Raw genomic sequence first — 56,139 nt, 5'->3', positions numbered from 1 at the left:
GGAATTACGCCACATTAAAATCACCTGGAATGAAATAAGTGGTAATGAGCATCTACATTTTGCAATGAAAGATCAATTAACCTTACTTTTCTATAAAGTTGAAAATCATCTTCGGAATAAATGAGGATTTAATTAAAACTCAGTCAGAATAATTGAAGGGATAGCTTAAAAGGCGGGGCTTATTGCGAAGTATTGCATATTCACTACACCAAATGCGGCATAGCGCTGCGCTGAATGTTGATATAGGTAATTAACTGTCAGTTTGTGTCAATTTCGCCGGCACAGGATTAGTACCGGCAAGTATGGTTTAGTTAAATCGCGCGAGGGAGAAAGGCGCAATATCGAAAGAGAACGGTTTGTTCTGCGCAAATTCACTGGCAAGTTCACCCAGCACGCTGGCGAATTTGAAACCGTGTCCGCTTAAGCCGGTGATGATCAGACGATTAGGCTCGCCCGGCAGCGTATCGATAATGAAATCTTCGTCCGGCGTATTGTCGTAGCTGCAGGCTTCACCATGCAAACAGACGCCCACACCCGGCAGGAATTTACGCAGGAAGCTAAAAGATTCGTTGCCGTCTACCGCGATGCTGCCAAAAGGTTTGCGATCGGCCGGCGTTTGCATCAGCTGTCCGCCATCGTGACGTCCCACTTTCAGCGCGTTGTTATCCGCCGGGAAGCCGTAAAAGTGGCTGCCATCGCTCATCTCCACGGTAAAGCCGGGGAATTTATTGTTCTCGCTGTAGCGACCATCTGCCTGATACCAGGCGAAAACTTTGCGCACGGGCGCAACCGGCAGATCGGCGACCAACTGGCTCACCCAGGTACCGGCGCTGACCAACAGTTTACGCGCGCGGAAAATGCCATCGCTGGTGGTGACTTGCTGCAGATCGCCGTCACGACCTATCTCTGTCACCGGACAGTTAAACAGCTGCGCGCAACCGGCCTGTTCCACCAGCTGCACCCAGCTGCGCACCGCTTGCTCACATTTGAGGAAGCCGGAGTTGGGTTCGTACACGCCGATGTAGCCATCCGGCACTGTGAACTGCGGCCAGCGCGCGCGCACTTCATCGGCTTGCAGGATTTTCACATCCAGCTGCCACGCTTTCGCGCTATCGATAACATTTTGAATAAAGGAGGAGGTGATGGGCGCTAAGTTGAGGATGCCGCTGCGATGCATGATGCGCTCGCCGCTCTGGCGTTCCAGCTCATCCCAGAGTGTCTGTGCGCGTAGCACCAGCGGCACGTAGCGTTCACCTTCACCATACGCATGGCGAATCAGGCGGGTTTCCCCATGATGTGTGCCCTGGCTGTGCGGCGGATGGGCGCTATCAATCATCAGCACCGATAAGCCAGCCTGCGTGGCGTAAAACCCTGCTGCTGCGCCGACCGAACCGCTTCCCACCACAATCAGATCATAAACCATAACGACATCACTCCAGCAAAACAGCGAAATTTTTCAACAGCATATCAAAAGAGAGCGCCCATGAAAAAGGCACCCTGTTGGGTGCCCTTTCACGCGATAGTAGAAATTAATGCTTTTGATTGTCGCGTAGGTACTGCTCGGTAGACTCTATTTTTGCAATGCCAGCTTCGAGTAGAGAGATGAACTGTCTGGCTACGTCGGTAGTCAGCCAGTAGGTCGGACCCACGTCAGCTTCTTCTTCTTTCTGCCCCTGCGAGGAGAGCGAGTGCAGGCGAATCATCATGGCGTCATAACTGTCTACGGTGCTGATGTCCCATCCTACCAACGGATGAGTCTGGATGACGTCTTTATTTCTGTCCATTATAACCTCCGTATTACTCGTTAAACGAAGTGCTTCTTGAGGTTCAATGCGGCTGTATCGTGCACTAGCGAAACAATTATAACATGAAATAGCGGGTACAATAGTTAAAAGGTATGACGAACCTAAACAGAGTAAAAATAAACGCGGTTAACATTGCCGTTTAATCGAATAATAAAATGCCCGCAGCGTCAGGCATTTTATTGGAATTATTACTGGCAACACTGACGAAGTTATCGGCTTTTATAAGGGAAAACTTTAGGCCGAAAAAGGGGGCACGTTTATGAGTGTGGCTCGACCGGCAGCAGGCCGTGACGTTTCTGAATCTCTTCCGCCAGCCGGGTAAAATGCTGCTGTAACTGCTCGTCATGGTTCTGGTTTTGCGCTTCCAGCGTCAGGTTGTGGACCAGCAACTGATTGGCGCGATCGTCGAGACAGAAGGTCAAGGTGGCAAACGCATTTTCTAATACGGTTAAGCGGCGCTGTTGCTCAGCAATAAATGCCAGCAATTCTCCGAAGGTCATCGCCTCTTCTGGTTTTTCAGTAGTCATGTAAAACACCTCCTGTAAGCATGACGAGGCAAGAATAGGGGATCGTTTAACATGAGTCTAGATGCAGGAAGTTTTTCTGGCGAGAGGGAAATAAAAACAAAAAAGCCGGATAGCGATACCCGGCAAAAACGGCACAGTGGCAGTTAATCGTTATTGAACCAGTCGTCAGCGCTTTCCCAGGTTTCTTGTAACAGTTCGCTGATGCGTTCGCGTGACTCTTTACAGCCACCAAACACGCTGAGTTGGTTGCCGCCGGCATAACGCACTTTGACGTGATGATCGTCGTCGGGGAAATCCTGCGTAATGCGACGAACCAGTTCGACGCTGAGTGCATCCAGTGCACCCGCAGGAAGGGGCGAAGTTTTTGCTACGGTAATTTCAACACGCATAGAAGCCTCCGGGATAATATACTGTTTATTTGTACAGTATAAATTTCCCGAAGGCAAGCAGCAGATCATTATTCTTTGATGCGCCAGTTCAGCGTTTCACCGGCAAGGAAAGGCACCAGCGTGTCATCTGCCAGCGCAATGCTCTCTTCAACCTGCCAGGATTCTCGCACCAGCGTCAGCGTGCCTTCATTCAGCGGCAGACCGTAGAAGTTCGCGCCGTTCTCCGAGCAGAAGGCTTCGAAATGTTCCAGCGCATTCAGCTCCTCAAACACGGTGGCGTACGCCGGCAATGAGGTCGGCGCATTAAACACGCCGGCGCAGCCACAGCTGGCTTCCTTGAGGTGACGCAGATGTGGCGCGGTATCGGTACCGAGGAATACGCGACGATTCCCGCTAGCAACCAGCTTACGCAGCGCTTCCTGATGGATATTGCGCTTCAGAATCGGCAGGCAGTAAAGATGCGGACGCACGCCGCCCACCAGCATGTGGTTACGGTTGAACATCAGGTGCTGTGGCGTAATGGTGGCGCCCAGCAGATCATTACCGGCTGCCAGATACTCCGCCGCTTCTTTCGTGGTGATGTGCTCCATCACCACTTTCAGCGCCGGGAACTGTTTACGCAGCGGTTCCAACACGGTTTCAATAAAGCGCGCTTCGCGATCAAATATATCGATGTGAGAATCGGTCACTTCGCCGTGCACCAGCATTGGCATGCCGATCTGCTGCATGCGATCCAGCACCTTAGCGATAGCGGCGATGTTGGTCACGCCGTGGCTGGAGTTGGTGGTGGCGTGCGCAGGATAGAGTTTGGCGGCGGTAAAAGTGCCGTCACGGAAGCCGCGCTCGATCTCATCGGGATCAAGTGAATCGGTGAGATAGCAGGTCATCAGCGGAGTAAAAGCGTGCTCAGCAGGTAACGCAGCCATGATGCGCTCGCGATACGCCACGGCAGCGGCCACGCTGATAACCGGTGGAACCAGGTTTGGCATGACAATCGCACGACCATTTACTGCGCTGGTATAAGGCAGTACGGCGTTGAGCATCGCGCCATCGCGCAGATGGATGTGCCAGTCGTCAGGGCGGCGGATGGTAATGTGCTGAGGTTGGGCTGTCATTCAAAAAGACTCCGGCTGAGAAGAAAACGAGAGGCACGTTTAGGCCGGGGAGTAATCATAAGGATGTGGGCAACCGTTTGCACGGGATTTTATTGTGACAAACAAAAACCGCACCGGAAGGTGCGGTTGCGCGGATTAATCTGTAAACGGAATCACCAATTGGCCCGGTTTCACTTCAATTCCTTTAGCAAGTTTCTTCGCCAGCGCTTCGCCTTTGCTGCGGTCTGCACTCAGCACATAAGCAGGTCTCTCATTAAAGTAGCGCTTCAGCGACTCATTGAGATACGGCGTGAGGGTTTTCATGATCGACGCCATTTTCTCCGGCTGCACCTGCGCATTGACAATCTCCATGTCATGCAGATAAATCGCGCCTTCCTGTGCGCTGTAAATCGGCTGCGCCTTCATCTTCAGCAGCATTTCGGCCTGCTGCGGACCAAACAGCGAGCTGACATTGATATTGGCTTTACCCGAGAGCGTTATTTTTCCGGGTTCTTCACGGCCAATCTGGCTGTTGAGATCGCTCAGCACAATGTGCGCATTCACCAGCCCGGAAACGCCGATATCTTTTTCGAAGTTATTGCGCTTTTGCAGCGCCTGATTCACTTCCTGTTCGCTGATGGTGTATTGCGTCAATTGGTTACAGCCGCTGAGTAGCACGGCAAAAAGCAGAGCGAAAAGCCCGGTAAACGCCTTTTTCATATTGTCCTCATCCTGATCGAAACGGCAAAACAGCGATAGCCTGCCTGAATCAGCGGCATGTGTCACCAGGAGAGAGATGAGAAGCGCCGCAGCGCCTCTCAGGGATGAAGATTATGCGGCGATGGAGGAGAGCAGATTAACCTGGGTTTGTTTCGCCATGTTGTCGCGATAATCGGCAACGCGGCTTGGCCATTCAATGCCGTTGACCAGCGTTAAGGAGCGCAGCAGCGGGAAAAGATGAATATCATCTTCCGACAGTTCGCCATTTACCGCATTGGGTTTGACGATCAGCTTGTCGAGCTGACGCAGATCGTCGCTGATGTTTTTGATTAAGCCCGGCGCGTGTTTACGCAACTCGCTGAAATCGCCCACGCTGGCCTGCTTCTTCTCGCTGAAGTAGCTACGCGCTTCCGGCGTAGCGAATTCGGCGAAGGAGGCATCGGCGATGCGCGGCAGCAGCAGCTTATTGACGTAGCCATTCACGTGGCGCAGCCAGTCGCTGATCGCAGGATTGCTTTTGCCATTGAGCAGCGGTTGGTGATCATATTTATCTACCAGGCGCACAATATCCATACTTTCCGGTACAGCGCTGCCGTCGGCCTGTTGCAGAATCGGCGCCATTTTCTGGCCGATCAATTTTTTCGGCGTTTGCTCGTCGTCATTCAGCATAACGATGAGTTCTAATGGCAGATTTTTTAAGCCGAAAATCATGCGTGCTTTGACGCAGAAAGGGCAGTGATCGTAGATGTAGAGTTTCATCCCGTTTCTCCTGTGGTTCTAAGGGTGACGGAGGTCACCCTTTTTTCGGACGTGCGGGAAGTATGGAAGAGATCTTTGGCGGGGGCAAATTAGCTGCTGAAAATCGCTGGCGCCACCGAACGCGGCTGGAACTGCCACCAAAGCGCCAAAAGGGTAATCATGCCAACGCTGCTCAGCAGCATCCACGGCAGTTCCGGCAGCGCCCATAGCTGGCCCATATCGAACATCCAGCCGCCGCCGGAGTAGCCGATCAAGCCGCCAATCGCGAGGCCGAGTCGGCTGAAGCCCATATAGCTGCCGCGCGCACGCGAACTGGCCAGCGAAGCGCTGAGCGTTTCTCGCGCCGGTTCAGCAATGATTGAGCCCAGATAAAAGAGGGCGATCAGCATAAACAGCGACGGCAGCGAATCGGTCATGCCAACCGGCAGCAGACTGAACGTCATCAGGAACAAGCCGGCCATCAAACGCGTTTCGAGGCGGAAGCGTTTTTCGCTCCAGCGCGCCAGCGGATAGAGCAGGCTTAATGACAGCAGCGCTTCAATCGCGTACATCCACTTCACCGCAGCAGGCGCCCCGGCTACCTGATTCACCATCACCGGCAGCATCAACATCACCTGCACGGCGAGAATGTAGTAGCCGGTCAATGTCAGCACGTACAGGCGAAAACGCTTGTCCTGCCAGACGCGTTGCATCCCTTCACGCATCGCAATGCGTTCGGTCGAGATGCGCCACGCCGGTAACCAAACGGCGTTAAACAGCGCAGCAGTGACAAACACCGCCGCGCCAACCCAGCACACCAGACGGAAATCCCACGCCAGCAGCCAGCTACCAATCAGCGCGCCCAGCACCGCACCGGCGCTGTCCTGCATCATCAGCAGGGAGAAGAAGCGGCCGCGATCGCGTGCGCGCACCAGTTTCATCACCAGCGCGCTGCGTGGCGGGTCAAACAGCGTGCCGCCAAGACCGGAAAGCAAACAGGCAAACCACAGCAGCCAGGGTTCATGCGCCAGCGCCATGCAGGCAAAACCCGCCGCGCGCATCAGCATGCCGGTGACGATCAGCGGACGCGCGCCAAAACGGTCGGCAATCGCACCGCCGAAGATGCCGAATCCCTGCTGGACGAACTGGCGCAAGCCAAGCGCAATACCGACCATCAACGCGGCCCAGCCCAGCTGTTCGACAAAATGGATGGAAATGAGGGGAAACACCACGAAAAAGCCCATCACAACCAGCATGTTATCCACTAAAAGAAATGTTTTACCGAGGCGTCGTGCCCGCGCAACCCGAGACATGCTAATTCCTGAGCAAATGAGAGGAGATAAGAGACCAATTGGTCTATTTTCCGCCTGCTCAGCGGCGAAAAACAGCTTTCTCAGGATGATATTTTTTCATCGAATCCGCAGAAATATTAATCCTAAATCAGGATGAATCCTGAGGAACGCGTTCAAGGGTTTTACCGCAAGCGGGGTGACGGTTATAGTGAGGAGTATCGCCGCTGGCGTACATCTTTCTTAAGTTATGGATTTCAGGAGTCATGATGTTTGGCTATCGTTCTGCTGGCCCACGCGTGCGCCTCACTACCGATCGCTTAGTGGTGCGTTTAGTACACGAACGCGATGCCTGGCGATTAGCGGATTATTACGCTGAAAATCGTGCGTTTCTCAAGCCGTGGGAACCGGTGCGCGACGAGAGCCATTGTTATCCTTCGGGCTGGCAAGCGCGCCTCGGACTGATCGCCGACATGCATAAACAGGGCTCAGCCTACTATTTTGTGCTGATGGACCCGGAAGAGACCGAAGTGCGTGGTGTGGCGAATTACAGCAACGTGCTGCGCGGCTCGTTTCACGCCTGCTACCTCGGCTATTCACTGGGCGAGAAGTGGCAAGGTCAGGGACTGATGTTTGAAGCGCTCACTACCACCCTTCGCTATATGCAACGTCAGCAACGTATTCACCGCATTATGGCTAATTATATGCCGCACAATCAGCGCAGTGGCGATCTGCTGGCGCGTCTTGGATTTGAAAAAGAGGGTTACGCCAAAGATTACTTGTTGATCGATGGGTGCTGGCAGGATCATGTACTCACCGCGTTGACCTGCCGGGAGTGGACCCCGGATCGTCGTGGACAATAATAAAGGATCACCTCAATGAAAATGGCCTTATCCGCGCAGGCATTGCGCGTGATTGGATGCCTGCTGGAGAAGCAGGTCACCACGCCGGATCAATATCCGCTCTCCCTTAATGGCGTTGTCACCGCCTGTAATCAGAAATCCAACCGCGAACCGGTGCTCAATCTCAGCGAGATGGAGGTGCAAGCGCAGCTTGATGAGCTGGTGAAAAAGCATCTGGTGACCGCCAATAACGGCTTCGGTCAGCGCGTCAGCAAGTATGAACAGCGCTTCTGCAATTCCGCTTTCGGCAATCTGCAACTGAGCAGCGCTGAAGTCGCGGTATTGACGTTGCTGTTCCTGCGCGGTGCACAGACGCCGGGCGAACTGCGCACCCGCAGCGGCCGTCTGCATGAATTCAGCGATATGAATGAAGTTGAGCAGACGCTTAACGGTTTAAGCACGCGCGAGGATGGCCCAATGGTGGTGCGACTGGCGCGCGAACCGGGCAAACGTGAAAGCCGCTATATGCATCTTTTCGGTGGCGAAGTAGTGGAAGACGCGGCCAGCGCAGAAACCGTCAATGACAACGGCGATTTAACCGCGCGTGTCGCGCAACTTGAAGAAACGGTTGCTGAGTTGCAGTCGCAACTGCAACAGCTGCTGCAAAAGGAGCACTAATATGACGCTGCGTATTGGCATTGTAGGATTGGGCGGTATCGCGCAGAAAGCGTGGCTGCCGGTGTTATCGCAAGCCAGCGGCTGGCAATTAGCGGGTGCGTTTTCGCCCAATCAGGCAAAGGCGCAACCGATCTGCGATAGCTATCGCATACCTTATTTTGGTCAACTGGATGCGCTGGCTGCCGCCAGTGATGCGGTGTTTGTTCACAGCAGCACCGCCAGCCATTACGAAGTGGTTAAAGCGCTGTTGCTGGCGGGCAAAGATGTGTGCGTCGATAAACCGTTAGCCGAAACGCTGCAACAGGCCGAAGCGCTGGTGGCGCTGGCGGACAAGCAGAAGCGCAAGCTGATGGTGGCATTTAACCGCCGCTTTGCGCCGCGTTATCAGCAGTTGAAAAGTGACATGCCACGCGCCGCCTCGCTGCGCATTGAAAAGCACCGCGCGGATAGCGTGGGTCCACAGGATTTGCGTTTTACCCTGCTGGACGATTATCTGCACGTGGTGGACACCGCGCTGTGGCTGGCGGGCGGCAGCCTGACGCGCGAGTTAGGGCATATCGAGACCAATGATGATGGCGCGATGCTGTACGCCGAACACCATTTCTCCGCCGGATCGCTGCAAATCACCACCAGCATGCATCGTCGCGCCGGGACGCAACGCGAAGTCGTCAGCGCCACCTGCGACGGTGATTACATCGAAATTAACGAGATGCGCGACTGGCAGCAGGAAAACCGCGGCGGCATGGTGCGTGATGTGCCGCCCGCGTGGCAAAGCCACCTTACTCAGCGCGGTTTCAGCGGCGCAGCGCACCATTTCATACAGTGCGTTGAAAATCAGACGATGCCTGAAACCAGTGGCGAACAGGCGCTGGCGGCGCAGCGTCTGGTGGAAAAATTGTGGCGCGATGCCGAACGTGAATAATTACTTGTAACACTCAATGCTGGTCATTTCCCGCCGTGGCAGTAGACTATCGCCGGACATCACGGGATGTCCGCGCTAAGTCGCTCATTTCTCCGACACTTTTCAGGATGCGCCACTCAATATGAATTTGTTGAAATCGCTGGCTGCGGTCAGTTCGATGACCTTGTTTTCCCGCGTACTGGGCTTTGCCCGCGATGCCATTGTGGCGCGCGTTTTCGGCGCCGGAATGGCAACCGATGCCTTCTTTGTTGCCTTCAAACTGCCGAACCTGCTGCGCCGTATCTTCGCTGAAGGCGCGTTTTCTCAGGCGTTTGTGCCGATTCTGGCGGAATATAAAAGCAAGCAGGGCGAAGATGCCACGCGCGTGTTTGTCGCTTACGTCTCCGGATTACTGACGCTAGTGCTGGCGGTGGTAACCGTGTTAGGGATGATCGCTGCGCCCTGGGTGATTGTGGTGACGGCGCCAGGCTTTGCCGATACCGCCGATAAATTTGCCTTAACCAGCGCACTGCTGCGCGTCACCTTTCCCTATATTCTGCTGATCTCGCTGGCCTCGCTGGCGGGCGCGATCCTCAATACCTGGAACCGTTTTTCCGTGCCGGCGTTTGCGCCGACGCTGCTGAACATCAGCATGATTGGTTTTGCTGTCTTCGCTGCGCCGCATTTTAATCCGCCGGTGATGGCGCTGGCGTGGGCCGTGGTGGTCGGCGGCGTGTTGCAGCTGTTTTATCAGCTGCCGCACCTGAAAAAGATTGGCATGCTGGTTTTGCCGCGCCTGAATCTGCGCGATGCGGGCGTATGGCGCGTAATGCGTCAAATGGGGCCGGCGATCCTCGGCGTTTCGGTGAGCCAGATTTCACTGATCATCAACACCATATTCGCCTCCTTTCTGGTCTCAGGTTCGGTTTCGTGGATGTATTACGCCGATCGCCTGATGGAGTTTCCTTCCGGCGTGCTGGGCGTGGCGCTGGGCACCATTTTGCTGCCCTCGCTGGCGAAGAGTTTTGCCAGCGGTAATCAGGAAGAGTATTCACGGTTGATGGATTGGGGCCTGCGCCTCTGCTTCCTGCTGGCGCTGCCGAGCGCGGTGGCGTTGGGCATTTTGTCCGGGCCGCTGACGGTCGCGCTGTTCCAGTACGGCAAGTTCACCGCGTTTGATGCCCTGATGACGCAGCGCGCGCTGATTGCCTATTCAGTGGGTTTGATGGGGCTGATCGTGGTGAAAGTGCTCGCACCCGGCTTCTATTCTCGTCAGGACATCAAAACTCCGGTGAAAATTGCCATCGTGACGCTGATTGTGACGCAGCTGATGAACCTGGCGTTTATCGGCCCGCTCAAACATGCCGGTTTGTCGCTGTCGATCGGTCTGGCCGCTTGCCTGAATGCGGCGCTGCTGTACTGGCAACTGCGTAAGCAGGATATCTTCCAGCCGCAGCCCGGCTGGTTCAGTTTCCTGACCCGTTTGCTGATTGCCGTAGTGGTAATGGCCGCAGCACTGTTTGGCATTCTGCAGGTGATGCCGGCTTGGGAAGAGGGGCAGATGTGGTGGCGCCTGATTCGTCTGGCGGCGGTCTGCGCCATTGGCGGCGGCGCATACTTTGTGATGCTTGGTCTGCTCGGCTTCCGCCCGCGCGACTTCGCGCGCCGCACGCTGGTTTAAAGGCCGCACTCTCTTAATGGACATGCAGCGTCTGCCGCTGCGTAAGGGCAATCCGCAGCGCTGAAGCGTAAACGGTGGGCCAGGAGAGACCCGCATGGATGCGGGGCTCAGTTCGGGCCGGGCAGGAAGCCCGATCCCGAACGGTCCGTCGGCACAACGTTGAAGCTGAAGGTACCGCGTAAGCGGCGCGAGGACCGCCCGGCAGCGGCAGATGCTGTAGGTCCCGCACACAACAAAAAGGCCGCCATCCCAAAAGATAGCAGCCTCTTCAAACCCACTTTTTTCTACCCTTTACGACTCAGCGTCGCCTGACCTTTACCCAAACCATCCGGGCCATAAAACGCCTGGGTTTGGTGGGGTCGCAACACCGCCAATGCTTCATTGGTGTAGCCAATTTGATGCTGCAACAAAATCCCGTTGTGCGTATTGGCATCGCGCAAGCGGCGCGTGTGCTGCTGAATACGCATCCAGCGGCTTTCGCGATCGCTGTGATCACCATAGGGCGCCTGCGTGCCGAGCGTTTTCTCGGTGGTGCGGCGCATCTCGTCCAGATAATTCAACGTCGTCAGCAGCGCGCTTTTATCTTCAGAAATACGCTGCAGCAGGTTGCCATTGATCTGGCCGGCAGAAAGTTGCTGTTGTTCTTCATCCATTACCACCGCAAGGGATGTCAGCACGTCCTGCATTTTGTCTAAGGTGATCAGCAGATGGTCCATTGGGATTAGTTACCCTCTAAATACGCCTTGGTATCGGCGATCAGCGCGTCGGCGATCTTACCGGTATCCATTTTCAATTCGCCATTACGAATGGCCGTCTTCAGCTGCTCAACGCGCGCTGTATTAATATCTTTGCTGCCAGGCTGCATCAGTTGCGCCTGCGCGGTACTCAACTTCACTTCCGCACCGCTTTCGCTGGTGGTGCTGGCTGCTGGCGTCGCGCTCTGACGCACTTTGCTGCTGTTATCGTTATTGTCGCGTGTTTGAACAGTGCTAACCGGATTCGTAGGCTGCGTTCTGTCGATGCTCATGGTAAGGCTCCTGTAAGGTCAGTTGGGGGTCAGCCAACTGAGTCAGCATAGGGTAATGTCTTTGTTGATATCTCTATCGGCAGAACAACAGGGTTCTTTAACGCTTTATAGCGATATCAGAATATTCCCATCCGCGTCGACGCGACCACTGACAACCTGACCATTTCCCATCCTTACGCGCACCATTTGTGCCGCGCTGGCGTTGTTCAGCGCACGTCCTTCGCTGCTGGCATTAAACCCGTTTCCACTGGCGACTACCATCACATTTTGACCGGCTTTTACGCGCCACGGCTGACGTACCATGGTGGCGGTGACCGGCTGTCCTGGCGGGATATCGCGTAGCGCGATCGCATCGATGACGCCGCTGCTATCCATCAATGCGCGTGCTGGCAGTTCATCGAGGCGTCCGGTTGCCAGACGCACGTCCGTCGGGCTGAGATTACTGCCGCGCGCCACCTGACGGCTCGCCACCAGATATTGCCCGGTGACCTGCACCTGAACCTGCAGGAAACGACGATTTTGATCGCAGTTAGCAGCGATGCTGATGTTGCCCCACTGACGGCTATTGCCCGGCAGCTGCAGTTCAGGGGTTTCGCAGTTTGGCCACTGCGCCTGTGGAGTACGCACCACCACCGTCATGCCGGCGGCATGTTGTGGGTCGCGCGCTTTAAAAAATTGGGTCAACTGCGCGGTAAGGTCCGCAGCAGAACTGGGTAGCGCCAGTGCCAGCAAAAGTGTGGCTAGCAACGTGGAATATCTCCGCATAACGCCTCCTGACGAGAAGATGGCACTGAGTCTACGCCTCGCGCAAAAAAATCAATGTCAAAAATAGCCGTCATTTTTGCTGCTATTCAGACGATCACCCTTGCATTTGTCCACTTAAGCTGTCAGCTCGAAATTCTCATTCGCGGAGGAAGCATGCTCGACAAACTCGATGCCGCGCTGCGATTTGGTACTGAAGCGTTAAACCTACGTGCTCAGCGTCAGGAAATCCTGGCGTCAAACATTGCCAACGCCGATACCCCGGGCTACCAGGCGCGGGATATCGACTTTGCCAGCCAGCTGAGCAAGGTGATGCAAAACGGTCGCGCCGAAGGCAGCAGTCTGGCGCTGAATGTGACGTCCTCACGCCACATTGAAGCGCAAACCAACTCTCAGCCGTCACTGGATCTGCTGTACCGCATTCCCGATCAACCCGCCGCGGATGGCAACACCGTGGATATGGATCGCGAACGTACGCAGTTTGCTGATAACAGCCTGAAATACCAAACCGATCTCACCCTCATCAGTAGCCAGATCAAAGGCATGATGAGCGTTCTGCAGGGGCAATAAGCATGGCATTGCTGAATATCTTTGATATCGCCGGTTCTGCGATGACAGCGCAATCACAGCGCCTCAACGTCAGTGCCAGTAACCTGGCCAACGCCGACAGCGTGACCGGCCCAGATGGCCAGCCTTACGTGGCGAAGCAGGTGATTTTCCAGACCGACGCCGCACAAGGTGCAGCCACCGGCGGCGTGAAGGTCGCTGGCGTGGTGAACGATCCTACCCCGGCAAAATTGGTGTACGACCCGGGCAATCCGCTGGCGGATCAGAAGGGCTACGTCAAGATGCCAAACGTTGATGTGGTGTCCGAAACCGTCAACACCATGTCCGCGTCGCGCAGCTACCAGGCCAACGTTGAAGTGCTGAACACGGTGAAGTCAATGATGATGAAAACTCTCACTATCGGTCAGTAACGGAGAACGAATATGAGCGTAGCAGTAGGAATTAAAGACAGTCTGGACCCAACGGTCCTGACCTCCAGTAGCGCTTCGAGCGGTAACTCTTCCGCCGACCTGCAGAATCAGTTCCTGAACATGCTGGTGGCGCAGCTGAAAAACCAGGATCCCACTAATCCTATGGATAACAGCCAGCTCACCACGCAGTTGGCACAGATCAACACCCTGAGCGGTATTGAAAAGCTGAATACCACGCTGGGATCTATCTCCGGCCAGATCACTACCAGCCAGTCGCTGCAGAGTTCAACGCTGATTGGTCACGGTGTGATGGTCAATGGTTCGCAGGTATTGGTGGGCAGCGGTACGACTACGCCGTTTGGCATTGAGCTGGCGACAGCGTCCACGGCCACCAGTGTCACGATTAAAGACAGTAACGGCGCCACGGTCCGCACCATTGACCTCGGCAAACTGAGCTCTGGCGTCCACACCTTCTCGTGGGACGGCAAGCTGGATGACGGTTCTACCGCAGCGGATGGCAAATATTCTGTTTCGCTGGCCGCCAGCAATGGCAGCACGCAACTGGTGGCGCAGCCGCTGAACTATGCCTACGTCAATGGCGTCAGCACCACTGATGGCACCACAAAACTGGATCTCGGCACCATGGGCTCCGCAACCCTCGATGAAATTCGTCAGATTCTCTGATTAACCTTTTAGCAGGAGAGATTAAATGTCTTTTTCACAAGCGGTGAGCGGCCTCAATGCTGCCTCCAGCAATCTGGATGTGATTGGTAACAACATCGCCAACTCCGCCACAGCCGGTTTTAAATCCAGCACCATTGCTTTTGCCGATATGTTTGCCGGCTCTAACGTGGGTTTGGGTACCAAAGTTGCCGCCGTCATTCAGGACTTTGGTGATGGAAGTACAACGTCAACCAGTCGTGGACTGGATGTGGCACTGAGCGGCAACGGTTTCTTCCGCATGACCGACGCCAGCGGCGGCGTGTTCTATTCCCGTAACGGCCAGTTCACGCTGGATGCCAACCGTAACCTGGTGAACACCCAGGGTCTGAACGTCACCGGCTATCCGGCCAGCGGCACACCGCCAACCATTCAGACCGGTGCCAACCCAGTGGCGCTGAGTATTCCAACCACGCAGATGGGGGCACGTGCAACAACAACTGCTACCCAGGTTGCCAACCTGAACTCCACCAGCACCACCCCGACCGTCACCCCGTTTGATAAGTCCAACGTTGATAGCTACAACGCGAAAACCACCATGACGGTGTACGACACGCAGGGTAACGATCACCAGTTAGACATGTACTACATCAAAACGGCGGATAACACCTGGACCGTGCATATGGTTGACTCCACCACCGGTAATGAAGTTGGTAATACTGCGGGCGGTGACAACCTGGGCTACCAGATGAAGTTTGATGCCAACGGTAAACTGACCGGCGTATCAAAAATGATTGACGATCCGGCCAATCCAGGCACTGCGATTCCGGATACCACGACCACCAGCGCTTCCCTGGCAAACCTGGTTGTGGACGGCACCAACGGGGCGAATGGCATGAACATCAGCCTGAGCATGTTGGGTAGCCTGCAGCAAAATACCGGTGCGACCACTTTTGGTAACCCAACGCAAGACGGTTATCAGCCTGGCGATCTGACCAGCTACACCATCAATGATGACGGCACCATTACCGGCACTTACTCCAACCAGAAAACCCAACTTCTGGGACAAATTGTCTTGTCGAGTTTCTCTAATCCGGAAGGTCTGAAGTCTGAAGGTGACAACGTCTGGTCTGCCACCAGCTCATCAGGTCAGGCCGCCACTGGTCTGGCAGGCACCGGTACTTACGGCAACCTGACTTCAGGTGCGCTGGAAGCGTCCAACGTCGATATGAGCAAAGAGCTGGTAAACATGATCGTTGCGCAGCGTAACTATCAGGCCAACAGCCAGACCATTAAAACTCAGGACCAGATTCTTAACACCCTGGTTAACTTACGTTAATTCGCTAACGGGATTGCTTTATGGATCACGCAATATATACCGCCATGGGCGCGGCCAGTCAGACGTTGGATCAGCAGTCGGTAACGGCCAGCAACCTCGCCAACGCCTCAACGCCGGGCTTTCGTGCTCAGCTCAACGCGTTGCGCGCGGTGCCGGTCAGCGGCTGGTCGCTGCCGACGCGTACGCTGGTTGCCGCTTCCACGCCGGGCGCCGATATGTCACCGGGCTCGATGGACAACACCGGCCGCACGCTGGATGTGGGCGTTGCGCAGGACGGCTGGTTGGCGGTGCGTGCCGCTGACGGTACCGAAGCTTATACCCGCAACGGCAACATGCAGATCAGCGCGACCGGTATTTTGACTATTCAGGGCAATCCCGTAATGGGCGATGGGGGTCCGATCGCCATCCCGCAAGGCGCTGAATTGACCATCGCGGCAGACGGGACCATCACCTCGCGTAACGCCGGTGATGCACCCAATGCCACGGTGCAGATTGGTCGTCTGAAGCTGGTGCGCGCCACCGGTAAAGAGATGCAGCGCGGTGATGACGGCATGTTCCGTCCTAATCAGCAAACCCAGGCGACGCGCGGCGCTGCGCTGGCAAATGATGCCACCATGACGGTGATGCCCGGCGTGCTGGAGGGCAGTAACGTCAAGCCGGTGGAAACCATGGTCGATATGATCGCCAACGCCCGACGTTTTGAGATGCAGATGAAAGTGATCTCCAACGTCGATGAAAACGAACAAAAAGCTAACAGCTTGCTCAACATGAGCAGCTAAGGCGTAAGGAAAACACCATGATTCGTTCTTTATGGATCGCCAAAACCGGTCTTGACGCTCAGCAAACCAACATGGACGTCATCTCCAACAACCTCGCGAACGTAAGTACCAACGGCTTTAAACGTTCGCGCGCGGTATTCGAAGATTTGATGTACCAAACCCTGCGTCAGCCGGGCACCCAGTCGTCAGAGCAAACCACGCTGCCGTCTGGTTTGCAGATCGGTACCGGTGTGCGTCCTGTCACCACTGAACGTCTGCATCAGCAGGGTAACCTGTCGCAGACCAGCAACTCGAAAGACGTGGCGATTAACGGCCAGGGTTATTTCGAAGTGCAGATGCCGGACGGCACCTCGGCGTATACCCGTGATGGTTCATTCCAGGTTGACCAGAACGGTCAGCTGGTGACTAACGCCGGCTATCCGGTACAGCCAGGCATCACTATTCCGGCCAACGCCACCAGCATCACGATCTCGCGCGATGGCGTGGTGAGCGTAACGCAGCAGGGCCAGACCAACCCGGCGCAGGTCGGTCAGCTGACGCTGAGCACCTTTATGAACGATGCGGGTCTGAACAGCCAGGGTGAAAACCTCTATCAGGAGACACAGGCATCCGGTGCGGCGACGCAGAGTACGCCAGGCCAGAACGGCGCGGGTCTGCTGTATCAGGGTTATGTCGAAACCTCGAACGTCAACGTGGCGGAAGAGCTGGTCACCATGATTCAGACGCAGCGTGCCTACGAGATCAACAGTAAAGCGATCAGCACCTCCGATCAGATGCTGGCGAAGTTAACCCAGCTGTAATGCTGGTGTCGTTGGGCCAGCTCTGCTGGCCTGATTAAGCAACATGAAGAAGGTCAAAAAGTGGCGAAGCAAGTGATTCTCAAGCCTGGTCATTGGTTGGTAGCCACGCTGCTACTCACGCTTAACGGTTGTGCGCTGGTTCCGCGCACACCACTGGTACAGGGATCGACTACGGCAGAGCCGACGCCATCCGCACCGCCGGTGGTGAACGGTTCCATTTTTCAGGGCGTCGCACCGCTGAACTACGGCTATCAGCCGCTGTTTGAGGATCGTCGTCCACGCAACATTGGCGATACATTGACGATCACCTTGCAGGAAAACGTCAGCGCCAGCAAAAGTTCTTCGGCCAATGCCAGCCGCGATGGCAGCAACAGTTTTGGTGTGACGGGTGTACCAACCGGCCTGAGCGGTCTGGTGGGTGCCGGTGGCGAAAAAGCCACGCTGGATGCCAATGGCAAAAATGACTTCGCTGGTAAAGGTGGCGCGACAGCCAACAACACCTTTACGGGCACCATCACCGTCACCGTCAATCAGGTGTTGTCGAACGGCAACCTGCGCGTGGTGGGTGAGAAACAGATCGAAATTAACCAGGGCACCGAATTTATCCGGTTCTCGGGCGTGGTTAACCCACGCACCATCAGCGCCAGCAACGCGGTGCTGTCAACGCAGGTGGCCGATGCACGTATTGAGTACGTCGGAAATGGTTATATCAATGAAGCGCAGACGATGGGCTGGTTCCAGCGTTTCTTCCTGAACGTCTCGCCGATGTAAGAGGTAGTAACAATGAATATGACGACTCTGCTCCGCCTGAGCCTTGGCATGCTGCTCGGTTTCAGCTTACTGGCGCATGCTGACCGCATCCGCGATCTAACCTCCGTGCAGGGCGTGCGCGACAACCAGCTGATCGGTTACGGTTTGGTGGTGGGCCTTGATGGTACCGGTGACCAGACCACGCAAACGCCGTTCACCACCCAAACCGTGAGCAATATGCTCTCCCAGCTCGGCATTACTGTGCCGGCTGGCACCAATATGCAGCTGAAAAACGTGGCGGCCGTGATGGTGACCGCTAAGCTGCCAACCTTTGCGCGTCAGGGGCAAACCGTTGATGTGGTGGTTTCTTCGCTGGGTAACGCCAAGAGTTTGCGCGGCGGTACGCTGCTGATGACGCCGATGAAAGGCGTCGATAACCAGGTTTATGCGCTGGCGCAGGGTAACATTCTGGTCGGCGGTGCCGGCGCTTCTGCCGGTGGCAGCAGCGTGCAGGTTAACCAGCTGAACGGTGGCCGCATTACCGGCGGTGCCACGGTAGAGCGTGAACTGCAGAGCAACTTTGGTAGCCAGAACACCATTAACCTGCAGCTGAATAACGAAGACTTCAGCATGGCGCAGCGCATTGCCGACGCCATCAACAGCCGTGGGATTGGTTCGGCGCAGCCGCTGGATGCCCGTACCGTGCAGATTCGCGTCTCGCCTAATAACAGTTCTCAGGTGCGTCTGCTGGCCGAAATTCAGAACCTTGATGTTGCGGTGCCGCTCGAAGATGCCAAGGTGATTATCAACTCACGTACCGGTTCGGTGGTGATGAACCGCGAAGTGACGCTGAACACCTGTGCGGTGGCGCAGGGCAATCTGTCGGTTACCGTCAATCAGCAGCAGAACGTCAGTCAGCCGGATACGCCGTTGGCGGGTGGGCAGACTGTGACCACCAACAATACCCAGATCGATCTGCGTCAGAGTGGCGGCGCGCTGCAACGGGTTAACGCCAGCGCCAACCTCAATAACGTGGTGCGTGCGCTGAATGCGCTGGGTGCGTCACCGATTGAGCTGATGTCGATTTTGCAATCGATGGAAAGCGCAGGCTGCTTGCGCGCCAAACTGGAAATTATCTGATGAACGATACGCAATCGCTGGTGAATGCGGCGTACGACAGCCGCTCGCTGAACGACCTGAAACGCGAAGCCGCCGCCGACCCGAAAGGGAAGGCGATGCAGGTGGCCAAACAGGTGGAAGGGATGTTCGTGCAGATGATGATGAAAAGCATGCGTGCAGCGCTGCCGCAGGATGGCCTGCTGAGCAACGATCAGACGCGGCTTTTCACCTCGATGTACGATCAGCAGATTGCACAGGACATAGGCAAACGTGGTCTCGGCATGGCCGATATCATCGTTAAGCAGATGCAGCCCGCTCAGGAGCCGGACGAAACCGCCGGTACGGTGCCGATGAAGCTGGATAACAGCTTCATCTATAGCAACCTGCCGTCGAATCAGCTGGAGCAGATGGTGCGTAAGGCGGTGCCGCGTTTGCCGGTCTCGCCCAGCAGTTTGCCGAGCGACAGCAACGACTTTATCGCGCAGCTGGCGCAGCCGGCGCAGGTCGCCAGCCAGCAGAGCGGTATTCCGCATCACCTGATTCTGGCGCAGGCCGCACTGGAATCCGGCTGGGGCCAGCGACAGATTCTGACGCGCGACGGCAAGCCGAGTTACAACGTGTTTGGCATTAAGGCGAGCGGCGACTGGAAGGGCGAAACCACCGATATCATGACCACCGAATACGAAGGCGGGGCAGCGAAGAAAGTGCGCGCCAGTTTCCGTGTGTATGGTTCCTATATGGAAGCGCTCAGCGATTACGTCAAACTGCTGTCCAATAATCCTCGTTATGCCGCCGTTGCCAACGCACCGAGTGCCGAGCAGGGCGCGCGTGCCTTGCAGGCCGCCGGTTACGCTACCGATCCAAAGTATGCGCAGAAACTGGTGGGAATGATCCAGCAATTCAAAAACATGGGCGAAAAAGTGGTGAAGGCGTACAGCAACGACATCACCGATTTGTTCTGATTTTTGCTCTCAAGTTTCACTTAAGCACGCCGATAACAATCACATGCCGCGGGCGTCCTCGTCCGCGCAATCGCACTGATGACTGCCAGCCCGGTTAACGGGAAATTAAGGAACCGAGATGTCCAGCATAATTAACTCAGCGATGAGTGGGCTGAGCGCCGCACAGGCTGCATTAAGCACCACCAGTAACAACATCAGTAATTACACGGTAGCGGGCTATTCGCGTCAGACGGCGATTTTGTCGCAGTCGAACAGCACCTTGCAGGGCAACAGCTATTACGGCAACGGTGTGACGCTTTCAGGCGTACAGCGTGAATACGATGAGTTCATTACTGCGCAATTGCGTGGCTCCAGCGCCAACTACAGCGCAGTGAACACGCAATACAACCAAATTTCCAACATTGACGATCTGCTGTCGACGTCGACCACCAGCTTGTCGACCTCAATCCAAAGCTTCTTCACCAACGTGCAGAACGTGGTGAGTAACGCCAACGACCCGTCGGCGCGTCAGTCAATGCTGAGCTACGCCCAAGGCCTAGTGAACCAATTCCAGACCACCGCGCAGTATCTCAACAATATGCAGAATAGCGTTAACACGGATATTGCCTCGAACGTCGATCAGATCAACACCTTCACCAGCCAGATTGCCGACCTGAACAGCCAGATCGCCAAGCTGACCACCGGCGGTGGCGCGGCGCCGAACAATTTGCTGGATCAGCGCGATCAGTTGGTGAATAGCCTGAACAATGTGGTGGGCGTGAACGTATCCCAGCAGGACGGCAGCTATATTGTCTCGATGGGCAGTGTGACGTTGGTGAATGGTAAAAACTCCACCAGCTTAGTGGCGATGCCGTCCAGCAGCGATTCAACACGTACCACTGTCGGTTATGTCGATAAGCAGGCGGGTAACGTTGAGATCCCTGAGAAGACGCTAACCACCGGTTCACTCGGCGGTTTGCTGGCGTTCCGCACCCAGGATCTGGATACCGCGCAAAATCAGCTCGGCCAGTTAGCGGCAGCGTTCACCACCAGCTTTAATACCGTGCACAGCGAAGGTTATGACAGCAACGGCGACCAGGGTGGCAACTTCTTTAATATCGGTTCGCCAACCGTGGTGGGTAACAGCAAAAATACTTCAGCGGCTACCGTTACGGCGGCCTGGTCAGACACCAGCGCGATGAAAGCCTCTAACTACACCGTAAGTTATGATGGCAGCAACTGGTCGGTGACCCGCATGTCTGACAACGTGAAGTTTAGCGTTACGCCAGATGCGACCGACGGCACCCTCAACTTTGATGGCCTGAAACTGACGGTGAGCACCTCACCCGCGCCTAACGCGAAAGACAGTTTCCTGGTCAAACCGGTCCAGAACGTCATTGCGGGCATGTCGGTCGCGATCACCGATGAGTCGCAAATTGCTGCGGCATCCAGCGCAACCAGCGGTGAAAGCGATAACCGTAACGCGCAGAAATTGTTGGATCTGCAGGATAGCAAGCTGGTGAATGGTAATGCGACCATCGCCCAGGCTTACGCCAGCATTGTCAGCACCGTCGGTAATAAAACCAGTACATTAAAAACCGCCAGCACCACCCAGGAGAACGTGGTGACACAGCTCAGCGATCGCCAGCAGTCAGTATCCGGGGTCAACCTTGATGAAGAGTATTCGAATCTGACTAAGTATCAGCAGTTCTATATGGCGAACGCGCAAGTGCTGCAAACAGCGAGTACCATTTTTAATGCGCTGATGGGCATCCGCGGCTAAGCATAGAGGATAAAAACCATGCGTCTTAGTACCAATATGATTTTCAACCAGCAGGTGCGCGGGATCACCGATTCGCAAGCCTCCTGGTTAAAAGTGGGTGAGCAACTCTCTAGCGGACTGCGCGTCAGCAATCCTTCAGATGATCCTATCGCCGCCTCACGTGCCGTCGTGCTTTCGCAATCGCAGGCGAAAAGTACCCAATATGCCACGGCACGCAGCTTTGCCGATCAGAGCTTGTCGATGGAAGAGAACGCACTCTCCAGCGTAACCAGCAGCATCCAGGATGCGCAAACCATGATTGTGTATGGTTCTACCGGTACGCTGAGCGACGATGACCGTGCTTCCATTGCCACCAAATTAGAAGGCATTCGCTCGCAATTACTTAACCAGGCCAATAGCCGTGATGGTAACGGACGATACATTTTTGCGGGCTATCAAACCGATGTCGCACCTTTCAGCGATGCCGGTGCGCCGGCCGGTGTCACTTATGTAGGTGGCGCGGATGCCATTACGCAGAAAGTCGATGATGGTCGCACGATGGCGGTGAGTAGCACAGGATCGTCAGTGTTTATGTCGATAACCAGCAACGCGAAAGCCGAGCCGGACGGCAGTGCCAGCGAGACCAATCTGTTTAACATGCTCGATAGCGCAATTGCAGCGTTAAAAACGCCGCAGGATGATGCTGATGACGCAACCAAGCAGGTTTTCCAGGATGCAATGGATAAAACCAACCGTGGCTTAAGCAACTCATTGAACAACGTGCTGGCAGTGCGTTCAGCCGTGGGTTCACAGCTGGCTGAACTCGATACGCTGGACGCGCAGGGTGATGACCGTGACACCATTATGGCATCGCAAATGACGGATCTGGTGCAGGTTGATTACACCCAAGCCATTTCAAGCTACACCATGCAACAAACGGCCTTGCAAGCTTCGTATAAGACCTTCACCGATATGTCGAAGCTGTCACTGTTCCAGCTTAATTCGTAATTGACCTGAACCTTTGAGCGTACTTTAACCGGGTGCGCTTAGTTTCTCCCACCGCCTTTTGGGGCTGTGGGATTTTTTTTGCCTGTTATTCAGGTCGCCATAAATGCCGCCTGCAGGCAATAAAAAACCCCGGACTGGCCGGGGTTTGATGTTGACTGACTTGCCAGAGGTTACGCGCTTTCCGGACGGGTTGCCGGTGCGGTTGCCTGGTGCGTCGCGCTGTGACCACCGGCTGAGCCGCGGCCCTCAAAGCCAAAGGCTGGACGGACCCAGTCGCTGTTGCGAACCGGTTCTGGTTCCCACGCCGGTGCTGGTGCTTTGGTCATCGGTGCAGTCGCGTGATGCTTGAAGCGCGTCTCAACCGTGGTCACTGCGGTATCACGTGCCGCAACCGGCGCATGAGGTTCAGTGACTGGCGTGACTTCGGCTTCAGCGGCGACTGGCGCAGCCAGCACGTCTTCAACCTGAGCTTCAACGGCTGGCGATACATCCACCGGCGCCTGTTCAGCAACTGCAGCCACTTCGCTTACTTCAGGCTTCGCTTCTTCAGCCACGGCAGCCGGTTCCGCTTCAGCCGCGGTTTCCTGTGCAACCTGTTCGTCAGCAGCAGAGATCACTGATGGCTCTTCGTTAACGGGCGCGGCAATCGGCGTGACGTCATCCGTATTCACCACGGGCACATCGGTGTGCGCCTGCGGTTCAACCTGATGTACGGCTTCTTCAGCGGCAACCTGCTCAACGGCCGGTTCAACAGCGTCAGCGGGTTGAGTCTCGGCATCCGGTGTTTGCTGGTAACCGTAATCCGACACTTCATGCATCGCATCTTGCGTGCTGTACTCTTCCTGCGCTTGCGCAACCGGGTAAGAGATCCACACTTTGCCTGACGCCATTTCTGGTGAAGCAGCAGCAGATTCCAGCGGCATTGCAGACTGCGTTGGGTAACGCTCGTCACGGTAGCGACGACGACGCTGACCGCTTACGCGCAGATGACGCGGTGAACGACGTGAACGGCGCGGCATATTGGCGCTATCACGGTTATCGCTATCATCTTGCTCGTCATTGCTGGCTTCAGGATGCTCTTTGTACTGAGCACGCGGCGCAGTTTCAACGGCAGCATCATGAACCACCGGCGCTTCGACAGTGATGTCAGGCGTTTCGCCAACACGCACGCGCTGTGACAGCTGACGCTGCTTACGACGTGGCATGACCTGAACGCGTTCTTCTTCGTGCTCAACGTTTTCGTCAACCGCAGGCGCCTGAACAACCGGTTCAGCGGCTTTCTGATCCTGCTGCTGAGCACGTTTTTCTTCCTGACGACGACGCTGGCGATCGGCACGCTGTTCGCGGCGCTGTTGCTGCTGCTCGTCACGTTGCTCAAGCGCTTCATCGCTCAGCACTGGACGCGCTTCACGCGGCTCGTTCTGGCGCTTATTGCGACGGTTGTCCTGATTATCACGCGGTTCGCGGGCTTCACGTGGCTCACGTGCTTCACGCGGCTCGCGCGGTTCACGACCTTCGCGCACCTGACCGTTCTCGCCATTACGCGGCGTACGTTCACGACGGTTGTTGCGACGGTTATTATTGTTACGACGTTCGCCACGCTGCTGGGTGTTTTCAGATTCAGCGGCAACAACGGCTGGGGTTTCCTGCTTAGTTTCAGCAGGCGCCGCAGCGGGCGCATCACCGGCAAACAGTTTCTTCAAGCCACTCAGCAGGCGAGCCACGAAACCCGTGTTGGTTACTGCAGGCGCAGCAACTGCTGGTTTGGTTTTCACTTCTGCTGCTGGCTGAGACTCTTTCACCACTTCAACCGGCGCAGGCGGCGCATCAGGCATCGCGAAGGCGGCCAGTGCTGGCTGCTCCGGACGACGACGCTCAGCGTGCTCTTCTTCAGAAGGCAGCGCCATTTCCGCTTCGTGCAGTTTCGGTAAGTGATAGCTCAGCGTTTGCGTCTCTTCGCCAGTACGAACACGCAGTACCGAGTAGTGTGGCGTTTCCATCTGATCGTTTGGCACGATGATGGCACGCACACCGCCCTGGCGTTTTTCGATGGCGCTAACGGCATCACGCTTTTCGTTCAGCAGGTAAGAGGCGACCTGAACCGGAACAATGGCATGCACTTCTTTGGTGTTGTCTTTCAGCGCTTCTTCTTCAATCAGACGCAGAATAGACAGCGACAGCGATTCGTTATCACGGATGGTGCCGGTTCCGCTGCAGCGTGGGCAGACGTGATGGCTGGATTCACCCAGTGACGGGCTCAGACGCTGACGCGACATCTCCAGCAAGCCGAAGCGTGAAATGTGGCTGATCTGAATACGCGCACGATCCTGACGTACCGCTTCACGCAGGCGGTTTTCCACCGCGCGCTGGTGGCGCACTGGCGTCATGTCGATGAAATCGATAACAATCAGGCCGCCGAGATCGCGCAGACGCAATTGGCGAGCAATCTCATCGGCCGCTTCCAGGTTGGTGTTGTACGCGGTTTCTTCGATATCACCGCCGCGAGTAGCGCGTGCGGAGTTGATATCAATCGCCGTCAGGGCTTCGGTGCTATCGATAACAATCGATCCGCCTGATGGCAGACGCACTTCACGCTGAAAGGCGGATTCAATCTGCGATTCGATTTGGTAGTGGCTGAACAGCGGGATTTCACCGGTGTAGAGTTTGATTTTGCTGCTGAAGTCCGGACGACCCAGTGCAGCAATGTGCTGACGGGCCAGTTCCAGTACTTTTGGATTATCGATAAGGATTTCACCGATATCCTGACGCAGATAGTCGCGGAAGGCGCGCACGATAACGTTGCTTTCCTGATGGATCAGGAAAGGCGCTGGGCGGCTGTCTGCGGCTTTCTTAATGGCTTCCCAGTGCTTCATACGGAAGCTGAGATCCCACTGCAGTGATTCGGCAGATTTACCCACGCCCGCAGTGCGGACGATCAATCCCATGCCGTCTGGAAGTTCCAGTGCGGAAAGTGCTTCTTTTAATTCGGTACGGTCGTCGCCCTCAATGCGGCGTGAAATACCACCGGCACGTGGGTTGTTCGGCATCAATACCAGATAGCTACCGGCCAGGGAAATAAAGGTGGTGAGTGCTGCACCTTTATTACCGCGTTCCTCTTTATCAATTTGAACGATAACTTCCTGGCCTTCACGCAGCACATCTTTGATATTCGGACGACCATGTGCGTTGTAATTGGCGGGGAAGTATTCGCGGGAAATTTCTTTCAGAGGGAGGAAACCGTGACGTTCTGCACCATAATCGACAAATGCAGCTTCAAGGCTGGGTTCAACGCGGGTGATTTTACCTTTGTATATGTTGGCTTTTTTCTGTTCGTGTCCAGGACTTTCAATATCCAGATCGTACAGACGTTGTCCATCAACCAGGGCAACGCGCAACTCCTCCTGCTGAGTTGCGTTAATTAACATTCTTTTCATCGTGACTTACTCGTTATTCTCACATGAGTGATCTAGCTGCGGGCATCGTTACCCTGGACGAGAATCAACCGATGGCCCCGTGTCTTAATGCACTGACGTCAACCTCACGGTTGTCGGCGGCTAAAGGGGCGCAAATCTTGTCGGTGGCCTGTTTTTCATAAGGAAATCCAGCGCCTGAAGGTGGAAATGTTACAGAGTATTCAAAAATCCACACATCCTGGTCTGTCGTCCAGGCCGCAACCCGCAGCCCGCTAAGTGCCTGATTTAACATTACGTCTTACGCCATTGCTGCGTGTCCGTTAAATCCGGCAAAATGACTTATTTCGCTCTTTTTCCTGCCTGAATCTTTCCAGGGCAGAAACCCCTGCATTATTCCATTGCTAACTCACATTAAGCAAGGCGACTTTTGCCAAGCTGAGAAGTTTATTCATCCATAACCTGTTCATTTGCAGGGCTAATCATCGCATCGCTGAAAATGTCGCCATTTTCACCGTTTCAATACGCGACAAAGAGAGAGTTAAGCACAGAAAAAGGGGTGGCGCTATCCAGGGACACTAATTAGAATCGCCGCCATGAAAACAGAGAATCCCGGCGTACAGTATGTCGCCATCACGGCTGAAAATGCCGGACAACGAATTGATAACTTTTTGCGCACCCAGCTCAAGGGCGTGCCGAAAAGCATGATTTATCGCATTTTGCGTAAAGGCGAAGTACGGGTAAATAAAAAGCGCGTTAAACCGGAATATAAGCTGGAGGAGGGCGACGAGCTGCGTATTCCGCCGGTCCGGGTTGCCGAACGCGAAGAGAATACGGTTTCACCGAAACTGGATAAAGTCGCGGCGCTCACCAATGCCATTCTGTATGAAGATGATTACCTGATGGTGCTGAATAAACCGTCGGGCACTGCGGTGCACGGTGGCAGCGGATTAAGTTTTGGCGTGATTGAAGGGCTGCGTGCGTTGCGTCCGGAAGCGCGTTTCCTTGAGTTAGTCCATCGTCTGGATCGTGATACTTCTGGCATTCTGCTGGTGGCGAAGAAGCGTTCTGCTTTGCGCTCGCTGCACGAGCAACTGCGTGAAAAGGGCATGCAGAAGGATTACCTTGCGCTGGTGCGCGGTGACTGGCCGTCGCATCTGAAAGTGGTGCAGGCTCCGCTGCTAAAGAACATTTTGCAGAGCGGCGAACGCGTGGTGCGCGTAAGTGCGGAGGGCAAACCTTCCGAGACGCGCTTTAAAGTAGAAGAGCGTTTTGGTTTCGCAACCTTAGTGAAAGCCAGCCCGGTGACGGGCCGTACCCATCAGATTCGTGTGCATACGCTGCACGGTGGCCATCCGATCGCTTTTGACGATCGTTACGGCGACCGCGACTTTGACGCACAGCTGGGTTCGACGGGCTTGTCGCGTCTGTTCCTGCACGCGGCTGCGTTGACCTTTACCCATCCCAACACCGGAGAAGTGCTGCGGATGGAAGCGCCACTGGATGGCGCACTGAAACATTGCCTCGCGCAACTGCGTCAGAAGAAAGACTGATTAAAGGGGCATCAACACAATGCGTTGATGCCCACCGCTCTTAACATCTCATTTAGCGCGATCAGCGGTAAGCCAATCAAGGTATTAGGATCGCGACCTTCTAGCCTGTCAAATAAACAAATCCCCAATCCTTCGCTTTTAAAACTGCCGGCACATTGTAGCGGCTGTTCCTTTTCGACATAGCCGCGAATCTCTTCGGCACTCAACTCGCGGAAATGCACGGTAAAGGGTTCGCAAATAACCGATTGGGTGCCGCTCTGCGGTTGCAGAAGTGCCAGGCCGGTATAAAAGGTGATGGCGTTACCGCTGGCGGCCGCGAGTTGCTGGCAGGCCTTCTCTACGGTATGCGGTTTACCGGTTATCTCGCCATTCAATACACAAACCTGATCGGAACCGATAATCCAGCGGTCCGGGTAACGTGCAGCCAGCGCCTGCGCTTTGGCTAATGCCAGCCGCTGCACCAGCTCGGAGGCTGATTCATGCGGCAGCGGGGATTCGTCGCAATCGGGAGCGGCGGTAATAAAAGGCAGGCCCAGTTTGCTTAGCAGCGCCTGACGAAAAGGGGAGGTAGAAGCTAAAACCAAAGGTGTCGTCATTTTTTTTCAGAATAGATAGCGTAAAGATGGCAGTCATTTTAAACTATGCGCCGCACTGGATGCGACTAACGGGTGAAAGATGCCGTAAACCGGCCTTTTTCTTTGACTCTATGACGTTACAAAGTTAATATGCGCGCCCTATGCAAAAGGTAAAATTACCCCTGACGCTCGATCCGGTCCGCGCCGCGCAAAAACGCCTTGATTATCATGGTGTTTATGCACCTGAATTGGTGGCGCGCTTGGCCGAAACGGTCGTGAGTGTGGACAGTGAAGTTGAATGCGATATGTCGTTTGCGGTTGATAACCAGCGCCTCGCCGTTCTGCAAGGAACAGCCGAAGTGCAGGTGACTCTGTCATGTCAACGCTGCAACCAGTCGTTTCCACGTCATGTTCACGTAAGCTATTGCTTCAGTCCTGTCTCTTCTGATGAACAGGCCGAGGCACTACCGGAAGCCTACGAGCCAGTTGATGTCAATGATTTTGGTGAGATCGACTTGCTGGCAGTGATCGAAGATGAGCTCATCCTCGCGCTGCCCGTGGTTCCGGTGCATGATTCTGAACACTGTGAAGTGTCCGACGCGGACATGGTATTTGGTCAATTGCCTCCAGAGGCAGAAAAACCAAATCCCTTTGCCGTATTAGCCAGTTTAAAGCGTAAGTAATAGGAGTAAGGTCCATGGCCGTACAACAGAATAAACCAACCCGTTCTAAGCGTGGTATGCGTCGTTCACACGATGCGCTGACCACTGCTGCTCTGTCAGTAGATAAAGTTTCTGGCGAAACTCATCTGCGTCACCATATCACTGCGGATGGTTACTACCGCGGTCGCAAGGTTATCACCAAGTAATCCTCGCGATTACACAAGGCGATACCTTGACACGTTTGACCCTGGCAGTTGATGCCATGGGCGGGGACTTCGGTCCTTGCGTGACAGTGCCTGCAGCCTTGCAGGCACTGGCCTCTCATTCGGAGCTGGTTCTTCTTCTGGTCGGCGATCCCGACATCATCTCGTCATTTCTTGCCAAAGCGGATTCCTCGTTACAGAGGCGTGTGCAGGTTATTCCTGCCGAATCGGTTATTGCAAGTGATGCCAAACCTTCTCAGGCGATTCGTAACAGCCGCGGCAGCTCCATGCGTGTGGCGTTAGAGTTGGTCAAAGAGGGGAAAGCACAAGCCTGTGTCAGTGCGGGAAATACCGGCGCACTGATGGGCCTGGCGAAAATGCTATTAAAACCGCTGGATGGCATTGAGCGTCCGGCGTTGATGACGGTGTTGCCGCATCAGCAGCATGGCAAAACGGTGGTGCTGGATCTCGGCGCTAACGTTGAATCCGACAGCGCCATGCTGGTGCAGTTTGCGATCATGGGCGCAGTGATGGCTGAAGAAGTGCTGGAGATCGCCCAGCCGCGTGTTGCGCTGCTGAATATTGGTCAGGAAGAGACCAAAGGATTGGAAACAATCCGCGCCGCATCTGCGGTGCTGCGAGCGTCACCGCAAATCAACTATATTGGATATCTTGAGGGGAACGATCTCCTCACCGGCAAGACGGATGTGCTGGTTTGTGATGGCTTCGTTGGTAATGTCACGTTGAAGACCATGGAAGGCGTGGTAAGAATGTTCCTCTCTCTGATTAAATCGTCAGAGGAAGGAAAAAAACGGGCCTGGTGGCTAACATTGCTGGGACGCTTGATTCAAAAGCGTCTGGCGAAGCGTTTCGGCCATCTCAACCCCGACCAGTACAATGGCGCTTGTCTGTTAGGATTGCGCGGGACAGTGATCAAAAGCCACGGTGCGGCGAATCAACGTGCATTTGCCGTGGCGATAGAGCAGGCGGAGCAGACGGTGCGAAAGCAAGTCCCTGAAAGGATTGCGGCGCGCCTTGACACTGTATTAGCCAGGAGTGACAAAGCGTAGATGTTTACCAAAATTATCGGTACGGGCAGCTATTTGCCTGAGCAGATTCGCTCCAATGCGGATCTGGAAAAAATGGTCGAGACGACGGACGAGTGGATTGTCACCCGTACCGGCATCCGTGAGCGTCGTATTGCCGCTCCGGAAGAAACCGTTGCTACTATGGGCTTCACCGCAGCACAGCGCGCGTTGGAAATGGCGGGTGTGAATGCGAGCGAAATTGGCCTGATCATTGTGGCGACCACCTCTTCCAGCCATGCCTTCCCAAGTTCAGCATGCATGATCCAGCAAATGCTGGAGATTAACGATTGCGCTGCCTTCGATTTGGCCGCTGCTTGTGCGGGCTTCACCTATGCACTGAGCGTTGCCGATCAATACATTAAAAATGGTGCGGTAAAACATGCGCTGGTGATCGGTGCAGACGTGCTGGCACGTACGCTCGATCCTAACGATCGCGGCACCATCATTCTGTTTGGTGATGGCGCGGGCGCGGTGGTGCTGAGTCAAAGCGAAGAGCCAGGCATCCTTTCTACCCATCTGCACGCCGACGGCCGTTACAGCAAACTGCTGACGCTGCCGTATCAGGATCGTGCCCATCAGGATGAGCCTGCTTATCTGACGATGGCGGGGAATGAAGTCTTCAAAGTGGCCGTGACTGAACTGGCGCACATTGTGGATGAAACTCTGCAAGCCAACAATCTTGATCGTGAAATGCTCGACTGGCTGGTGCCGCATCAGGCGAATCTGCGCATTATTAGCGCAACCGCCAAAAAGCTCGGTATGGGCATGGAGAAAGTTGTGGTCACGCTGGATCGTCACGGTAATACCTCGGCCGCGTCAGTGCCAAGTGCACTTGACGAAGCGGTGCGCGATGGCCGTATCAAGCCGGGACAACTGATTCTGCTGGAAGCCTTTGGTGGCGGTTTCACCTGGGGTTCTGCGCTGGTTCGCTTTTGATTGACAGGAACGAAAGATGACGCAATTTGCTTATGTTTTCCCAGGACAGGGATCGCAGACCGTCGGCATGTTAGCCGAGCTGGCCGCTGAAAACCCGCAGGTTGAAGCCACTTTCCGTGAAGCTTCTGACGCACTGGGTTATGACTTATGGCAGCTGGTCCAGCAGGGGCCAGCTGAAGAATTGAATAAAACCTGGCAGACACAGCCTGCGCTGCTGGCGGCTTCTGTTGCCATCTATCGCGTATTGCAGAGCAAAAATGCGGTGCAGCCAAGCATGATGGCCGGTCACAGCCTTGGTGAATACTCGGCGCTGGTTTGTGCCGGTGTGCTGAATTTCGCTGACGCCATTAAATTGGTTGAGCTGCGCGGCAAACTGATGCAGGAAGCGGTACCGGAAGGTACTGGCGCTATGCAGGCGATTATCGGCCTGGATGATGCATCCATCCGTAAAGCCTGTGAAGAGAGCGCTCAAGGCCAGGTGGTTTCACCGGTTAACTTCAACTCGCCGGGCCAGGTGGTTATCGCGGGCAACAAAGAAGCGGTTGAACGTGCGGGTGCAGCCTGTAAAGCTGCCGGTGCCAAACGTGCATTGCCGCTGCCAGTCAGCGTGCCATCGCACTGTGCGTTGATGAAACCTGCTGCCGATAAGCTGGCAGTAGCGCTCGAAGCGATCACCTTTAGTGCGCCTTCGGTGCCGGTGGTGAATAACGTCGACGTGAAGTGTGAAACTGAAGGTGCTGCGATTCGAAGTGCGCTGGTCCGTCAGCTGTATAGCCCCGTGCGCTGGACCGAATCGGTCGAATTTATTGCTGCGCAGGGCGTTGAGCAGCTGCTGGAAGTCGGTCCAGGTAAAGTTCTGACCGGTCTGACCAAACGTATTGTGGATAGCCTGAGTGCCGCTGCGGTGAACGATTCTGCTTCACTGAGCGCTGCACTTACCCAGGAATAAGAGGAAAAACATGAGCTTTGAAGGTAAAGTAGCGCTGGTTACCGGTGCAAGCCGTGGAATTGGTCGCGCCATTGCGGAAACGCTGGCTGCGCGCGGTGCCAAAGTGGTGGGAACCGCCACCAGTGCAAGCGGTGCGGAAGCAATCAGTGCTTACCTCGGCGACAAGGGCAAAGGCCTGCTGCTGAACGTTACTGATGCCGCCTCAATTGAGAGCGTCCTCGAACAAGTTCGCGCCGAATTTGGCGAAGTGGACATTTTAGTCAATAATGCAGGCATTACGCGTGACAATCTGTTGATGCGCATGAAAGACGATGAGTGGGCGGATATCCTTGATACCAACCTGACATCTGTCTTCCGTCTTTCTAAGGCGGTTATGCGTGCCATGATGAAAAAACGCGTGGGCCGTATCATTACCATCGGTTCTGTAGTTGGGACCATGGGTAACGCGGGTCAGGCAAACTATGCGGCAGCAAAAGCAGGTTTGATTGGCTTTAGCAAATCACTGGCGCGAGAAATTGCGTCACGTGGCATTACTGTAAACGTCGTGGCCCCGGGCTTTATCGAGACGGACATGACGCGTGCACTGAACGAAGATCAACGTTCGGGTATTTTGGCAGAAGTTCCCGCAGGTCGTTTAGGTGACCCGCAGGAGATTGCCAATGCTGTTGCATTCTTAGCCTCTGACGAAGCAGCCTATATCACGGGTGAAACGCTTCATGTCAATGGCGGCATGTACATGGTCTGATAATCACGAAAACATTTGCTTTATCTACGGTAAACACCGCAGAATAACGCAAAATCGTGGTTCGACCAGCCGGGATTTTGTTGCATCTTTTTCAACATTTTATACACTACGAAAACCATCGCGAAAGCGAGTTTTGATAGGAAATTAAATAGTATGAGCGATATCGAACAACGCGTTAAGAAAATCGTAGCTGAGCAGCTGGGTGTTAAAGAAGACGAAGTGATTAACACTGCTTCTTTCGTTGAAGACCTTGGTGCAGATTCTCTTGACACCGTTGAGCTGGTAATGGCTCTGGAAGAAGAGTTTGATACTGAAATTCCAGACGAAGAAGCTGAGAAAATCACTACCGTTCAGGCAGCGATCGACTACATCACTAGCCATCAAGGTTAATGAATATCTTCAGGCGGTCACCTCGACCGCCTGAGTTTTATGTTTGCCCCACATAGCGTTATTTTTTCCCTCCCTGGAGGACGTGCGTGTCTAAGCGTCGTGTAGTTGTGACTGGTCTTGGCATGTTGTCTCCTGTCGGCAATACCGTAGAGTCTACCTGGAGTGCTCTCCTTGCCGGTCAGAGCGGCATTAGCCTGATCGACCATTTTGATACTAGTGCCTACGCAACGCGTTTTGCGGGCTTAGTAAGAGATTTTAATTGCGATGATTTCATCTCGCGCAAAGATCAGCGCAAGATGGATGACTTCATCCAATACGGCATCGTTGCTGGTATTCAGGCTATGGCAGACTCCGGTCTGGTCGTAACCGATGAGAATGCTGGTCGCATTGGTGCGGCAATCGGTTCTGGTATTGGCGGACTGGGTTTAATCGAAGATAACCACAGTTCGCTGGTCAACGGTGGACCGCGCAAAATCAGCCCATTCTTCGTGCCTTCAACCATCGTCAACATGGTTGCTGGTCATCTCACCATCATGTACGGCCTGAAAGGTCCAAGCATCTCTATCGCAACTGCCTGTACGTCTGGTGTGCACAACATTGGTCATGCAGCGCGTATCATTGCGTATAACGATGCTGATGTGATGTTGGCGGGTGGTGCGGAGAAAGCCAGTACGCCACTTGGTGTCGGTGGTTTTGGTGCTGCTCGTGCGCTCTCCACGCGTAATGACAATCCTCAGGCGGCAAGCCGTCCGTGGGATAAAGATCGTGACGGTTTCGTGTTGGGTGACGGTGCTGGCATTGTCGTACTGGAAGAGTACGAACACGCTAAGAAACGTGGTGCGAAGATTTATGCTGAGATCATCGGTTTCGGCATGAGCAGCGATGCTTACCACATGACGTCACCTCCGGAAGACGGTTCAGGTGCAGCCGCGGCGATGGTTAACGCGCTACGTGACGCGCAGCTGAACGCTGAGCAGATCGGTTATGTCAACGCGCATGGCACCTCGACGCCAGCCGGTGACAAAGCGGAAGCGCAGGCGGTGAAATCGGTGTTTGGTGCGGCAGCTCACAGTGTGATGGTCAGCTCTACCAAGTCGATGACTGGCCACCTGTTGGGTGCGGCGGGTGCAGTAGAAGCGATTTATTCGATTCTGGCGCTGCGCGACCAGGCGATTCCACCGACCATCAACCTCGACAATCCTGACGAAGGTTGCGATCTGGACTTCGTGCCGCATACGGCGCGCCAGGTCAGCGGACTGGAGTACACCTTGTGTAACTCCTTCGGATTTGGCGGCACTAACGGCTCGCTGATCTTCCGCAAGGTTTAATCGCTCCTCAGCCATACAGAGGCCCGCAATGCGGGCCTTTTTTATATTTTCTACCGGGCTAATCAAGGCGGCCAGCATGTGGATAAACGGCATACCGCAAACCGAGCTTTCAGCACGCGATCGCGCAGTGCAATTTGGTGATGGCTGCTTTACCACCGCCGCGGTGATTAACGGCCATGTTGTGATGCTGGATGCGCATCTGCAGCGGCTCAAAGAGGGCTGTGCAAGGCTAATGATGGATGTGCCGGATTTAGTCCAGCTCGCTACAGAAATGCATAATGCCGCTAGGGGACAAACACATGCGGTGCTGAAGGTGATCGTGACGCCGGGCGCAGGCGGACGCGGTTACAGCCGCGCAGGCTGCCACTCACCTACGCGCATTCTTTCGCTCTCGCCGTGGCCGCAGCATTACGCCACGTTGCAACAGCAGGGCGCTGTGCTCCACACCAGCCCAATACGTCTGGCGCGCAATCCGTTGCTGGCCGGCGTAAAACACCTAAATCGCCTTGAGCAAGTGCTGATTCGCCAGCATCTTGACCAGACGGGCGGTGACGAGGCGCTGGTGCTTGACACTGGCGGGACGGTGGTGGAATGCTGTGCGGCCAATTTGTTCTGGCGTAAGGGCAACAATGTTTTTACGCCGCAGCTTGAGCAGGCTGGCGTGGATGGCATTATGCGTCGTTATCTGATGGCGCAGATGGCCGCAAATGGCCAGACTTGTCAGCTGATTGATGGCAGCAGGGACGACGTATTGAACGCCGATGAAGTGGTGATATGTAACGCCCTGATGCCCGTTTTACCCGTGCGACAAATTGACGACGTTTCATTTACCGCACGCTCGCTGTATCAGCAACTGCGCGCCAGTTGCCCGACGATGGAAGTATCATGACTCGAATGAAAAAAATTCTCGCAGGCGTTGTAATTGTCGCAGGACTCACCGCCGCCTTTGGCTATTGGCAGATTGAACGTTTAGCTGATACGCCCTTAACACTGCAGCAAGAAACCATTTACACCTTGCCCGCTGGCAGCGGTCGCGTGGTACTGGAAGCGCAACTGGAAAGTCAGAAGATCATTCCGCAAAGTATCTGGTTTGGGCCGCTGCTGAAACTGGAACCGGAACTGGCACGTTTCAAAGCCGGTACCTATCGCCTGGAAACCGGCATGACGGTGCGCCAGCTACTGCAACTGTTGGCCAGCGGTAAAGAAGCGCAGTTCCCGGTGCGTTTTATTGAAGGTTCGCGTCTTACCGAGTGGTTAGCCGAGCTACGCAAAGCGCCATACCTGAAACACACGCTGAGCGACGATCAATTTGCCACCGTTGCCGCCGCGCTTAAGCTTGATGTTAGCCAGCTGGAAGGCGGTTTCTATCCGGATACCTATCTCTATACCGCCAATACCAGCGATGTGGCGCTGCTGGAGCGTGCCCACGCGCGCATGAACAAGTTGGTTGATGAGATTTGGCAGGGACGTATGGAAAATCTGCCTTATAAGAAAGCGCAGGACATGGTCACCATGGCGTCGATCATTGAGAAAGAGACCGGCGTGAGCGAAGAGCGCGCGCGCGTGGCGTCGGTGTTCATCAATCGACTGCGGACCGGAATGAAGCTGCAGACCGATCCCACGGTGATTTACGGCATGGGCGACAGCTACACCGGCACGCTAACGCGTAAAAATCTGGAAACGCCGACCGACTACAACACTTATACCATTAGCGGTTTGCCGCCGGGACCGATTGCGATGCCGGGCCGTGCTTCACTGGAAGCGGCTGCGCATCCGGAAAAAACCAACTACCTCTATTTTGTCGCGGATGGCAAAGGTGGACACACCTTTACCACCAATCTGGCCAGCCACAACAAAGCGGTGCAGGTTTACCGGCTGGCAATGAAGGAAAAAAATGAAAAGTAAGTTTATCGTCATTGAAGGCCTGGAAGGTGCAGGCAAAACCACCGCACGCGATGCGCTGGTTGCCGTGCTGCATGAGCACGGGATTAATGATGTCGTCTTCACGCGCGAGCCCGGCGGTACGCCGCTGGCGGAACAATTGCGTATATTGGTCAAGCAGGGCATAGACGGCGAGCAGGTGACCGATAAAGCCGAGCTGCTGATGTTGTATGCGGCACGCGTGCAGCTGGTAGAGAACGTCATCAAACCGGCGCTGGCACGCGGTGCCTGGGTGGTGGGCGATCGTCACGATCTCTCTTCCCAAGCCTATCAGGGCGGCGGACGCGGACTGGATGCGCAACTGATGACCACGCTGCGTGATGCGGTGCTGGGCGATTTCCGTCCCGATCTCACGCTCTATCTCGACGTCACGCCAGAAATTGGACTGCAACGCGCCCGCGCACGCGGTGAGCTGGATCGCATTGAGCAGGAATCATTGCGCTTCTTCGAGCGCACGCGTGAACGCTATCTGGCCTTAGCTGCTCAGGATCCCTCGATACTCACCATTGATGCGACGCAAAACATTGCAAACGTGACATCGTCACTTCAACGCACCTTGCGTAGCTGGCTGGCAGGCCAATCCGCATGAATTGGTATCCGTGGTTGAATCAGCCTTATCGACAAATCATCGCCCGCCATCAAAGCGGCCAGGCGCATCACGCGCTGCTGGTACAAGCCATTGCAGGCATGGGTGACGATGCGCTGATCTGGGGCGTGAGCCGTTGGTTGATGTGTTTACAGCCGGAAGGATTGAAAAGTTGCGGCCATTGCCACGGTTGCCAGTTAATGCAGGCGCACACGCATCCCGATTGGTATCGCCTGGAAGCCGAAAAGGGGAAATCTTCGCTCGGTATTGATGCTGTGCGTGACGTCACTGAAAAGCTGTATCACTTTGCCCAGCAGGGCGGCGCAAAAATCGTTTGGTTGCCCGATGCGGCGCAGCTGACGGAAGCCGCCGCCAACGCATTATTGAAAACGCTGGAAGAACCACCGGCCAATTGCTGGTTTTTCCTCAGCGTGCGCGAACCTTCACGCTTGCTGCCTACGTTGCGCAGTCGCTGCATGACGTGGCATCTGTCGCCGCCGGAAGAGGCGCATAGTTTGCAATGGCTGCAGAAACAGCAACCGCAGCCGGAAGAGAAGCTGCGCGCTGCCTTGCGTTTGAGTAATGGCGCACCCGCCGCCGCCTTGACGCTGTTGCAGCCCGAGCGCTGGCAGGCGCGTGAAACGTTGTGTGAAACGCTGATTAAAGCGCTCAACGGCGATGTGCTGCAGCTGTTACCCGCGCTAAACAGCGAAGATGTGGCCGTACGTCTCAGTTGGCTGATTTCACTGCTGGTGGATGCGATGAAAGTGCAGCAGGACGCAAGTCAGTGGCTAAGCAACGGTGATCATCCGGATGTGGTCACACAGTTGGCGCAAAGAATGAACAGCAGTGCGCTCAACAGCAGCGCGCAGCAATGGATGCAGTGTCGCGAACAGCTGTTACATGTCGCCGCACTCAATCGAGAATTAATGTTGACCGATCGTTTACTCGCCTGGGGACGTTTACTGGCTCCGGCAACGGTCGGTTAAGCGAAAAGAGAGCTCTATGTTTATTGTCGATTCCCACTGCCATCTCGATGGCCTCGATTATGAAAAGCACCATCGCGATCTGGATGATGTCATCGCCAAAGCGGCGGCGCGCGATGTGAAGTTTATGCTGGCGATTGCCACCACCTTGCCGGATTACTACAAAATCAAACAGCTGGTGGGCGATCGTGAAAACGTCGCGCTGGCTTGTGGCGTCCATCCGCTTAATCAGGAAGCGCCGTACGACGTTGAAGAGTTCCGCCGTCTGGCCGCAGAGGATCGCGTGGTCGCGCTGGGTGAAACCGGGCTGGACTATTTCTATCAGCAGGAAACTAAAGCGCAGCAACAAGCTTCGTTTCGTGAGCACATTCGTACCGGCATTGCGTTGAATAAACCGATCATCGTGCACACGCGTGATGCGCGTGAAGACACGCTGGCGATTCTGCGCGAAGAGCAGGTAGAGAAGTGCGGCGGCGTGCTGCACTGTTTTACCGAAGATAAAGAGACCGCCGCCAAATTGCTCGATCTCGGTTTTTATATCTCTTTCTCCGGCATTCTGACTTTCCGCAACGCCGAACAGATCCGCGATGCGGCGCGCTACGTGCCGCTTGATCGTATGCTGGTGGAAACCGATTCGCCGTATCTGGCGCCGGTACCGCACCGTGGTAAAGAGAATCAGCCAGCGTTTACGCGTGATGTGGCGGATTACATGGCGGTGTTAAAAGGCGTTGATATCGAAACCCTCGCCGCTACTACCACCGAAAATTTCTCCCGCCTGTTCCACATCCCGATGAGTCGCCTCGGCGGCTAAACGCTTTATTTCAAACGCTGTAATTAATCAAAAATCACTCTACTGCACTGCGTCTTACGGGACGCAGGCAGTGTTTTATTGCTGTTTATTAGCGCAAGTCAGTAAGAAATGACTGAAAGGAATGGGACGTCCTTAGCGAAATGTGATGGCCGTCAATTTAACAATTAGCGATTTATTTTACTCTTCGTAATAAATCAAAAGACGCTCAGCGTCACCCCGGCGAAGGATCCTCCCCCTAAGCCATGCGCACTGCGCAAAAAAATTGCACTCATACTCAGGAGTTTCTATGTTCAAGAACGCATTTGCGAACCTGCAGAAAGTAGGTAAATCGCTGATGTTGCCGGTATCGGTTCTGCCGATTGCCGGTATTTTGTTAGGTGTTGGTTCTGCAAACTTCAGCTGGCTGCCGGAAGTGGTTTCCCACGTCATGGCCGAAGCGGGTGGTTCGGTGTTTGCCAATATGCCGCTGATCTTTGCGATCGGTGTGGCGCTTGGCTTTACCAATAACGACGGCGTTTCCGCGCTGGCGGCCGTGGTTGCCTACGGCATCATGGTGAAAACCATGGCGGTGGTTGCACCGCTGGTGCTGCATATGCCTGCCGGAGAAATTGAGGCTAAGCATCTTGCAGATACCGGTGTGCTCGGCGGAATCATCGCCGGTTCCATCGCGGCGTATATGTTTAACCGCTTCTATCGCATCAAACTGCCTGAGTATCTCGGCTTTTTTGCCGGCAAGCGCTTTGTGCCGATCATCTCCGGTCTGGCGGCGATTTTCACCGGTGTGGTGCTGTCATTCATTTGGCCGCCAATCGGTACCGCGATTCAGGAATTCTCACAATGGGCAGCCTATCAAAACCCAGTCGTCGCCTTTGGACTGTACGGTCTGATTGAGCGTTCGCTGGTGCCGTTTGGTCTGCACCATATCTGGAACGTCCCTTTCCAGATGCAGATTGGTGAATTCACCAACGCCGCAGGCCAGGTATTCCACGGTGATATCCCACGTTACATGGCGGGCGACCCAACGGCAGGCAAACTGTCTGGCGGCTTCCTGTTCAAAATGTACGGTCTGCCAGCGGCAGCGATTGCGATTTGGCATACGGCTAAACCAGAAAACCGCGCCAAAGTGGGCGGTATTATGATCTCCGCCGCGCTGACCTCGTTCCTGACCGGTATCACCGAGCCAATCGAGTTTGCCTTCATGTTCGTGGCGCCGATTCTGTATGTGATCCACGCGATTCTGGCAGGTCTGGCCTTCCCAATCTGTATTCTGCTGGGGATGCGTGATGGCACCAGCTTCTCACACGGTTTGATCGACTTTATCGTGCTGAGCGGTAACAGCAGCAAAATCTGGTTGTTCCCGATTGTGGGTATCATCTACGGCCTGATTTACTACACCGTATTCCGTTTCCTGATTGTGAAACTGAATCTGAAAACCCCTGGCCGTGAGGAGACCGCGATGGAGCAGAGCAGCGCAACCGGCAGCGAAATGGCGGGTAAACTGGTTACCGCGTTTGGTGGTAAAGAGAACATCACTAACCTTGATGCCTGTATCACGCGTCTGCGTGTCAGCGTGGCGGATGTCGGCAAGGTTGATAAGGCTGAACTGAAAAGCCTCGGCGCGCGTGGTGTGGTGGTAGCAGGTTCAGGCGTTCAGGCGATTTTCGGCACCAAGTCCGATAACCTGAAAACCGAAATGGATGATTATATCCGCAGCATGTAACTGAAAAAGGCGGGCAGAGCTGGTGCGATGAAGCGGCGTCAGATCGTAAAGACGCCATAAACCTTCCCTGGGGCTCGGCCCAAGCCATCCATGGCTTGGGACGCTTTACTCCTCTGCCGCCGCTTCAACGCACATTACTTACTGTGCGTAAAAATGCCCTCAAATGAGGGCATTTTTTTATTTACAAATAAACCCGCAAATACTCCGTCAAACACAGCAGCGCCATGGCCTGACCATACGGCATTGAGGTGAGCGGGATTTGGCGGTAATACTCGAGATCGCTGCCCATCGCTGTTCCGAACGACACCTGCTTCAATTCCCCATCCTCATCGATATTGCCGATCACGCCGCGCAACGCTTTCTCCGCCAGCGGCAAATATTCGGGCGAAAGATAATGTTTGCGCACCGCTTTAAGAATGCCATAGGCGAAACCGGCGGTGGCGGAGGCTTCCGGATAACTGTTGGGATCGTCGAGCAAGGTGTGCCACAAACCGCTGCTGTGCTGACAGGCGCTCAGCGCCTTCACCTGACTCTCCAGCACCTGCTGCAGGAAACGCCGCGTGGCGTGCTGTTCCGGCCAGTTCATCATCTCGAGGAAATCAGGAATAACGATAGTCAGCCAGCTATTGCCGCGCGCCCAACGTGCGTTGGCAAAATTGTGCCGCCCCTCAAACGTCCAGCCGTGGAACCACAAACCGGTTTGGCGATCCATCAAATATTGGGTATGAATCAGGAACTGATAACTGGCTTCTTCGACAAACTCCGGACGATCCAGCAGCTGGCCAATCTTCGCCAGCGCCATTACGCTCATCATCAAGGTGTCATCCCACAGCTGCTGGGTGTTTTCGTTGTTGTAGACGATGTGCTGCAAACCGCCTTGCTCGGTGCGTGGCATCTCATACATCACCCATTCAGCCCAACGCTCCAGCACCGGTCGCCATGCGGCATTGCGCGTCTCTTCATAGCGATACGCCAGCGTCAGGAACGGGCAAACGGTATTGACGTTCTTGGTTGGCGTACCTTCCGCCAGGCGCGTGCTGAACCAGTCATCGATAATCTTCAGCGTCGCTTGATCGCCGGTTTGCTGATAGTAGTGCAGCATGCCGTACAGGCCGATGCCGTGCGTCCACTCCCAACCGGCCCAGCCTTTGGTATCGATCACGCGGCCATCATCAAGGCGCAGCAAAAACTCGCCGCTGTGATCGGTAATATTCACCAGATTATGGGTTAGCCGCTTAATCAACTGCACCAGCTCAGTACGTGGCAACAGATATTCAGGCTGGCGCAGTAACGCGCTGTGCTTTACAGGAAATACAGTCATGGTTCATTCCTATCGTTAATCAGGGTAGAGAGAGAAGGTAAAGATCGTGGCTGCGTCGGCAGCGGCGGTGCGGCAGGCTTATGACGGTTGAGATAGCCGACGTTGTTATTGCCCCACAGATTTTCATACGGCATGCCCGCCAGCATTTCGACCACTTCACGCGCCTGTGGCGAAATACGCTCTGGCACCACGCGTCCGGCTTCGCGCATTTTCAACGTCTCTTCGCGCAGCACGGTGTGGGTTTGCAGATTGAGTTTAAAGCGCAGTGAAATAATGAAGCCGCAGGCCAGCACACAGAGCGTGCCCACGCTGAGGATCGCCAGGATGGTATGGCCGACAGCCGGCACCTGCGTGGCCTGGCCGGAAGAGAAGCCCGCCAGCTGCAACACGATACCGACGAACATCACCGCACCCGCTTGCGAGGCTTTGCGCGTCAGCGTCATGATGCCGGCAAAAATGCCTTCGCGACGTTGGCCGGTAATCACTTCATCGACGTCAGCGATATAGGTGTAAGTATTCCACGGCACATAGTTGATGCCGCCGCGACCAAGACCGGCAAGACCGGAAATCAGTACCAGCAGAGCGAAGTTGTCGTTCATGCCGCTGTACCACAATCCGGCGTAGGAGAGGGCGCTAAGCCCAAACAGCACCACCACCATACGGTATGCGGGCGCAGGCCCAAGGCGGATACACAGCGGAATCATCGCCATCACCGCAATAAACTGCATCACCGCCATGGTGCCCATCAGGTTGGAGGCGATCTGCGCGCTTTGCATCAGCACAAATACCACATACCAGGTGAACACCGCGTTAAAAACGTCCTGCGCGATATAGCCGCCGAGATACATGCCCAGATGCTGGCGGAAAATACGAATGCGCAGCGTTGAGGCCAGCTCGGTGTAGAGGCGCTTCAGGCTCTGTAGCAAGGTCAGCTGTGATTTTTCCTGCTCGGCGCGGCGCGATTCGGCAGAGAAATCGTCAGGATCGCGTTCCCAGGTAAACAGCCACACCAACGTTAATACCAGCGCACAAATCACCGAGAACACCAGGCTGGCGTAGAAGAAGGAGATCGGATTCTCTTTGCCAAACCAGCCAATCAGTATGCCCGGCAGGAACGCTGCCAGAATGGCCGACAGCTGCGCCAGGCCAATACGCGCGCCAGAGAAGCGGGTTTTCTGTTTGAAATCATCGGTCATCTCCGGTACCAGCGTTTCGTAAGGCACCAGAATCATGGTGTAGACCATATCGAACAGCAGATAAGTCAGCAGATACCACCAAAAACTCATGTCGCCAACCCACATCAGGCTGTAGCTGAACACGCACGGAATACCGAGCAGGATAAAAAATTTGCGGCGGCCAAAGCGCTTGCCGAGCCAGGTCGAACCGAAGTTATCGGTCAGGAAACCCATCAGCGGGCTCACCACCGCATCCAGTACGCGGGCGGCGGCGAAAATGAAGGTCGCCTGAATCGGCGAGAGCCCACAAAAGGTGGTGTAAAAGTAGAGCAGCCAGGCGGCGGTTAGCGCCGTGGTGCCTGCACCGAGGAAATCCCCGGACCCATAGGCCAGATAATGGCCCAGGCCAATCTTACGAGAGCGCATGGCAGGTTCTCCTTGAATTAGTCGGTAAACACATCCCTCATCACTCCGTACAACTTGCGCGGATTGGATTGAAAGTAGAGCGGCTTAAGCTGGCAAACCTTCGTGATTTCGCAATGACCTGCAGGTGAGTGGCAAAATCACAAAGAAAATGGCGTGATATCTCTAATTTATAAAACAGCGTTTCATTTTTGTGGTTAAGGAGATGTCAGGAATGCGAGCTGTAGCACATGCGTGGCGAAGAGTTAAATCGGCTTAAAGGCAGCCATTTAATGCAGGAATTGTGGTCCTGAGGTTGAAAGAAATGGAATTCCTCACGCATACTGCCTGACTGAACTCAGGCTTAAGGAAATGCACCATGGCTGAAGAAACCATTTTCAGTAAAATCATCCGTCGCGAGATCCCCGCCGACGTGGTTTATCAGGACGAACTGGTCACCGCCTTCCGTGATATCGCGCCGAAAGCGCCTACCCATATCTTGATCATCCCCAATGTATTGATTCCCACCGCCAACGATGCGCAGCCCGCACACGAGCAGGCGCTGGGCCGGATGATCACCGTAGCCGCCAAAATTGCCCGTGATGAAGGCATTGCCGAAGATGGCTATCGTCTGATCATCAACTGCAACAGCCATGGCGGTCAGGAGGTTTATCACATCCATATGCATTTTGTTGGCGGTCAGCCGCTGGGCCCGATGCTGGCCAGCTAACTCAGGCGGACAACGTGATGCGTCAATGGCTGAGTGGCTTGCTGTTGCTGACCCTTGCAGGTTGCAGCAGCGATAAGCCGATGATTAATACCTCGCAGTCGCTGGTGATGGAATCGGCGGTGTTATCCGCGGGCATTATTACCGATGATCCGAAGTTGACCGAACAAGATGGTCAGCAGCGTGCCATGAGCATGTTGTACAACCAGCGTGAAACGCCAGTGAAAGTGCACTATCGTTTCTATTGGTACGACGACAAAGGATTGGAAATCACGCCGGAAGAGCCGGCGCAAAGCCAAATCGTTCCGGCGCACGGCAGCGTAGAAGTGGCCTCACAAATGGGCAATCCGACCGCCAGTAAGGTGCGTCTCTATCTTTATCTTTGAGGAGTAAGCTGTGATTCGCAGTGTAAAACGTTCGGGCGCGTTGTTATTTGCGCTAATGCTCACCGGTTGTGTGGTGCAACAACAGACGCCGGCACCGGTAGAACCCACGCAGCCGACTACGCCCACTCAGCCGGTTGAACCCACGCCGCAGCCAGTGCCGCCGCCGCAAACCGTGCCGCAGCCACCAAAGCTGAAAACCATTAACTGGGATGCCAGCGTCCAGCCGTTGGTCGGTAAGATGGTGCAATCTTCAGGCGTAAATCCGGGCAGCGTGCTGCTGGTGGATCGCATCAAGAACAGCACTAATGGCGCGCTGCAAACCGACAAAGCCACCGATGCGATTCAGAATGCGCTGGCCAACAACGGCAAGTTCACGCTGATCACCCCAGAACAGCTGGCGCAGGCCAAGCAAACGCTGGGCTTGTCGCCGGATGACAGCCTCAACTCGCGCAGTAAAGCGATTGGCCTGGCGCGCAACGTTAACGCGCAGTATGTGCTCTACAGCAATGCGCAGGGCGATGTGAAATCACCGACGCTGCAAATGCAGCTGATGCTGGTACAAACCGGTGAAATCATCTGGTCAGGAAACGGTGTTGCTCAACCCTGATCCACAGCTGCAAAACCTGCTTCAGCAACAATGGCCGACGGCGCAAGCTGCCGGTCATTTTTTCGCGCTGCCGGGACTGAGCGGGCAAAGCGTGCGCGTGCAGATGCCGCAGGGCGAATTGCTGGCGCGACGAGCGCCGCCGCAGCCGATCCCGTTTGTCGATCGCCAACGCGAATACCGCATTCTGCAGCAGCTGCGGCATGCACAGCTGGGGCCGCAGCCGCTGGCGTGGCGCCATCCCTGGCTGCTGCAAAGCTGGATGCCGGGCGAGGTGCTCACCTCCGCGCAGTTTAACGCGCAGCGGCAGGCGATTGTGGCGCTGCTGCAGCGTCTGCACCAACAGCCGCTCACCGGCTACCGTTTACGATTAGCGCCGCTGCTACAGCGCTATTGGCAGCTTTGCCGGCAGCGTCACTGGCGCTGGCAGCGTCGTCTGCAACGCTTATTACAGCAGGGCGAACCGCAGCCGCTGCGCCTGGCGCCGCTGCATATGGATGTCCACGCCGGCAACCTGATTGCCACGCCGGAAGGTTTACGCCTGATCGACTGGGAGTATGCCGCCGACGGTGACGTGGCGCTGGAGCTGGCGGCGGTGTGTGCGGTTGATGGCGATACGCGTTCCGCGTGGATTGCTGATTACGCCGCGCGCGCGCAACTGGATGAGCCAGCACTGGCATGCCAGATGCAGCGCTGGCAACCGTGGCTGCAGCTGTTGATGGCCAGCTGGTATCAGCTGCGTGCCGAGCAGAGCCAGGATGACACCTTACTGCAGCTGGCGCAGGCCAGCTGGCACGACCTTTAACCCAGGATTTTAATCATGACCATGAACACACCCGGACCGCTGATGCTTGACGTCGAAAGCTATGAGCTGGACGCCGAAGAACGCGAAATTCTGCAGCATCCGCTGGTGGGCGGACTGATTCTGTTTGCCCGCAACTTCCACGATGTCGAGCAGTTAGCAGAGCTGGTGCGCCAGATTCGCGCCGCTTCGCGCAATCGTCTGGTGGTAGCGGTGGATCAGGAAGGCGGTCGCGTGCAGCGTTTCCGCGACGGCTTCACGCAGCTGCCGGCGATGCAATCGTTCGCCGCGCTGCACGATCTCAATAGTGCCGGTGAACTGGCGCAGCAGGCGGGCTGGCAGATGGCGTCGGAGATGATCGCCATGGACATCGACATCAGTTTCGCGCCGGTGCTCGATATTGGCCACATCAGCGCGGCGATTGGCGATCGTTCATTCCATGAAGATCCGGCCATCGCCCTACAGGTCGCGCGCCGTTTTATCAACGGCATGCATGAAGCCGGCATGAAAACCACCGGCAAACACTTCCCCGGTCACGGTGCGGTCAGTGCCGATTCGCATAAAGAGACGCCGCGCGACAACCGCGATGCCGCCACGCTGCGTCAGCATGACATGGCGATCTTTAAGCAGTTGATCGACGAGCAGCTGCTTGATGCGGTGATGCCGGCGCACGTTATCTATACTGAGGTGGATCCGTTGCCTGCCAGCGGTTCGCCGTATTGGCTGCAAACCGTATTGCGCGAGGAGCTCAGCTTTAACGGCGTGATTTTCTCCGACGACCTGTCGATGGAAGGTGCCGCGGTGATGGGCAGCTACGCCGAACGCGCGCAGCAGTCGCTGAATGCCGGTTGCGATATGATCCTGGTGTGCAATCAACGCGCGGGCGCGGTGAGCGTGCTGGATAACTTGACGCCGATCGGGGCAGAGCGCGTGACGCAGTTATACCATCAAGGGCGTTTTACCCGTCAAAGCCTGCTGGCAAGCGAGCGCTGGCGGCAAAATCAGCGTCAGTTAAGCGCGTTGCAAGAGCGCTGGCTGGCGCACAAAGCCTCGGGCAGATAAGCATCGCTGCCCGGATTTCACTCCACGCTGAGGATAATCATGATCATCTATCTGCACGGTTTTGATTCCAACAGTCCGGGCAACCATGAAAAGGTGCTGCAGCTGCAGTTTATTGACCCGGACGTCAGATTAGTCAGCTACAGCACCCGCCATCCCAAACACGACATGCAGTTTCTGCTGAAAGAGTGCGACAAGCTGCTACAACAGGGCGACGATGCGCATCCGCTGATTTGCGGGGTTGGGCTGGGCGGTTATTGGGCCGAACGCATTGGCTTCCTGTGCGGCATGCGTCAGGTGATCTTCAATCCAAATCTGTTCCCGTTTGAGAACATGGAAGGCAAAATCGATCGCCCGGAAGAGTATCTCGATATCGCCACTAAGTGCGTCAACGATTTCCGCGAAAAGAACCGCGAAAAGTGTCTGGCGATTTTGTCTCGTCAGGACGAAGCGCTGGATAATCAGCGCAGCGCGACGTACCTGCAGCCGTTCTATGAAATTATCTGGGATGACGTAGCCAGCCACAAATTCAAGAACATCGCGCCGCATTTGCAGCGCATCAAAACCTTCAAACTCCTCGCCTGACCGTCCGCGCGCCGTGTGATGCGGCGCATAAAATGTGTAACATTCTGATAATGCAGCTGAAAGATTGATGTACATCAATTTTCTTATGTGATGTCTCTGACGCCGTGATATTCTGCCCTCAGCTCGCGATTTAACGTCGCCAACCCTATGTTTATTAAGGTTTTTATTAACCATTAATTAACTATTGGTTTACAACTTTGAGGGGGGTCTTTGTTGACTACATCTATGGAAAAAATCGTTATCATCGGCGGTGGTGCTGGCGGCTTAGAGCTGGCAACGCAGCTCGGTCACAAGCTGGGACGCAAGAAGAAAGCCGAGATCATCCTGGTCGATCGTAACCACAGTCATCTATGGAAACCGCTGCTGCATGAAGTGGCAACCGGTTCGATGGACGAAGGGATTGATGCGCTAAGCTATCTGGCGCACGCGCGTAATCACGGTTTCCAGTTCCAGCTGGGATCGCTGACGCAAATCAATCGTGAAAACAAAACCCTTGAGCTGGCCGAAATCCGCGATGCGGAAGGCGCACTGTTAGTGCCGCAGCGTGAGCTGGCCTACGATCGTCTGGTCATCGCGCTTGGCAGCACCTCAAATGACTTCGGCACGCCGGGCGTAAAAGATCACTGCATCTTCCTCGACAACCCGCATCAGGCGCGTCGTTTCCATAACGAAATGCTCAACCTGTTCCTGCGTTTCTCGGCCAGCGAAGGCAGCCTGGAAAAAGTCAACATCGCCATTGTCGGCGGCGGCGCCACCGGCGTGGAACTCTCTGCAGAGCTGTATAACGCGGTGAAACAGTTGCACAGCTACGGCTACAAAGGTCTGGATAGCAGCTCGCTGAACGTCACGCTGGTGGAAGCCGGTGAACGCATTCTGCCGGCGCTGCCACCGCGTATCTCGGCGGCGGCGCATCAGGAGCTGACCAAACTTGGCGTACGCGTGTTGACGCAAACCATGGTCACCAGCGCCACCGAAAATGGCTTGAATACCAAAGGCGGCGAATTCATTGATGCCGATCTGATGGTGTGGGCGGCCGGTATCAAAGCGCCAGACTTCCTGAAAGAGATTGGCGGTCTGGAAACCAACCGCATCAATCAGCTGGTGGTAAAAGAGACGCTGCAAACCACGCTGGATGATGACATCTACGCCATTGGTGATTGCGCCTCCTGTGCGCTGCCGGGGGGCGGATTTGTACCGCCGCGCGCGCAGTCAGCGCATCAAATGGCGTCGCGCGCGCTGGAGAACATCCTTGCACAGCGTAAAGACAAACCGTTGAAAGCCTATGTTTATAAAGATCACGGTTCGCTGGTGTCGCTGTCGCGCTTCAGCACCGTCGGCAGCTTGATGGGTAACCTGATGCGCGGATCGATGATGGTGGAAGGGCGCATTGCGCGTTTTGTCTACATCTCTCTATATCGTATGCACCAGATTGCGCTCCACGGATACTTCAAGACCGGTCTTATGATGCTGGTCGGCAGTCTTAACCGCGTCCTGCGTCCGCGTCTCAAGCTGCACTGATGATTTTCGGGCGGTGAATGCCGCCCTACGCCACACCAGCTGCCGTAACCCGCTGAAAACTGCACGTTCAGCTTTAGGTTACGGCACTATTTCATCCGCTCTCGGAACTCTCCTAAAAGCTGGCCCTGATGGGTTTCCGCTGCGTTTCCTCCATTAATCTGATGTTGCAATTACGGTCCATCTGTAAAACTTATCACCAACAAACACGGCGCGGCGCGCACGCCGGTTATGCCTCGGTTACCCAGGATTGGGTAGCGGCAGGAATGCGCGGTAACAACCTTCAGGAGGATATTCCTGTGAATAAATCAATGTTAGCGGGTATCGGTATCGGCGTGGCAGCAGCGTTAGGTGTTGCCGCAGTCGCCAGCATGGATGTTTTCGATCGCGGCCCGCAGTTTGCACAAGTCCTGTCGGCGACGCCGATTAAAGAGAGCATCAAGCAGCCGCGACAGGAGTGTCGCAATGTGACGCTGACCCATCGTCGTGCGGTCCAGGATGAGAATCGCATTGCCGGTTCGGTGCTGGGCGCAGTAGCCGGCGGCGTGTTGGGCCATCAGTTTGGTGGTGGACGCGGACGCGATGTGGCTACGGTAGCGGGCGCGTTAGCTGGCGGTTACGGTGGTAATCAGGTGCAGGGTGCGCTGCAGGATCGCGACACGTACACCACCAACGAGCAGCGTTGCAAAACGGTATATGACAAACAGGAAAAAATGCTGGGTTATGACGTGACCTATAAAATAGGCGACCAGCAGGGCAAAATCCGCATGGAAAACGACCCTGGTACCCGCATTCCGCTCGACCGTAATGGTCAGCTGATCCTCAATTCAAATCAGGCCTAATTGGGCAAAGATGCATCACAGCAGCAGTAACGAAAAAAGCGCCGCAAGGCGCTTTTTTTTATGTGTGAGATCCTCAACGCGCACGGATTCGTAGCGGCGCAATTTGTTGCGCATCATCAATGGCGCACGGAGTCAAAGGCGCGCGATGAATCGCGCCGCTACGATTCCGTGCGGATATCCACTAAACCCGGTTTTTCGCCAGCTCGCTGACAAATCCCTGCACCCACTCCATACGGATTTTCCGGTCCGCCATATCGCGGGTGAACTTCAATCTCGTTGGGCCATCCAGCTTCCATTGCTGAGGATCTTTCTGCAGCAGGCCAATCAGCCAGCCTGGATCGACCTGATTCTGCGGCGCAAACTCGAAGAATCCGCCTTTGTCGCTGGCTTCAATCTTACGAATCCCCAACTCGCGCGCCACTAAACGCAGCCCGGCAACATCCAGCAGATTACGCGCGGCATCCGGCAGCTTGCCGAAGCGGTCAATCATCTCAACCTTCAGTTCCGCCAAATCCTGCTCATCGGCGGCGCTGGCCACGCGCTTGTAGAGCGACAAGCGGGTATTCACATCCGGGATAAAATCATCCGGCAGCAGGGCAGGCATACGCAGTTCAATTTCGGTTTGATTGCTGGTGAGATCTTCCAGCGACGGCTCGCGTCCCGCCTTCAGCGCATCGACCGCGTTCTCCAGCAGCTCCATATACAGCGTGAAGCCGATGGTTTCCATTTGGCCGCTCTGATCCTCGCCGAGCAGCTCACCCGCGCCGCGGATCTCCAGATCGTGGGTTGCCAGCGCAAAACCGGCGCCGAGATCTTCCAGCGACGCGATAGCTTCCAGACGTTTTTGCGCATCAGTGGTCATCGCTTTTGGATGCGGCGTCAGCAGCCACGCATAGGCCTGATGGTGCGAACGTCCCACGCGGCCACGCAGCTGATGCAGCTGCGCCAGACCAAAGTGGTCGGCGCGTTCGATGATAATGGTGTTGGCGCTGGGTACGTCGATACCGGTTTCGATGATGGTGGTACACACCAGCACGTTAAAGCGCTGATGGTGGAAATCATTCATCACCCGCTCGAGATCGCGTTCACGCATCTGACCGTGACCAATGGCAATGCGCGCTTCCGGCACCAGATCGGCCAATCGCTGCGCCGCTTTCTCGATGTTCTCCACGTCATTATAGAGATAGTAAACCTGGCCGCCGCGCAGCACTTCACGCAGGATTGCCTCGCGCACCACCAGGCTGTCGTACTCACGCACAAAGGTTTTCACCGCCATGCGTCGTGCCGGTGGCGTGGCAATAATCGACAGATCGCGCATGCCGCTCATCGCCATATTCAGGGTACGCGGAATCGGCGTGGCGGTGAGCGTCAGGATATCGACATCGGCGCGCATCGCCTTGATCCGCTCTTTATGACGCACGCCAAAGCGGTGCTCTTCATCGACAATTAGCAGGCCGAGATCGTGCCACTTCAGGTCGTTAGACAGCAGCTTATGGGTGCCAATCAGAATATCGACTTTGCCCTCGCGCGCCTGTTCCAGCACCTGACTCTGCTCTTTGGCGGTGCGGAAGCGCGACAGCATCTCAATGCGCACCGGCCAGTTAGCGAAACGATCGCGGAAGTTGTCGTAATGCTGCTGCGCCAGCAGCGTGGTGGGCACCAGCACCGCGACCTGTTTGGCGTTCTCAACCGCCAGAAACGCAGCGCGCATCGCCACTTCGGTTTTACCAAATCCGACGTCGCCACACACCAAACGATCCATCGCCAGCGGCTGACACATGTCGCTCAGCACCGCGTTGATCGCCTGGCCTTGATCCGGCGTGGTTTCAAACGGGAAGCCTTCGCAGAACAGCTGATACTGATCGCGATCGTGCTTAAAGGCAAAGCCGGTTTTGGCTGCGCGCTGAGCGTAAATATCCAGCAGCTCTGCCGCCACGTCGCGCACTTTCTCAGCAGCTTTCTGCCGCGCGCGTGACCAGGCATCGCTGCCAAGTTTATGCAGCGGCGCGTTTTCATCCGCGCCACCGGCATAGCGGCTAATCAGATGCAGTGATGAAACCGGCACGTACAGCTTGGCGTCGCCCGCATAGGAGAGCATCAGATATTCAGCGACGATGCCGCCGGCTTCCAGCGTGGTCAGGCCGATATAACGCCCCACGCCGTGCTCCAGATGCACCACCGGCTGGCCGGGATGCAGCTCGGCGAGGTTGCGGATCAGCACATCAGGATTGATGGTGCGGCGATTATCCTGGCGACGACGACTGACGCGCTCGCCAAGCAGATCGCTTTCGCAAATCAACGCCAGCTGGCGTTGCGTATCGATAAAGCCGCGCTCGCTGGCGCCAATCATCAGGCTAAGCGGCTGATTGGCGGCCTGATCAAAGTGATCGATAGCCTGTGGACGCAGTTTAATGCGCGCCAACAGCTCTTGCAGGCTTTCACGCCGGCCTTCACTCTCAACCGAGAAAATCACCTGACCGCTGAATTGTTCAAGGAACTGACGCAGCAGATCGAGTGGCGCTTTGGCCTGCGCCTGCACCGTCAATTCCGGCAGCGGCTGATAACCGAGATTGGTATTCGCTGCTTTTTCCGGCAGCGTCTCGCTGCTTAACTGCATGCGCGGCCAGGCTTTCAGTTCGCTCATCAGCGTGTCGGGACGCAGCCACAGCGTGACCGGCTCCAGCAGCGGGCGCATCGGATCGATACGGCGATTCTCAAAGCGCGCGTTGGCGTCAAGCCAGAAGCGCTCGGCGCTGGCCAGTAAATCGCCGCTATTGAGCAGCAGCGTATTGGCGGGCAGATAGCTGAACAGCGTCGGCAACGCCTGCTCAAAGAACAGCGGCTGCCAGTATTCGATACCGGCGGGCAGCGTGCCTTTGCTCACCTGCTGATAGACATGCTCCGGCTCGCGCCGTACGTCAAAGGTTTCGCGCCAGCGGCTGCGGAACAGCTCGATGGCGGCTTTATCCGTGGGGAATTCATGCGCCGGCAACAGGTTGATCGCGTTGACCGCCTCCAGCGTGCGCTGCGTATCGACGTCAAACAGACGCAGGCTGTCGATCTCATCGTCAAAGAAGTCGATGCGATAAGGTTGGTCGCTGCCCATCGGGAACAGATCGAGCAGCGCACCGCGCGTGGCGTATTCACCGTGCTCCATCACCTGATCGACGTGGCGATAACCGGCCTGCTCCAGCTGATCGCGCAGCGCATCGCGCGACAGCTTTTGCCCTTGCTGCATTACCAGCGCATGGCCATGCAGGAAGCTGTGCGGACACACGCGCTGCATCAGCGTGTTGACCGGCATAATCAGCATCCCGCGCGTTAAGTTGGGCAGTTGATACAGCGTGGAGAGGCGAGCTGAGATGATGTCCTGATGCGGCGAGAAGCTGTCGTAGGGCAGCGTTTCCCAGTCAGCGAGATGGGTGACCGGCAGATCGGTGAACTGGCGAATCTCCTCCTGCAGACGCAGGGCAGATTGCATATCCGGGGTAATCATCAACACCGGACCGCTGTGGCGTTCGGTGATGCTGGCGCACTCAAGCGCTTGCGCGGCGCCGACGAGCTGGCCGAGCTGGCGATGGTCGCCGGCTTTGACTGGCAGGGTATAACGACTCTGTTCCGACATGGGATCTCGACATTCTCTCCTTGGATTACAGGGCGTCATCATTCCATAATCCGCCCTGAGGATCATCTGTCGTGGTGCGATTTCTCACACTTTTGCCGGTTGAGCTACTTACTCGATTGCTGTGTGTAGTGCATACGTGGGCGGTCGACATTGGCCCAGGACAGCTCTTTCTCCAGATGGTAGCTGTGGTTGCCGTCGTCCCACTTCACGTAATAGCCGGTTGGCGCATCTCCCTGTTCAAAAACGTTGACGATCTCGCCTCTGATTTCTCCCGATTTATGCTTCACGATACTGTTCTTAGGGAATTTGAACATGGTGTACTCCTCGTCGCCTGCGGTAATTCACCTTTAAGTCTACGCCAGCCAATGACGAATAAACGTACAAATAACATCATTAATTTGTCGCAATTTTATGCATAAGCGTTGGCTGGGACGGTTTTTGACACAACTTTGCCGCAGACTCAGAGGGTTAGAGGTTTCATAAAGGGGACGCCTCCTTTATCATCCCACTACTTATTTTCAGGCAACTGCCAAGACGGATCTCATGTATCAACCAGTCGCGTTATTCATCGGTTTACGCTACATGCGTGGACGTGCCTCAGACCGCTTTGGTCGCTTCGTCTCCTGGCTCTCAACTATTGGCATTACGCTCGGCGTGCTGGCGCTGGTCACCGTGTTATCGGTGATGAATGGCTTTGAGCGCGAGCTGGAAGGCAATATCCTCGGCCTGATGCCGCAGGCGCTGATCACCAGCGAAAAAGGCAGCATCAGTCCCAAGGCGTTGCCCGCCGATAATCTCCAACTGCAAGGGGTTAAGTGCATCGCACCGCTGACCACCGCTGATGTGGTGCTACAAAGCGCGCGTAACGTCTCGGTCGGCGTGATGCTCGGCATCAATCCCGACGAACAGGATCCGCTGACGCCATTCCTCGTCAACACCCAACAAAGCGTGCTGCAGCCGGGCCAGTACAACGTCATCCTCGGTGAACAGCTGGCTGCACAGCTGGGCGTGAAGCGCGGCGATCAGCTGCGTCTGATGGTGCCATCGGTCAGCCAGTTCACGCCGGTAGGACGTTTGCCGAGCCAGCGTATTTTCACTGTGGCTGGCACCTATGCCGCCAACAGCGAAGTGGATGGCTATCAAATTCTGGTCAATCAGCAGGATGCGTCACGCGTGATGCGCTATCCGCTCGGCAACATCACCGGCTGGCGTTTGTGGCTGGATAAGCCGTTAAGCGTTGATGCGCTCAGCCAGCAGAAACTGCCGGAGGGGCTGACGTGGAAAGACTGGCGCGAACGCAAAGGCGATCTGTTCCAGGCGGTACGCATGGAAAAAAACATGATGGGGCTGCTGCTGAGCCTGATCATCGCGGTGGCGGCTTTTAATATCATTACCTCGCTGGGCCTGCTGATCATGGAGAAGCAGGGCGAAGTGGCCATTTTGCAAACGCTGGGTTTAACCCGCCGCCAGATTGTCGCGGTGTTTATGGTGCAGGGCGCCAGCGCGGGCATTATTGGCGCGCTGCTGGGCACCGTGCTTGGCGTGCTGCTTGCCAGCCAGCTGAATAACTTGATGCCGGTGATTGGTCTGTTCCTTGATGGCGCGGCGCTGCCGGTCGACATCAATGTGTTGCAGGTGATCACCATTGCGCTGGTCTCAATGGCCGTCGCGCTGCTTTCTACCCTTTATCCGTCGTGGCGCGCTGCCGCCGTCCAACCCGCTGAGGCTTTACGTTATGAGTAATACTCCTTTGTTGCAGTGTCGTGACCTGTGCAAACGCTATCAGGAAGGCAGCGTGCAGACCGATGTGCTGCGCAATGTGGCTTTCAGCCTGCAGCCGGGTGAACTGACGGCGATTGTCGGCAGCTCCGGTTCGGGTAAAAGTACCTTACTGCATCTGCTTGGCGGTCTGGATGCGCCGACTTCCGGCGATGTGATTTTTGATGGTAAATCGCTGAATGCGATGTCGTCGGCCGCGAAAGCCGAGCTGCGCAACCGTGAGCTGGGCTTTATCTATCAGTTCCACCATCTGCTGCCGGATTTTAGCGCGCTGGAGAACGTGGCGATGCCGCTGCTGATTGGCAAAATTGGCAAAGCGGAAGCGGAATCACGCGCGCGTGAAATGCTGGCGGCGGTCGGGCTGGAAAAACGTGCTGCGCATCGGCCTTCTGAGCTGTCGGGCGGTGAACGTCAGCGTGTGGCGATTGCCCGCGCGCTGGTGAATCGTCCGCGGCTGGTGATGGCCGATGAACCTACCGGTAACCTCGATGCGCGCAACGCCGACGCGATTTTTGAACTGCTCGGCGAGCTGAACGTTAAACAGGGCACCGCTTTTCTGGTAGTGACGCACGATCTGCAGCTGGCGAAACGCCTGAGCCGGCAGATGGAGATGCGCGACGGTGAGCTGAGCGACCAACTGACGCTGGGAGTGATCTGATGGCTTCGTCATTATCCCTGCTGCTCGGGCTGCGTTTTAGCCGCGGTCGGCGGCGTGGTGGCATGGTCTCGCTGATCTCCATCATCTCCACCATCGGCATTGCGCTGGGCGTGGCGGTGCTGATCATCGGCCTGAGCGCCATGAACGGCTTTGAGCGTGAGCTGAATAACCGCATTCTGGCGGTGGTA

60 protein-coding genes (2 of these 60 running past the window's edge) are annotated in these 56,139 nt (G+C 55.5%); 41 read left to right on the top strand and 19 right to left on the bottom strand.

The window, feature by feature from the left end; all coding sequences use genetic code 11:
* The 9 genes from ACVLVH_RS15530 to mdtH form a co-directional block, all read right to left on the bottom strand.
* Positions 1-15, bottom strand: the start of a protein-coding gene (locus ACVLVH_RS15530) for a cytochrome b (protein ID WP_192413680.1). Its footprint begins 558 nt before the window's first position; 15 of the gene's 573 nt are visible here — the first part of the coding sequence; its start codon is at positions 13-15; its stop codon lies beyond the left edge, outside the window.
* Between the two features lie 292 nt (positions 16-307).
* Positions 308-1,423, bottom strand: a complete 1,116-nt coding sequence (gene solA / locus ACVLVH_RS15525) for an N-methyl-L-tryptophan oxidase (RefSeq protein WP_192413678.1) — start codon at positions 1,421-1,423, stop codon at positions 308-310.
* Between the two features lie 106 nt (positions 1,424-1,529).
* A complete protein-coding gene (bssS, locus tag ACVLVH_RS15520; RefSeq protein WP_008103119.1) occupies positions 1,530-1,784 on the bottom strand; it encodes a biofilm formation regulator BssS in 255 nt (84 codons plus the stop codon).
* Positions 1,785-2,062: 278 nt separating this feature from the next.
* Positions 2,063-2,332 carry a hypothetical protein gene (locus ACVLVH_RS15515; protein WP_101760862.1) on the bottom strand — a complete coding sequence of 90 codons (270 nt, stop codon included), beginning with the start codon at positions 2,330-2,332 and terminating at the stop codon, positions 2,063-2,065.
* 143 nt (positions 2,333-2,475) lie between these two features.
* Positions 2,476-2,721, bottom strand: coding sequence for a DNA damage-inducible protein I (gene dinI, locus ACVLVH_RS15510; protein WP_101760861.1), 246 nt, complete (start codon positions 2,719-2,721; stop codon positions 2,476-2,478).
* Positions 2,722-2,789: 68 nt separating this feature from the next.
* Complete coding sequence (gene pyrC, locus ACVLVH_RS15505; protein ID WP_101760860.1) at positions 2,790-3,836, bottom strand: dihydroorotase; 1,047 nt, start codon at positions 3,834-3,836, stop codon at positions 2,790-2,792.
* A 135-nt stretch (positions 3,837-3,971) separates the two neighbouring features.
* On the bottom strand, positions 3,972-4,535 hold the full coding sequence (locus ACVLVH_RS15500; RefSeq protein WP_498949686.1) for a lipoprotein: 564 nt from the start codon (positions 4,533-4,535) through the stop codon (positions 3,972-3,974).
* A gap of 111 nt (positions 4,536-4,646) precedes the next feature.
* Positions 4,647-5,294, bottom strand: a complete 648-nt coding sequence (gene grxB, locus ACVLVH_RS15495) for a glutaredoxin 2 (RefSeq protein WP_101760858.1) — start codon at positions 5,292-5,294, stop codon at positions 4,647-4,649.
* 89 nt (positions 5,295-5,383) lie between these two features.
* Entirely contained in the window at positions 5,384-6,586 is a 1,203-nt protein-coding gene (mdtH, locus tag ACVLVH_RS15490; RefSeq protein WP_277974731.1) for a multidrug efflux MFS transporter MdtH, read from the bottom strand.
* A 245-nt stretch (positions 6,587-6,831) separates the two neighbouring features.
* Here mdtH and rimJ point away from each other — a divergent pair, with 245 nt between their 5' ends.
* From rimJ to murJ, 4 genes are all read left to right on the top strand, one after another.
* Positions 6,832-7,425: a ribosomal protein S5-alanine N-acetyltransferase gene (gene rimJ, locus ACVLVH_RS15485; RefSeq protein WP_277974915.1), complete on the top strand. Its 594-nt coding sequence runs from the start codon at positions 6,832-6,834 to the stop codon at positions 7,423-7,425.
* A 15-nt stretch (positions 7,426-7,440) separates the two neighbouring features.
* Entirely contained in the window at positions 7,441-8,082 is a 642-nt protein-coding gene (locus tag ACVLVH_RS15480; RefSeq protein ID WP_192413671.1) for a DUF480 domain-containing protein, read from the top strand.
* A 1-nt stretch (position 8,083) separates the two neighbouring features.
* A complete protein-coding gene (locus tag ACVLVH_RS15475) occupies positions 8,084-9,004 on the top strand; it encodes a Gfo/Idh/MocA family protein (RefSeq protein ID WP_192413669.1) in 921 nt (306 codons plus the stop codon).
* 121 nt (positions 9,005-9,125) lie between these two features.
* On the top strand, positions 9,126-10,664 hold the full coding sequence (gene murJ / locus ACVLVH_RS15470) for a murein biosynthesis integral membrane protein MurJ (protein ID WP_101760853.1): 1,539 nt from the start codon (positions 9,126-9,128) through the stop codon (positions 10,662-10,664).
* A 284-nt stretch (positions 10,665-10,948) separates the two neighbouring features.
* Here murJ and flgN read toward each other — a convergent pair whose 3' ends face one another.
* The 3 genes from flgN to flgA all read right to left on the bottom strand — a co-directional run bounded on the left by flgN (position 10,949) and on the right by flgA (position 12,456).
* The gene (gene flgN, locus ACVLVH_RS15465; RefSeq protein WP_101760852.1) at positions 10,949-11,380 is read right to left on the bottom strand and encodes a flagellar export chaperone FlgN; all 432 of its coding nucleotides are present in this window, start codon (positions 11,378-11,380) and stop codon (positions 10,949-10,951) included.
* Between the two features lie 5 nt (positions 11,381-11,385).
* The gene (gene flgM, locus ACVLVH_RS15460; RefSeq protein ID WP_101760851.1) at positions 11,386-11,691 is read right to left on the bottom strand and encodes a flagellar biosynthesis anti-sigma factor FlgM; all 306 of its coding nucleotides are present in this window, start codon (positions 11,689-11,691) and stop codon (positions 11,386-11,388) included.
* Between the two features lie 105 nt (positions 11,692-11,796).
* On the bottom strand, positions 11,797-12,456 hold the full coding sequence (gene flgA, locus ACVLVH_RS15455; protein WP_101760850.1) for a flagellar basal body P-ring formation chaperone FlgA: 660 nt from the start codon (positions 12,454-12,456) through the stop codon (positions 11,797-11,799).
* 153 nt (positions 12,457-12,609) lie between these two features.
* Here flgA and flgB point away from each other — a divergent pair, with 153 nt between their 5' ends.
* The 11 genes from flgB (at position 12,610) to flgL (ending at position 22,588) form a co-directional block, all read left to right on the top strand.
* The gene (flgB, locus tag ACVLVH_RS15450; RefSeq protein ID WP_008103091.1) at positions 12,610-13,023 is read left to right on the top strand and encodes a flagellar basal body rod protein FlgB; all 414 of its coding nucleotides are present in this window, start codon (positions 12,610-12,612) and stop codon (positions 13,021-13,023) included.
* A gap of 2 nt (positions 13,024-13,025) precedes the next feature.
* Positions 13,026-13,430 carry a flagellar basal body rod protein FlgC gene (flgC, locus tag ACVLVH_RS15445; protein ID WP_064740862.1) on the top strand — a complete coding sequence of 135 codons (405 nt, stop codon included), beginning with the start codon at positions 13,026-13,028 and terminating at the stop codon, positions 13,428-13,430.
* A 12-nt stretch (positions 13,431-13,442) separates the two neighbouring features.
* Entirely contained in the window at positions 13,443-14,114 is a 672-nt protein-coding gene (gene flgD, locus ACVLVH_RS15440) for a flagellar hook assembly protein FlgD (RefSeq protein ID WP_110865917.1), read from the top strand.
* A 25-nt stretch (positions 14,115-14,139) separates the two neighbouring features.
* Positions 14,140-15,429: a flagellar hook protein FlgE gene (gene flgE, locus ACVLVH_RS15435; RefSeq protein WP_217546982.1), complete on the top strand. Its 1,290-nt coding sequence runs from the start codon at positions 14,140-14,142 to the stop codon at positions 15,427-15,429.
* A 20-nt stretch (positions 15,430-15,449) separates the two neighbouring features.
* Entirely contained in the window at positions 15,450-16,208 is a 759-nt protein-coding gene (locus tag ACVLVH_RS15430) for a flagellar basal body rod protein FlgF (protein WP_101760847.1), read from the top strand.
* A 17-nt stretch (positions 16,209-16,225) separates the two neighbouring features.
* On the top strand, positions 16,226-17,008 hold the full coding sequence (flgG, locus tag ACVLVH_RS15425) for a flagellar basal-body rod protein FlgG (protein WP_007885801.1): 783 nt from the start codon (positions 16,226-16,228) through the stop codon (positions 17,006-17,008).
* A 60-nt stretch (positions 17,009-17,068) separates the two neighbouring features.
* Positions 17,069-17,779: a flagellar basal body L-ring protein FlgH gene (locus ACVLVH_RS15420; RefSeq protein ID WP_097094260.1), complete on the top strand. Its 711-nt coding sequence runs from the start codon at positions 17,069-17,071 to the stop codon at positions 17,777-17,779.
* A 12-nt stretch (positions 17,780-17,791) separates the two neighbouring features.
* Positions 17,792-18,898, top strand: a complete 1,107-nt coding sequence (locus ACVLVH_RS15415) for a flagellar basal body P-ring protein FlgI (protein WP_101760846.1) — start codon at positions 17,792-17,794, stop codon at positions 18,896-18,898.
* Entirely contained in the window at positions 18,898-19,839 is a 942-nt protein-coding gene (gene flgJ, locus ACVLVH_RS15410) for a flagellar assembly peptidoglycan hydrolase FlgJ (RefSeq protein WP_192413667.1), read from the top strand. Before ACVLVH_RS15415 ends, flgJ begins: the two co-directional genes overlap by 1 nt.
* Positions 19,840-19,957: 118 nt before the next feature.
* Positions 19,958-21,601, top strand: a complete 1,644-nt coding sequence (flgK, locus tag ACVLVH_RS15405; protein ID WP_110865920.1) for a flagellar hook-associated protein FlgK — start codon at positions 19,958-19,960, stop codon at positions 21,599-21,601.
* Between the two features lie 18 nt (positions 21,602-21,619).
* Positions 21,620-22,588 carry a flagellar hook-associated protein FlgL gene (gene flgL / locus ACVLVH_RS15400; protein WP_137385556.1) on the top strand — a complete coding sequence of 323 codons (969 nt, stop codon included), beginning with the start codon at positions 21,620-21,622 and terminating at the stop codon, positions 22,586-22,588.
* Positions 22,589-22,758: 170 nt separating this feature from the next.
* Here the strand turns inward: flgL and rne are convergent, their stop codons facing one another.
* A complete protein-coding gene (rne, locus tag ACVLVH_RS15395) occupies positions 22,759-26,022 on the bottom strand; it encodes a ribonuclease E (protein ID WP_498949681.1) in 3,264 nt (1,087 codons plus the stop codon).
* Positions 26,023-26,086: 64 nt separating this feature from the next.
* Positions 26,087-26,293 (bottom strand): hypothetical protein, encoded by a 207-nt coding sequence (locus ACVLVH_RS15390; protein WP_101760841.1) that lies wholly within the window; start codon positions 26,291-26,293, stop codon positions 26,087-26,089.
* A 301-nt stretch (positions 26,294-26,594) separates the two neighbouring features.
* On the opposite strand from ACVLVH_RS15390, the gene rluC reads away from it, so the two are divergent.
* Entirely contained in the window at positions 26,595-27,551 is a 957-nt protein-coding gene (gene rluC / locus ACVLVH_RS15385) for a 23S rRNA pseudouridine(955/2504/2580) synthase RluC (protein ID WP_137385558.1), read from the top strand.
* Between the two features lie 11 nt (positions 27,552-27,562).
* Here rluC and ACVLVH_RS15380 read toward each other — a convergent pair whose 3' ends face one another.
* Positions 27,563-28,147, bottom strand: coding sequence for a Maf family protein (locus tag ACVLVH_RS15380; protein ID WP_192413665.1), 585 nt, complete (start codon positions 28,145-28,147; stop codon positions 27,563-27,565).
* Positions 28,148-28,287: 140 nt separating this feature from the next.
* Here ACVLVH_RS15380 and yceD point away from each other — a divergent pair, with 140 nt between their 5' ends.
* From yceD to ptsG, 14 genes are all read left to right on the top strand, one after another.
* Positions 28,288-28,809, top strand: a complete 522-nt coding sequence (yceD, locus tag ACVLVH_RS15375) for a 23S rRNA accumulation protein YceD (RefSeq protein ID WP_007885785.1) — start codon at positions 28,288-28,290, stop codon at positions 28,807-28,809.
* 14 nt (positions 28,810-28,823) lie between these two features.
* Positions 28,824-28,994 carry a 50S ribosomal protein L32 gene (gene rpmF, locus ACVLVH_RS15370; protein WP_007885783.1) on the top strand — a complete coding sequence of 57 codons (171 nt, stop codon included), beginning with the start codon at positions 28,824-28,826 and terminating at the stop codon, positions 28,992-28,994.
* 26 nt (positions 28,995-29,020) lie between these two features.
* The gene (gene plsX, locus ACVLVH_RS15365; protein WP_192413663.1) at positions 29,021-30,061 is read left to right on the top strand and encodes a phosphate acyltransferase PlsX; all 1,041 of its coding nucleotides are present in this window, start codon (positions 29,021-29,023) and stop codon (positions 30,059-30,061) included.
* Positions 30,062-31,015, top strand: a complete 954-nt coding sequence (locus tag ACVLVH_RS15360; RefSeq protein WP_110865925.1) for a beta-ketoacyl-ACP synthase III — start codon at positions 30,062-30,064, stop codon at positions 31,013-31,015. It abuts the gene before it with no gap.
* A gap of 16 nt (positions 31,016-31,031) precedes the next feature.
* Entirely contained in the window at positions 31,032-31,964 is a 933-nt protein-coding gene (gene fabD, locus ACVLVH_RS15355; RefSeq protein WP_110865926.1) for an ACP S-malonyltransferase, read from the top strand.
* A 10-nt stretch (positions 31,965-31,974) separates the two neighbouring features.
* On the top strand, positions 31,975-32,709 hold the full coding sequence (gene fabG / locus ACVLVH_RS15350; RefSeq protein WP_007885776.1) for a 3-oxoacyl-ACP reductase FabG: 735 nt from the start codon (positions 31,975-31,977) through the stop codon (positions 32,707-32,709).
* A gap of 153 nt (positions 32,710-32,862) precedes the next feature.
* Positions 32,863-33,099, top strand: coding sequence for an acyl carrier protein (gene acpP / locus ACVLVH_RS15345; RefSeq protein ID WP_101760835.1), 237 nt, complete (start codon positions 32,863-32,865; stop codon positions 33,097-33,099).
* Positions 33,100-33,185: 86 nt separating this feature from the next.
* Entirely contained in the window at positions 33,186-34,427 is a 1,242-nt protein-coding gene (fabF, locus tag ACVLVH_RS15340) for a beta-ketoacyl-ACP synthase II (RefSeq protein ID WP_101760834.1), read from the top strand.
* Positions 34,428-34,503: 76 nt separating this feature from the next.
* A complete protein-coding gene (pabC, locus tag ACVLVH_RS15335) occupies positions 34,504-35,316 on the top strand; it encodes an aminodeoxychorismate lyase (protein WP_498949676.1) in 813 nt (270 codons plus the stop codon).
* On the top strand, positions 35,313-36,332 hold the full coding sequence (gene mltG / locus ACVLVH_RS15330; RefSeq protein WP_210080519.1) for an endolytic transglycosylase MltG: 1,020 nt from the start codon (positions 35,313-35,315) through the stop codon (positions 36,330-36,332). The genes pabC and mltG overlap by 4 nt, the downstream gene beginning before the upstream one ends.
* Positions 36,322-36,957 carry a dTMP kinase gene (gene tmk / locus ACVLVH_RS15325; protein ID WP_312464331.1) on the top strand — a complete coding sequence of 212 codons (636 nt, stop codon included), beginning with the start codon at positions 36,322-36,324 and terminating at the stop codon, positions 36,955-36,957. Before mltG ends, tmk begins: the two co-directional genes overlap by 11 nt.
* Entirely contained in the window at positions 36,954-37,943 is a 990-nt protein-coding gene (gene holB / locus ACVLVH_RS15320; RefSeq protein WP_277974737.1) for a DNA polymerase III subunit delta', read from the top strand. Before tmk ends, holB begins: the two co-directional genes overlap by 4 nt.
* 16 nt (positions 37,944-37,959) lie before the next feature.
* Entirely contained in the window at positions 37,960-38,751 is a 792-nt protein-coding gene (locus ACVLVH_RS15315) for a metal-dependent hydrolase (protein ID WP_101760829.1), read from the top strand.
* 286 nt (positions 38,752-39,037) lie between these two features.
* The gene (gene ptsG / locus ACVLVH_RS15310) at positions 39,038-40,471 is read left to right on the top strand and encodes a PTS glucose transporter subunit IIBC (RefSeq protein ID WP_498949674.1); all 1,434 of its coding nucleotides are present in this window, start codon (positions 39,038-39,040) and stop codon (positions 40,469-40,471) included.
* Positions 40,472-40,652: 181 nt separating this feature from the next.
* On the opposite strand, the gene bglB is transcribed toward ptsG, so the two are convergent.
* Entirely contained in the window at positions 40,653-41,792 is a 1,140-nt protein-coding gene (gene bglB / locus ACVLVH_RS15305) for a beta-galactosidase BglB (protein ID WP_137385566.1), read from the bottom strand.
* Complete coding sequence (locus tag ACVLVH_RS15300; protein ID WP_277974740.1) at positions 41,789-43,393, bottom strand: MFS transporter; 1,605 nt, start codon at positions 43,391-43,393, stop codon at positions 41,789-41,791. Before ACVLVH_RS15300 ends, bglB begins: the two co-directional genes overlap by 4 nt.
* A 355-nt stretch (positions 43,394-43,748) precedes the next feature.
* On the opposite strand from ACVLVH_RS15300, the gene hinT reads away from it, so the two are divergent.
* The 8 genes from hinT (at position 43,749) to ACVLVH_RS15260 (ending at position 49,889) form a co-directional block, all read left to right on the top strand.
* A complete protein-coding gene (gene hinT, locus ACVLVH_RS15295) occupies positions 43,749-44,099 on the top strand; it encodes a purine nucleoside phosphoramidase (protein WP_498949672.1) in 351 nt (116 codons plus the stop codon).
* A gap of 17 nt (positions 44,100-44,116) precedes the next feature.
* Positions 44,117-44,482, top strand: coding sequence for a YcfL family putative periplasmic lipoprotein (locus ACVLVH_RS15290; protein WP_110865934.1), 366 nt, complete (start codon positions 44,117-44,119; stop codon positions 44,480-44,482).
* 10 nt (positions 44,483-44,492) lie between these two features.
* Entirely contained in the window at positions 44,493-45,089 is a 597-nt protein-coding gene (gene lpoB, locus ACVLVH_RS15285) for a penicillin-binding protein activator LpoB (protein WP_101760823.1), read from the top strand.
* A complete protein-coding gene (thiK, locus tag ACVLVH_RS15280; protein WP_192234272.1) occupies positions 45,076-45,891 on the top strand; it encodes a thiamine kinase in 816 nt (271 codons plus the stop codon). Before lpoB ends, thiK begins: the two co-directional genes overlap by 14 nt.
* Positions 45,892-45,906: 15 nt before the next feature.
* Positions 45,907-46,950, top strand: a complete 1,044-nt coding sequence (nagZ, locus tag ACVLVH_RS15275; RefSeq protein ID WP_110865936.1) for a beta-N-acetylhexosaminidase — start codon at positions 45,907-45,909, stop codon at positions 46,948-46,950.
* 39 nt (positions 46,951-46,989) lie between these two features.
* Positions 46,990-47,532 carry an alpha/beta hydrolase YcfP gene (gene ycfP, locus ACVLVH_RS15270; RefSeq protein WP_309835157.1) on the top strand — a complete coding sequence of 181 codons (543 nt, stop codon included), beginning with the start codon at positions 46,990-46,992 and terminating at the stop codon, positions 47,530-47,532.
* 213 nt (positions 47,533-47,745) lie between these two features.
* A complete protein-coding gene (locus tag ACVLVH_RS15265; protein WP_085982480.1) occupies positions 47,746-49,050 on the top strand; it encodes an NAD(P)/FAD-dependent oxidoreductase in 1,305 nt (434 codons plus the stop codon).
* A gap of 296 nt (positions 49,051-49,346) precedes the next feature.
* On the top strand, positions 49,347-49,889 hold the full coding sequence (locus ACVLVH_RS15260) for a glycine zipper 2TM domain-containing protein (RefSeq protein ID WP_007885735.1): 543 nt from the start codon (positions 49,347-49,349) through the stop codon (positions 49,887-49,889).
* Positions 49,890-50,070: 181 nt separating this feature from the next.
* On the opposite strand, the gene mfd is transcribed toward ACVLVH_RS15260, so the two are convergent.
* Positions 50,071-53,514 (bottom strand): transcription-repair coupling factor, encoded by a 3,444-nt coding sequence (mfd, locus tag ACVLVH_RS15255; RefSeq protein ID WP_222181813.1) that lies wholly within the window; start codon positions 53,512-53,514, stop codon positions 50,071-50,073.
* A 104-nt stretch (positions 53,515-53,618) separates the two neighbouring features.
* A complete protein-coding gene (locus tag ACVLVH_RS15250) occupies positions 53,619-53,828 on the bottom strand; it encodes a hypothetical protein (protein ID WP_064740896.1) in 210 nt (69 codons plus the stop codon).
* A gap of 229 nt (positions 53,829-54,057) precedes the next feature.
* Between ACVLVH_RS15250 and lolC the strand changes: the two genes are divergently transcribed.
* The 3 genes in view from lolC to lolE are tightly spaced (each overlapping or abutting the next) and all read left to right on the top strand, a layout consistent with a single transcriptional unit that may run on beyond the window.
* Positions 54,058-55,257, top strand: coding sequence for a lipoprotein-releasing ABC transporter permease subunit LolC (gene lolC, locus ACVLVH_RS15245; protein WP_192413641.1), 1,200 nt, complete (start codon positions 54,058-54,060; stop codon positions 55,255-55,257).
* Positions 55,250-55,951, top strand: a complete 702-nt coding sequence (gene lolD / locus ACVLVH_RS15240) for a lipoprotein-releasing ABC transporter ATP-binding protein LolD (protein WP_008103026.1) — start codon at positions 55,250-55,252, stop codon at positions 55,949-55,951. Before lolC ends, lolD begins: the two co-directional genes overlap by 8 nt.
* Positions 55,951-56,139 carry the start of a lipoprotein-releasing ABC transporter permease subunit LolE gene (gene lolE, locus ACVLVH_RS15235; protein WP_192413639.1) on the top strand. Its footprint extends 1,056 nt past the window's final position, so 189 of the gene's 1,245 nt are visible here — the first part of the coding sequence; the start codon lies at positions 55,951-55,953; its stop codon lies off the right edge, out of view. The genes lolD and lolE overlap by 1 nt, the downstream gene beginning before the upstream one ends.

It is taken from the genome of Kluyvera sp. 1366, assembly GCF_054823405.1.
Note: the sequence above shows the minus strand (reverse complement) of the source record. Positions and strands in the feature narration are given on the sequence as shown.

What these genes read in the sequence shown, in the direction of transcription:
- solA (WP_192413678.1), bottom strand. Translation starts at nt 1,423, where the DNA reads ATGGTTTATGATCTGATTGTGGTGGGAAGCGGTTCGGTCGGCGCAGCA.
- bssS (WP_008103119.1), bottom strand. Translation starts at nt 1,784, where the DNA reads ATGGACAGAAATAAAGACGTCATCCAGACTCATCCGTTGGTAGGATGG.
- ACVLVH_RS15515 (WP_101760862.1), bottom strand. Translation starts at nt 2,332, where the DNA reads ATGACTACTGAAAAACCAGAAGAGGCGATGACCTTCGGAGAATTGCTG.
- dinI (WP_101760861.1), bottom strand. Translation starts at nt 2,721, where the DNA reads ATGCGTGTTGAAATTACCGTAGCAAAAACTTCGCCCCTTCCTGCGGGT.
- pyrC (WP_101760860.1), bottom strand. Translation starts at nt 3,836, where the DNA reads ATGACAGCCCAACCTCAGCACATTACCATCCGCCGCCCTGACGACTGG.
- ACVLVH_RS15500 (WP_498949686.1), bottom strand. Translation starts at nt 4,535, where the DNA reads ATGAAAAAGGCGTTTACCGGGCTTTTCGCTCTGCTTTTTGCCGTGCTA.
- grxB (WP_101760858.1), bottom strand. Translation starts at nt 5,294, where the DNA reads ATGAAACTCTACATCTACGATCACTGCCCTTTCTGCGTCAAAGCACGC.
- mdtH (WP_277974731.1), bottom strand. Translation starts at nt 6,586, where the DNA reads ATGTCTCGGGTTGCGCGGGCACGACGCCTCGGTAAAACATTTCTTTTA.
- rimJ (WP_277974915.1), top strand. Translation starts at nt 6,832, where the DNA reads ATGTTTGGCTATCGTTCTGCTGGCCCACGCGTGCGCCTCACTACCGAT.
- ACVLVH_RS15480 (WP_192413671.1), top strand. Translation starts at nt 7,441, where the DNA reads ATGAAAATGGCCTTATCCGCGCAGGCATTGCGCGTGATTGGATGCCTG.
- ACVLVH_RS15475 (WP_192413669.1), top strand. Translation starts at nt 8,084, where the DNA reads ATGACGCTGCGTATTGGCATTGTAGGATTGGGCGGTATCGCGCAGAAA.
- murJ (WP_101760853.1), top strand. Translation starts at nt 9,126, where the DNA reads ATGAATTTGTTGAAATCGCTGGCTGCGGTCAGTTCGATGACCTTGTTT.
- flgN (WP_101760852.1), bottom strand. Translation starts at nt 11,380, where the DNA reads ATGGACCATCTGCTGATCACCTTAGACAAAATGCAGGACGTGCTGACA.
- flgM (WP_101760851.1), bottom strand. Translation starts at nt 11,691, where the DNA reads ATGAGCATCGACAGAACGCAGCCTACGAATCCGGTTAGCACTGTTCAA.
- flgA (WP_101760850.1), bottom strand. Translation starts at nt 12,456, where the DNA reads ATGCGGAGATATTCCACGTTGCTAGCCACACTTTTGCTGGCACTGGCG.
- flgB (WP_008103091.1), top strand. Translation starts at nt 12,610, where the DNA reads ATGCTCGACAAACTCGATGCCGCGCTGCGATTTGGTACTGAAGCGTTA.
- flgC (WP_064740862.1), top strand. Translation starts at nt 13,026, where the DNA reads ATGGCATTGCTGAATATCTTTGATATCGCCGGTTCTGCGATGACAGCG.
- flgD (WP_110865917.1), top strand. Translation starts at nt 13,443, where the DNA reads ATGAGCGTAGCAGTAGGAATTAAAGACAGTCTGGACCCAACGGTCCTG.
- flgE (WP_217546982.1), top strand. Translation starts at nt 14,140, where the DNA reads ATGTCTTTTTCACAAGCGGTGAGCGGCCTCAATGCTGCCTCCAGCAAT.
- ACVLVH_RS15430 (WP_101760847.1), top strand. Translation starts at nt 15,450, where the DNA reads ATGGATCACGCAATATATACCGCCATGGGCGCGGCCAGTCAGACGTTG.
- flgG (WP_007885801.1), top strand. Translation starts at nt 16,226, where the DNA reads ATGATTCGTTCTTTATGGATCGCCAAAACCGGTCTTGACGCTCAGCAA.
- ACVLVH_RS15415 (WP_101760846.1), top strand. Translation starts at nt 17,792, where the DNA reads ATGAATATGACGACTCTGCTCCGCCTGAGCCTTGGCATGCTGCTCGGT.
- flgJ (WP_192413667.1), top strand. Translation starts at nt 18,898, where the DNA reads ATGAACGATACGCAATCGCTGGTGAATGCGGCGTACGACAGCCGCTCG.
- flgK (WP_110865920.1), top strand. Translation starts at nt 19,958, where the DNA reads ATGTCCAGCATAATTAACTCAGCGATGAGTGGGCTGAGCGCCGCACAG.
- flgL (WP_137385556.1), top strand. Translation starts at nt 21,620, where the DNA reads ATGCGTCTTAGTACCAATATGATTTTCAACCAGCAGGTGCGCGGGATC.
- rne (WP_498949681.1), bottom strand. Translation starts at nt 26,022, where the DNA reads ATGAAAAGAATGTTAATTAACGCAACTCAGCAGGAGGAGTTGCGCGTT.
- ACVLVH_RS15390 (WP_101760841.1), bottom strand. Translation starts at nt 26,293, where the DNA reads ATGTTAAATCAGGCACTTAGCGGGCTGCGGGTTGCGGCCTGGACGACA.
- rluC (WP_137385558.1), top strand. Translation starts at nt 26,595, where the DNA reads ATGAAAACAGAGAATCCCGGCGTACAGTATGTCGCCATCACGGCTGAA.
- ACVLVH_RS15380 (WP_192413665.1), bottom strand. Translation starts at nt 28,147, where the DNA reads ATGACGACACCTTTGGTTTTAGCTTCTACCTCCCCTTTTCGTCAGGCG.
- yceD (WP_007885785.1), top strand. Translation starts at nt 28,288, where the DNA reads ATGCAAAAGGTAAAATTACCCCTGACGCTCGATCCGGTCCGCGCCGCG.
- rpmF (WP_007885783.1), top strand. Translation starts at nt 28,824, where the DNA reads ATGGCCGTACAACAGAATAAACCAACCCGTTCTAAGCGTGGTATGCGT.
- ACVLVH_RS15360 (WP_110865925.1), top strand. Translation starts at nt 30,062, where the DNA reads ATGTTTACCAAAATTATCGGTACGGGCAGCTATTTGCCTGAGCAGATT.
- fabD (WP_110865926.1), top strand. Translation starts at nt 31,032, where the DNA reads ATGACGCAATTTGCTTATGTTTTCCCAGGACAGGGATCGCAGACCGTC.
- fabG (WP_007885776.1), top strand. Translation starts at nt 31,975, where the DNA reads ATGAGCTTTGAAGGTAAAGTAGCGCTGGTTACCGGTGCAAGCCGTGGA.
- acpP (WP_101760835.1), top strand. Translation starts at nt 32,863, where the DNA reads ATGAGCGATATCGAACAACGCGTTAAGAAAATCGTAGCTGAGCAGCTG.
- pabC (WP_498949676.1), top strand. Translation starts at nt 34,504, where the DNA reads ATGTGGATAAACGGCATACCGCAAACCGAGCTTTCAGCACGCGATCGC.
- mltG (WP_210080519.1), top strand. Translation starts at nt 35,313, where the DNA reads ATGACTCGAATGAAAAAAATTCTCGCAGGCGTTGTAATTGTCGCAGGA.
- tmk (WP_312464331.1), top strand. Translation starts at nt 36,322, where the DNA reads ATGAAAAGTAAGTTTATCGTCATTGAAGGCCTGGAAGGTGCAGGCAAA.
- holB (WP_277974737.1), top strand. Translation starts at nt 36,954, where the DNA reads ATGAATTGGTATCCGTGGTTGAATCAGCCTTATCGACAAATCATCGCC.
- ACVLVH_RS15315 (WP_101760829.1), top strand. Translation starts at nt 37,960, where the DNA reads ATGTTTATTGTCGATTCCCACTGCCATCTCGATGGCCTCGATTATGAA.
- ptsG (WP_498949674.1), top strand. Translation starts at nt 39,038, where the DNA reads ATGTTCAAGAACGCATTTGCGAACCTGCAGAAAGTAGGTAAATCGCTG.
- bglB (WP_137385566.1), bottom strand. Translation starts at nt 41,792, where the DNA reads ATGACTGTATTTCCTGTAAAGCACAGCGCGTTACTGCGCCAGCCTGAA.
- ACVLVH_RS15300 (WP_277974740.1), bottom strand. Translation starts at nt 43,393, where the DNA reads ATGCGCTCTCGTAAGATTGGCCTGGGCCATTATCTGGCCTATGGGTCC.
- hinT (WP_498949672.1), top strand. Translation starts at nt 43,749, where the DNA reads ATGGCTGAAGAAACCATTTTCAGTAAAATCATCCGTCGCGAGATCCCC.
- ACVLVH_RS15290 (WP_110865934.1), top strand. Translation starts at nt 44,117, where the DNA reads ATGCGTCAATGGCTGAGTGGCTTGCTGTTGCTGACCCTTGCAGGTTGC.
- nagZ (WP_110865936.1), top strand. Translation starts at nt 45,907, where the DNA reads ATGACCATGAACACACCCGGACCGCTGATGCTTGACGTCGAAAGCTAT.
- ycfP (WP_309835157.1), top strand. Translation starts at nt 46,990, where the DNA reads ATGATCATCTATCTGCACGGTTTTGATTCCAACAGTCCGGGCAACCAT.
- mfd (WP_222181813.1), bottom strand. Translation starts at nt 53,514, where the DNA reads ATGTCGGAACAGAGTCGTTATACCCTGCCAGTCAAAGCCGGCGACCAT.
- ACVLVH_RS15250 (WP_064740896.1), bottom strand. Translation starts at nt 53,828, where the DNA reads ATGTTCAAATTCCCTAAGAACAGTATCGTGAAGCATAAATCGGGAGAA.
- lolC (WP_192413641.1), top strand. Translation starts at nt 54,058, where the DNA reads ATGTATCAACCAGTCGCGTTATTCATCGGTTTACGCTACATGCGTGGA.
- lolD (WP_008103026.1), top strand. Translation starts at nt 55,250, where the DNA reads ATGAGTAATACTCCTTTGTTGCAGTGTCGTGACCTGTGCAAACGCTAT.